Origin of the sequence: Streptomyces sp. BF23-19, assembly GCF_041106355.1 — a bacterium.
GTDB lineage: Bacteria > Actinomycetota > Actinomycetes > Streptomycetales > Streptomycetaceae > Streptomyces > Streptomyces virginiae_A.
This window is the reverse complement of the sequence record NZ_JBGBPT010000061.1, coordinates 1-55,710: the sequence shown is the minus strand read 5'-3', so window position 1 is coordinate 55,710 and position 55,710 is coordinate 1. Positions and strand designations below refer to the sequence as shown.

General features: G+C 71.8%; 48 protein-coding genes. 25 read left to right on the top strand and 23 right to left on the bottom strand.

The features are described 5' to 3' along the window. Positions 1-810 (bottom strand): nuclease-related domain-containing protein, encoded by an 810-nt coding sequence (locus AB8A24_RS29400; RefSeq protein WP_328961682.1) that lies wholly within the window; start codon positions 808-810, stop codon positions 1-3. A gap of 186 nt (positions 811-996) precedes the next feature. Between AB8A24_RS29400 and AB8A24_RS29395 the strand changes: the two genes are divergently transcribed. The 3 genes from AB8A24_RS29395 (at position 997) to AB8A24_RS29385 (ending at position 3,784) form a co-directional block, all read left to right on the top strand. Further along, on the top strand, positions 997-1,653 hold the full coding sequence (locus tag AB8A24_RS29395; RefSeq protein ID WP_328961683.1) for a hypothetical protein: 657 nt from the start codon (positions 997-999) through the stop codon (positions 1,651-1,653). 107 nt (positions 1,654-1,760) lie between these two features. Further along, positions 1,761-2,486, top strand: a complete 726-nt coding sequence (locus tag AB8A24_RS29390) for a hypothetical protein (protein WP_328961684.1) — start codon at positions 1,761-1,763, stop codon at positions 2,484-2,486. 59 nt (positions 2,487-2,545) lie between these two features. Further along, the gene (locus AB8A24_RS29385) at positions 2,546-3,784 is read left to right on the top strand and encodes a HAMP domain-containing sensor histidine kinase (protein WP_328961685.1); all 1,239 of its coding nucleotides are present in this window, start codon (positions 2,546-2,548) and stop codon (positions 3,782-3,784) included. A gap of 255 nt (positions 3,785-4,039) precedes the next feature. Here the strand turns inward: AB8A24_RS29385 and AB8A24_RS29380 are convergent, their stop codons facing one another. The 3 genes from AB8A24_RS29380 to AB8A24_RS29370 all read right to left on the bottom strand — a co-directional run bounded on the left by AB8A24_RS29380 (position 4,040) and on the right by AB8A24_RS29370 (position 6,063). Next, positions 4,040-4,312 carry a hypothetical protein gene (locus AB8A24_RS29380; protein WP_328961686.1) on the bottom strand — a complete coding sequence of 91 codons (273 nt, stop codon included), beginning with the start codon at positions 4,310-4,312 and terminating at the stop codon, positions 4,040-4,042. Positions 4,313-4,322: 10 nt separating this feature from the next. Next, entirely contained in the window at positions 4,323-5,036 is a 714-nt protein-coding gene (locus AB8A24_RS29375) for a helix-turn-helix domain-containing protein (RefSeq protein ID WP_328961687.1), read from the bottom strand. A gap of 97 nt (positions 5,037-5,133) precedes the next feature. Then, positions 5,134-6,063 (bottom strand): diiron oxygenase, encoded by a 930-nt coding sequence (locus AB8A24_RS29370; RefSeq protein WP_328961688.1) that lies wholly within the window; start codon positions 6,061-6,063, stop codon positions 5,134-5,136. A gap of 168 nt (positions 6,064-6,231) precedes the next feature. On the opposite strand from AB8A24_RS29370, the gene AB8A24_RS29365 reads away from it, so the two are divergent. Further along, positions 6,232-7,344, top strand: a complete 1,113-nt coding sequence (locus tag AB8A24_RS29365) for a ferritin-like domain-containing protein (RefSeq protein WP_328961689.1) — start codon at positions 6,232-6,234, stop codon at positions 7,342-7,344. Positions 7,345-7,541: 197 nt separating this feature from the next. Here the strand turns inward: AB8A24_RS29365 and AB8A24_RS29360 are convergent, their stop codons facing one another. Next, positions 7,542-9,002, bottom strand: a complete 1,461-nt coding sequence (locus AB8A24_RS29360; protein ID WP_328961690.1) for a penicillin-binding transpeptidase domain-containing protein — start codon at positions 9,000-9,002, stop codon at positions 7,542-7,544. Then, the gene (locus tag AB8A24_RS29355) at positions 8,999-10,369 is read right to left on the bottom strand and encodes an FtsW/RodA/SpoVE family cell cycle protein (RefSeq protein WP_328961691.1); all 1,371 of its coding nucleotides are present in this window, start codon (positions 10,367-10,369) and stop codon (positions 8,999-9,001) included. Before AB8A24_RS29355 ends, AB8A24_RS29360 begins: the two co-directional genes overlap by 4 nt. Before the next feature lie 106 nt (positions 10,370-10,475). Here AB8A24_RS29355 and AB8A24_RS29350 point away from each other — a divergent pair, with 106 nt between their 5' ends. The 6 genes from AB8A24_RS29350 (at position 10,476) to AB8A24_RS29325 (ending at position 15,500) form a co-directional block, all read left to right on the top strand. Further along, positions 10,476-10,883: a DUF6325 family protein gene (locus tag AB8A24_RS29350; protein ID WP_033218774.1), complete on the top strand. Its 408-nt coding sequence runs from the start codon at positions 10,476-10,478 to the stop codon at positions 10,881-10,883. Next, positions 10,883-11,284: an SHOCT domain-containing protein gene (locus AB8A24_RS29345; protein WP_328961692.1), complete on the top strand. Its 402-nt coding sequence runs from the start codon at positions 10,883-10,885 to the stop codon at positions 11,282-11,284. Before AB8A24_RS29350 ends, AB8A24_RS29345 begins: the two co-directional genes overlap by 1 nt. Before the next feature lie 247 nt (positions 11,285-11,531). Then, a complete protein-coding gene (locus AB8A24_RS29340) occupies positions 11,532-12,530 on the top strand; it encodes an alpha/beta hydrolase (protein WP_369478039.1) in 999 nt (332 codons plus the stop codon). An 80-nt stretch (positions 12,531-12,610) separates the two neighbouring features. Beyond that, entirely contained in the window at positions 12,611-13,084 is a 474-nt protein-coding gene (locus AB8A24_RS29335) for a carboxymuconolactone decarboxylase family protein (protein ID WP_328961694.1), read from the top strand. 78 nt (positions 13,085-13,162) lie between these two features. After that, entirely contained in the window at positions 13,163-14,086 is a 924-nt protein-coding gene (locus AB8A24_RS29330; protein ID WP_369478038.1) for an RNA polymerase sigma-70 factor, read from the top strand. 244 nt (positions 14,087-14,330) lie between these two features. Continuing rightward, positions 14,331-15,500, top strand: coding sequence for a C40 family peptidase (locus tag AB8A24_RS29325; protein ID WP_328961696.1), 1,170 nt, complete (start codon positions 14,331-14,333; stop codon positions 15,498-15,500). On the opposite strand, the gene AB8A24_RS29320 is transcribed toward AB8A24_RS29325, so the two are convergent. Genes AB8A24_RS29320 through AB8A24_RS29300 form a run of 5 tightly spaced genes read right to left on the bottom strand, consistent with a single transcriptional unit; the run spans position 15,452 to position 21,228 of the window. Then, positions 15,452-16,711 carry a styrene monooxygenase/indole monooxygenase family protein gene (locus AB8A24_RS29320; protein WP_328961697.1) on the bottom strand — a complete coding sequence of 420 codons (1,260 nt, stop codon included), beginning with the start codon at positions 16,709-16,711 and terminating at the stop codon, positions 15,452-15,454. The genes AB8A24_RS29325 and AB8A24_RS29320 overlap by 49 nt on opposite strands. 12 nt (positions 16,712-16,723) lie before the next feature. Beyond that, positions 16,724-17,356, bottom strand: coding sequence for an ATP/GTP-binding protein (locus AB8A24_RS29315; protein WP_328961698.1), 633 nt, complete (start codon positions 17,354-17,356; stop codon positions 16,724-16,726). After that, entirely contained in the window at positions 17,337-17,726 is a 390-nt protein-coding gene (locus tag AB8A24_RS29310; protein WP_266379991.1) for a DUF742 domain-containing protein, read from the bottom strand. Before AB8A24_RS29310 ends, AB8A24_RS29315 begins: the two co-directional genes overlap by 20 nt. Continuing rightward, entirely contained in the window at positions 17,723-18,208 is a 486-nt protein-coding gene (locus AB8A24_RS29305) for a roadblock/LC7 domain-containing protein (RefSeq protein ID WP_328961699.1), read from the bottom strand. Before AB8A24_RS29305 ends, AB8A24_RS29310 begins: the two co-directional genes overlap by 4 nt. Continuing rightward, positions 18,205-21,228 carry a nitrate- and nitrite sensing domain-containing protein gene (locus AB8A24_RS29300; RefSeq protein WP_369478037.1) on the bottom strand — a complete coding sequence of 1,008 codons (3,024 nt, stop codon included), beginning with the start codon at positions 21,226-21,228 and terminating at the stop codon, positions 18,205-18,207. The genes AB8A24_RS29305 and AB8A24_RS29300 overlap by 4 nt, the downstream gene beginning before the upstream one ends. Before the next feature lie 397 nt (positions 21,229-21,625). Between AB8A24_RS29300 and AB8A24_RS29295 the strand changes: the two genes are divergently transcribed. Next, positions 21,626-22,399 (top strand): protein phosphatase 2C domain-containing protein, encoded by a 774-nt coding sequence (locus AB8A24_RS29295; protein ID WP_369478036.1) that lies wholly within the window; start codon positions 21,626-21,628, stop codon positions 22,397-22,399. A 52-nt stretch (positions 22,400-22,451) separates the two neighbouring features. Here AB8A24_RS29295 and AB8A24_RS29290 read toward each other — a convergent pair whose 3' ends face one another. The 5 genes from AB8A24_RS29290 to AB8A24_RS29270 form a co-directional block, all read right to left on the bottom strand. After that, complete coding sequence (locus AB8A24_RS29290) at positions 22,452-22,892, bottom strand: MarR family winged helix-turn-helix transcriptional regulator (RefSeq protein ID WP_033218751.1); 441 nt, start codon at positions 22,890-22,892, stop codon at positions 22,452-22,454. A gap of 116 nt (positions 22,893-23,008) precedes the next feature. Further along, positions 23,009-25,414: an endopeptidase La gene (gene lon, locus AB8A24_RS29285; RefSeq protein ID WP_328961702.1), complete on the bottom strand. Its 2,406-nt coding sequence runs from the start codon at positions 25,412-25,414 to the stop codon at positions 23,009-23,011. A 94-nt stretch (positions 25,415-25,508) separates the two neighbouring features. Beyond that, the gene (locus AB8A24_RS29280) at positions 25,509-26,273 is read right to left on the bottom strand and encodes a DUF4097 family beta strand repeat-containing protein (protein ID WP_328961703.1); all 765 of its coding nucleotides are present in this window, start codon (positions 26,271-26,273) and stop codon (positions 25,509-25,511) included. 92 nt (positions 26,274-26,365) lie between these two features. Continuing rightward, positions 26,366-27,295, bottom strand: a complete 930-nt coding sequence (locus AB8A24_RS29275; RefSeq protein ID WP_328961704.1) for a sulfurtransferase — start codon at positions 27,293-27,295, stop codon at positions 26,366-26,368. 86 nt (positions 27,296-27,381) lie between these two features. Next, positions 27,382-28,776, bottom strand: coding sequence for a glycosyltransferase family 39 protein (locus AB8A24_RS29270; protein ID WP_328961705.1), 1,395 nt, complete (start codon positions 28,774-28,776; stop codon positions 27,382-27,384). An 8-nt stretch (positions 28,777-28,784) separates the two neighbouring features. Here AB8A24_RS29270 and AB8A24_RS29265 point away from each other — a divergent pair, with 8 nt between their 5' ends. Next, positions 28,785-29,408 (top strand): hypothetical protein, encoded by a 624-nt coding sequence (locus tag AB8A24_RS29265; protein ID WP_369478035.1) that lies wholly within the window; start codon positions 28,785-28,787, stop codon positions 29,406-29,408. Positions 29,409-29,567: 159 nt separating this feature from the next. Here AB8A24_RS29265 and AB8A24_RS29260 read toward each other — a convergent pair whose 3' ends face one another. Then, on the bottom strand, positions 29,568-30,212 hold the full coding sequence (locus tag AB8A24_RS29260; RefSeq protein WP_328961707.1) for a TetR/AcrR family transcriptional regulator: 645 nt from the start codon (positions 30,210-30,212) through the stop codon (positions 29,568-29,570). A gap of 247 nt (positions 30,213-30,459) precedes the next feature. Here AB8A24_RS29260 and AB8A24_RS29255 point away from each other — a divergent pair, with 247 nt between their 5' ends. The 8 genes from AB8A24_RS29255 to AB8A24_RS29220 all read left to right on the top strand — a co-directional run bounded on the left by AB8A24_RS29255 (position 30,460) and on the right by AB8A24_RS29220 (position 41,019). After that, positions 30,460-32,217 carry a glycoside hydrolase family 3 protein gene (locus AB8A24_RS29255; RefSeq protein WP_369478034.1) on the top strand — a complete coding sequence of 586 codons (1,758 nt, stop codon included), beginning with the start codon at positions 30,460-30,462 and terminating at the stop codon, positions 32,215-32,217. A 223-nt stretch (positions 32,218-32,440) separates the two neighbouring features. Further along, entirely contained in the window at positions 32,441-33,181 is a 741-nt protein-coding gene (locus AB8A24_RS29250; protein WP_030772571.1) for a response regulator transcription factor, read from the top strand. A 17-nt stretch (positions 33,182-33,198) separates the two neighbouring features. Next, on the top strand, positions 33,199-34,269 hold the full coding sequence (locus AB8A24_RS29245) for a HAMP domain-containing sensor histidine kinase (protein WP_033219085.1): 1,071 nt from the start codon (positions 33,199-33,201) through the stop codon (positions 34,267-34,269). 271 nt (positions 34,270-34,540) lie between these two features. Continuing rightward, on the top strand, positions 34,541-38,449 hold the full coding sequence (locus tag AB8A24_RS29240) for a multifunctional oxoglutarate decarboxylase/oxoglutarate dehydrogenase thiamine pyrophosphate-binding subunit/dihydrolipoyllysine-residue succinyltransferase subunit (RefSeq protein WP_369478033.1): 3,909 nt from the start codon (positions 34,541-34,543) through the stop codon (positions 38,447-38,449). 243 nt (positions 38,450-38,692) lie between these two features. Further along, positions 38,693-39,409, top strand: a complete 717-nt coding sequence (locus AB8A24_RS29235; protein ID WP_328961711.1) for a hypothetical protein — start codon at positions 38,693-38,695, stop codon at positions 39,407-39,409. Positions 39,410-39,754: 345 nt separating this feature from the next. Then, entirely contained in the window at positions 39,755-40,129 is a 375-nt protein-coding gene (locus tag AB8A24_RS29230; protein WP_328961712.1) for a hypothetical protein, read from the top strand. Between the two features lie 230 nt (positions 40,130-40,359). After that, on the top strand, positions 40,360-40,551 hold the full coding sequence (locus AB8A24_RS29225; RefSeq protein ID WP_328961713.1) for a hypothetical protein: 192 nt from the start codon (positions 40,360-40,362) through the stop codon (positions 40,549-40,551). Positions 40,552-40,809: 258 nt separating this feature from the next. Beyond that, entirely contained in the window at positions 40,810-41,019 is a 210-nt protein-coding gene (locus tag AB8A24_RS29220; protein ID WP_328961714.1) for a hypothetical protein, read from the top strand. 214 nt (positions 41,020-41,233) lie between these two features. On the opposite strand, the gene AB8A24_RS29215 is transcribed toward AB8A24_RS29220, so the two are convergent. Both AB8A24_RS29215 and AB8A24_RS29210 read right to left on the bottom strand, forming a co-directional pair. Next, positions 41,234-41,788, bottom strand: a complete 555-nt coding sequence (locus AB8A24_RS29215; protein WP_328961715.1) for a GNAT family N-acetyltransferase — start codon at positions 41,786-41,788, stop codon at positions 41,234-41,236. An 11-nt stretch (positions 41,789-41,799) separates the two neighbouring features. Beyond that, the gene (locus AB8A24_RS29210; protein ID WP_369478032.1) at positions 41,800-42,873 is read right to left on the bottom strand and encodes a hypothetical protein; all 1,074 of its coding nucleotides are present in this window, start codon (positions 42,871-42,873) and stop codon (positions 41,800-41,802) included. Positions 42,874-43,140: 267 nt separating this feature from the next. On the opposite strand from AB8A24_RS29210, the gene AB8A24_RS29205 reads away from it, so the two are divergent. The 3 genes from AB8A24_RS29205 to AB8A24_RS29195 all read left to right on the top strand — a co-directional run bounded on the left by AB8A24_RS29205 (position 43,141) and on the right by AB8A24_RS29195 (position 47,332). Beyond that, positions 43,141-44,310, top strand: a complete 1,170-nt coding sequence (locus tag AB8A24_RS29205; RefSeq protein WP_369478031.1) for a tyrosine-type recombinase/integrase — start codon at positions 43,141-43,143, stop codon at positions 44,308-44,310. A gap of 380 nt (positions 44,311-44,690) precedes the next feature. Next, positions 44,691-46,790 carry a tyrosine-type recombinase/integrase gene (locus AB8A24_RS29200; RefSeq protein WP_369478030.1) on the top strand — a complete coding sequence of 700 codons (2,100 nt, stop codon included), beginning with the start codon at positions 44,691-44,693 and terminating at the stop codon, positions 46,788-46,790. Beyond that, entirely contained in the window at positions 46,787-47,332 is a 546-nt protein-coding gene (locus tag AB8A24_RS29195) for a hypothetical protein (RefSeq protein WP_369478029.1), read from the top strand. The genes AB8A24_RS29200 and AB8A24_RS29195 overlap by 4 nt, the downstream gene beginning before the upstream one ends. 22 nt (positions 47,333-47,354) lie before the next feature. Here the strand turns inward: AB8A24_RS29195 and AB8A24_RS29190 are convergent, their stop codons facing one another. Continuing rightward, complete coding sequence (locus AB8A24_RS29190) at positions 47,355-47,795, bottom strand: hypothetical protein (RefSeq protein WP_369478028.1); 441 nt, start codon at positions 47,793-47,795, stop codon at positions 47,355-47,357. 1,227 nt (positions 47,796-49,022) lie between these two features. Between AB8A24_RS29190 and AB8A24_RS29185 the strand changes: the two genes are divergently transcribed. Together AB8A24_RS29185 and AB8A24_RS29180 are read left to right on the top strand one after the other, a co-directional pair. Beyond that, complete coding sequence (locus AB8A24_RS29185) at positions 49,023-49,259, top strand: hypothetical protein (RefSeq protein WP_328961717.1); 237 nt, start codon at positions 49,023-49,025, stop codon at positions 49,257-49,259. After that, on the top strand, positions 49,252-49,458 hold the full coding sequence (locus AB8A24_RS29180; RefSeq protein ID WP_328961718.1) for a hypothetical protein: 207 nt from the start codon (positions 49,252-49,254) through the stop codon (positions 49,456-49,458). Before AB8A24_RS29185 ends, AB8A24_RS29180 begins: the two co-directional genes overlap by 8 nt. 510 nt (positions 49,459-49,968) lie before the next feature. Here the strand turns inward: AB8A24_RS29180 and fxsT are convergent. The 3 genes from fxsT to AB8A24_RS29165 all read right to left on the bottom strand — a co-directional run bounded on the left by fxsT (position 49,969) and on the right by AB8A24_RS29165 (position 55,577). Continuing rightward, entirely contained in the window at positions 49,969-52,992 is a 3,024-nt protein-coding gene (gene fxsT, locus AB8A24_RS29175; RefSeq protein WP_328961719.1) for an FxSxx-COOH system tetratricopeptide repeat protein, read from the bottom strand. Between the two features lie 63 nt (positions 52,993-53,055). After that, positions 53,056-54,312, bottom strand: a complete 1,257-nt coding sequence (locus AB8A24_RS29170; RefSeq protein ID WP_328961720.1) for an HEXXH motif domain-containing protein — start codon at positions 54,310-54,312, stop codon at positions 53,056-53,058. Then, positions 54,309-55,577 (bottom strand): FxsB family cyclophane-forming radical SAM/SPASM peptide maturase, encoded by a 1,269-nt coding sequence (locus tag AB8A24_RS29165; protein ID WP_369478040.1) that lies wholly within the window; start codon positions 55,575-55,577, stop codon positions 54,309-54,311. Before AB8A24_RS29165 ends, AB8A24_RS29170 begins: the two co-directional genes overlap by 4 nt. Between the last annotated feature and the right edge of the window lie 133 nt (positions 55,578-55,710).

Here is a 55,710-nt window from a genome sequence, read left to right as displayed (position 1 = left end):
TCAGGTGGGGGTGGGGCCCAGCCAGGTGGTGGTGTCTCGGGCCTGGGCGAAGAGGGCTTCGATCTCCGGGGGTTTCAGGGTCGTGGGGGATGCCGTGAGGGTCGGGGTCGCCGTCGGGGGTTGGAGGATGCGGATGTCGCGGACCGTGGGGGCCGTCTCGACCCGCGAGGCGTCGACCACCGCCAGCGCCGGGGTGACCTTGGCGGCCAGGGCCGCCGTGGCGAAGGCCGCCGCGCGGCGGATCCAGCGGGGGTCCGGGCGGGGTTCCGTGCGGCCCACCGTGAGCAGGAGGTCGCCGACCACCGCGCGCTGACGGCGGCCCGGGATCGTACGCACGCAGAAGACCCCCGCCGGGCCGATGAGCAGGTGGTCGATGCGGCCCAGGCCCGGTAGCGGGACGCAGTGCAAGGCCCGCCAGCCTTCCGCTTCCAGGGCGTCCAAGGAGTCGCCCATCCGCTGCTGCGCGGTCAGGTCCTGGCGCAGCCGGTGCCGGGCCCTGGTGCCTGCCGGGCCGTGTTCCAGTTCGCCCAGTAAGGTCTCGCCGGGGCGGTTGGGGGCCAGGTCCGCGTCCGGCGGCAGTGCGAGACGGCGCAGGTCGGAGGCCGTGGGGACCGGGGGCGGGCCGATCGCGACCGTCCCGCTCAGGTAGGGGCGGAGCACCGCCAGGATCGCCTCACGGTGGTCGTCCGCCAGGACGCTGATCCGGTTGGCCTGTCGGTCGTACCAGCCCACCGCCTGCCCGTCGGGCAGGTTGACGTACAGCCGGCCGCGGCCGGGCCGGCCGCTCGGCAGTACCTTGAGTCCGCGCATCGCCCTCACCCCCGCCGTCCATGGGAGCAGCCGGGGCGCCGCAGGGCAATCCCTCGGATGTGTAACGACTCCGACGGAACGTTGCGACTCCGCTGTTACACGAACGGGGCGCCGCCGCAACGGCCGAGCCCTAGGTTTGACCCACCTGGATGGCCCAGACCCTGACCGGCACCGAAGGATTTCCCCGTGAGCACCGTCAGCCGCCGCACTCTCGTTCGCGCCGCCGCCGTGACCGCATGCGCCGGAAGTCTGCTGGCGCTGCCCACCGCCGCCGCCCTGGCCGACGGGGTGCCCGCCGCCTCGTCCGCGCACTCGGCGGCCCCGCAGTCGATCCTCGTCAAGAGCCTCGCGCTCGCGGACGGGGTCTCCACGGCGAAGGTGTACCGCACGGCGAACGGGGCTTACCAGGCAGAGATCCTGGCGGCCGACGGCTCCAAGGCGGCCACGCTGACGAGCCGTGACGGGGTCACCGCCTTCGGCGGCTCCGGGGACCTGCACGCCGCGCTGGACTCCTCCGGCCGGCTGAGCTCCTGGATGGGGGACGTCCCGGCCCAGGGTGCCGACCACACCCTCGCGGGCGACGGGCACAAGACCGGGACCCGCGACGAAGCCCGTGGTGACGCGCGCGGCGGGCAGGTCGTCCCGGCCTCCGGTCCGCGCAAGGCGACCACCGGGGACACCCCCGTCGCCGCCGAGGGCTCCGGCGGTGGGCGGCGGCTGAGTACGCTTGCGGACGGTCCGGGTGACGGCGTGCTGCTGCTCGCCGCCGCGGGCGGTATCGCGGCGGTCGGTGCGGCCGGGCTGGGATTCGCGATGCTGCGCCGAGGACGCACGGACAGCTGAGACCTCAGGGTAAAAACGGATGTTCCACCGCATATGGTTGACGTGATCGACCGTCGGCGTATCGCGGGCAGAAGGGCACGGGGACTGTGAACAGGTTGCGCTTGCGTGTGCCCGCGCGCACGCTGCTCCCCCTCCTCGCACTGGTTCCGCTGCTGGCGGGCTGCGGGGACACCGGCGGGTTGGTGAGCGCCGGCTCCACGCCCACCGCGAGCGGGCCCGTACATCTGTGGCCCGACCGCCGTGGCGCGTCCGTACCGCCCGCCGATCCGGGTGGTGCCCCGCCCGAGTACGTCAAGGGGATCCCGCCGGTCCGTGACCAGGACGTGCACGCCGTCGACCCGGTGGCCCTCGTCCAGGCCGAGCTGAGTGCCCATCCGAACACCGAGGTCGGCGCGGACGGCATGCCGCCCCGGACGGCGGCCGCGATCCGGGAGTGCGCGAAGGGCACGGACAAGGACGAGGAGGAGCCGGAGGCGTGCCCGGTGCTCAAGCCGTACTACCGGGACCTCACGGGCAACGGGAAGGACGAGCTGATCGTCGGCATCGAGTTCCCGGACAAGATGATGTCCGTGCGGGTCTACACGGCCGACGCGGACGGACGGCTCAACCGGATCATGGCGACCACCGAGACCGTCATCTCGGTGGAACTGGCCGGGGGTGACGTGATCCTGCGGGTGCCCAGCGGCAACCACGGATACGAGCTGATCACCGCGTGGTCCTGGGACGAGAAGCAGCTGACCATGCTGCCCACGCGCGAGCAGATCGTACGGGTGCCGGGCAATCCGCAGGCCCCGGGCAGCCGGGAGCCCGCGCCCGTACCGGGCCGGCCGTGACGCCCGTGAGACCTGCGCGACCCTTGGGGTCCCTGCGGTCCCTGCGATCCTTGCGGTCCTTGCGACCCCTGCGGCTGCCTTCCTGGACGGCGACGCTGACCTGGAAGTCGGCGTGCTTCATCGTGGTGATGTGCTGCTCGTTGGCGGCCGTGCTGGGCGCCCTCGTGCACGTGGAGGTGACCCGGCAGACGGTGGCCACGGCGCGGGAGAAGGCCCTCGGCAAACTGCTGGAGGTCTCGCGCGCGTACGAGGCGGGCGAGCCCCTTCCGCGCGGTTCCTGGCTGGACCCCGTCGGGCTGCCGCCGGAGCTGCGGGCGCTCGCCGTCAGCGGGCGCCGGGGCACGCTGGTGGCGGACCACCGAGGCCGGCCGACCATGTGGGCGGCGGGCCCGGCGGACGGCCGGGCGCTCGCGACAGCCGTCGACTACGGGCAGAGCGCCCAGACCATCAGCGGGCTGGACAACGCGATCATCGGGTCGTCGCTGCTGGCGATCGGCGGGACGCTGCTGATGGGCGCGTTCGCGGTGACCCGGGTGACCCGGCGGCTGCACCTGACGGCGGCGGTGGCCCGGCGGATCACCCAGGGCGACCTCGACGCGCGGGTGAACGACCCGCGTACCAGGACCCCGGCGCAGCACCAGGACGAGGTGGCGACGGTGGCGGCGGCGCTGGACACCATGGCCGGGAGCCTGCAGTCGAAGCTGGAGAGCGAGCGGCGGTTCACGGCGGACGTGGCGCACGAACTGCGCACTCCGCTGACGGGTCTGCAGGCGGCGTCGGAGCTGCTGCCCGAGAGCCGGCCGACGGAGCTGGTGCGCGAGCGGGTCCGGACGATGCGGCAGCTGACCGAGGACCTGCTGGAGATCTCCCGGCTGGACTCGGGCAGCGAGGTGGTGGAGAGCGATCTGCACCAGCTGGGGCGGCTGGTACGCCGGGTGGTGCGGGCGTCCGGGACGGACACGGAGGTGGTGGTCGTCCGGGACGCGCACGTGGAGACGGACCGGCGGAGGCTGGAACGGGTGCTCGGGAACCTGGTGACCAACGCCCACAAGCACGGGCGGGCGCCGGTGGTGCTGACGGTGGACGGGCCGGTGGTGACCGTACGGGACCACGGGGACGGGTTCCCGGCGTACCTGGTGGCGCACGGCCCGCAGCGTTTCCGCAGCGGGGGCGGCAAGGGCCACGGGTTGGGGCTGACGATCGCCGTGGGGCAGGCCGGGGTGATCGGGGCGCGGCTGGAGTTCCTGGAGGCGGAGGGGGGCGGGGGCTTGGCGGTCCTCACCCTGCCGGGTTCCTAGCCGGAGGCTGTGCAGGGGTTCCGGGGGCTTGGTTTGGTCGGAGGCTCGGCCGGTTCCTGGCCGGAGGCTCGGCCGGGGTGCGGGCCGGCGCCCGAGGCAGCCGGAGCGGGCTTCGGTCGGGGCCGGGCGCGCGCCGGGGCGTCTCCTCGGGCGCCGAACGTGACGAGGGGTCGGAACGTCGGGCGGCACTGCGTTCGGCGCCCTGCGGGGAGCGCCCCGACACACACCCGGCCCCGACCTCCGCACCCGGGCCGCTCAGGGTTGCCGTGGGGGCTTCGTCCAGGGCCAGCGGGGTTTCGGCTTGGTGCCCGAGGGGCGGAAGTCGTACTTCCATCCCTTCTGCAGGCCGAGCCGCTTGGAGTAGCCCGCCGGGACGCGTTCGTACAGCAGGACCGTGGGCGGGCCGCCGTCCGGTGCCGGGACGGGGATCTCGTACCACTTCGGGGGGTGTCCGGTCGGGCCGAGGAGGACGGGGAGGACCCGGCCGTCCATCGGGCCGCCCTCGAACGGGGTCGGTTGGCTTCTCACCCCACCAGTGTCACAGCAGGTGGGCGGCTTCGGACACCACCGGGACGACGCGGCGGGCCAGGACCCCGACCGGGCCGTCCGGCGATTCCAGGGCGAGGGCGGCCCGGGCGGCCGCGGCCGTTTCCGGGTCGGTGGCGGCGGTGGCCGTCAGCAGAGCGATGAACTGGTCCAGCAGCCAGTCCCGCAGGTGCTCGACCTCGGGCTGTTTGCCCTCGTCGATCCAGATGAGGGAGGCGGCCTCGACGGCCGTGATCCACGTACGGACCATCATGCGCAGCCGGGGGCCGGGGGTCGGGACGCCCAGGTGGAAGAGGATCTGCTCGGCGGCGGCCCGCCGGATGCCGTCGACCGTCGCCGTCGTGCGGGAGGTCTCGACGACGCTGCCGCCCTGGAGGAGGGCCGCGAAACCGGCGTCGTGTTCGTCGACGAAGGCGAGGTAGCGGTCCAGGGCCCGGGACAGCCGCCGGGTCAGGGGTCCCTGCTGGGGTTCGGCGAAGCACAGTTCGAGGACGTCGGCGGCCGAGCGGAGGGCGACCTCGTAGAGCTGCTGCTTGCCGCCCGGGAAGTAGCGGTAGACGAGCGGGCGGGACACTCCGGCGGCCTCGGCGACGTCGTCGAGCGAGACCTCTTCCGGTGCCCGGTGCGCGAACAGCGAGAGGGCGGCGTCGAGGAGTTGGGCTCGCCGCTCCTCGACGCTCAGCCTGCGGTACGCGCGTACGGTCATGACCGCAGGGTAGCCCCGCGCACGTCGGACGGGTGGGTGTCCCGGCGATCGGGCAGGATCCCGCCGGTCGGCCCCCCTTCCGGGCCGGGCCGTCCGCCTACGCCAGCAGCCCCGAGCTCTGCCAGAGCCTGCGGCCGACGCCGCGCAGGACGCCGATGTCGTCGAGGAAGTCGGTGAGCCGCTTCGCGCCGCTCTGCATGACCTCGCGGCGGTGGCCGCTCGCCTTCACCTGGGCGACGGCCTCGCGGCGGTCCAGGCCGACGTTGTCGTAGACGGCCGGGTTGACGAAGGCCAGCGAGAAGACGCGGGCGGCCTCGCCGCAGCTGATCCGGGTGAGTTCCTGCTCCCAGCGCGGGGCCGTCAGCATCTGGCGGCGCAGTTCCTCGCGGGCGTACCGGACGTGCCGGGCCTCCTCGATGACGTGGATCCGGGTGACGCCGCGGACCAGCGGCTGGACGCGCTCGTCCGGGAAGGTCAGGCGCTGCATCCAGTCGAGGATCTCCTCGCCGAGGAGGGTGCAGGCGAAGGAGCCGGGGGTGGTGGAGACGGTCTTCAGGATCCTCGCGAGGTTGTGGTTGAGGCGGGAGACGGGGTACTCGGGGGCGCCGGCCTTCTGGATCATGCGGGCGAACATCATCGAGTGGCGGCACTCGTCGGCGATCTCGGTGAGTGCGTAACGGACGTGATTGCTGGTCAGGGACTTGTCGTAGATGTGCCGGACCATGAGCTGCATGAGGATGATCTCGAACCAGATGCCGAGCGAGCCGAGCGCGGCCGCCTCGTGGCGGGAGAGGTCGATGCGCTGCTCCTCCCCCATCTTCTTCCACAGCGGGGTGCCGTAGAGGGAGAGCAGTTCCGGCGGCCAGTAGTACTTGCCCTCGATCGCCGGGGAGTCCCAGTCGAGTTCCTTGTCGGGGTCGAAGGAGTGCTTGGCCGAGGATTCGAGCAGGCGCTCGGCTATCTGCTCGCGGTCCTTGAGTAGGCCGAGGGCGTCCTGGAGCGCGGCTCGTTCGGTCACGGTGGTCATGGGTTCGGACACCTCGTCGTCGAGTTACCGGCTGTCAGTTCTTATGAGACTGCCTGTCAGCAAGGTCGTCAATCCCTCGCGCACGACTTGTTGACCCCGTGTCTACCAACGTGTGACGCTGCCAACTGTCCGGTCCCACACGGCAGTACGTGAGACGAGGGGGCGTCAGTGTCGACGCATGAGCTCTACACCGAGAACCCGGGCGAGTCGGTCTGGCAGGTCCCCGCCGCCGGCTCCGCCCGCTTCAGCTGGGAGTACGCCGACGGCCGCGAGCGGCTGCTGGCGCTCTACCAGAAGGGCAAGGACAAGCAGTGGGACGGCGGCAAGCGCATCGACTGGGACATCGAGGTGGACCCGTACGATCCGCTGGGCACTCCCGAGGAGGCCCTGCCGCTGTACGGGACGCGGCACTGGGTCAAGCTCACCGCCAAGGACAAGGGCGAGCTGCGCCGGCACTACGCCGCCTGGAACTTCAGCCAGTTCCTGCACGGCGAGCAGGGCGCGATGGTGTGCGCGGCGCGCATCGTGGAGTCGGTGCCGGACCTGGACGCGAAGTTCTACTCCGCCACGCAGACCATGGACGAGGCCCGGCACGCCGAGATCTTCGGGCGCTTCCTGCACGAGAAGGTCGGGATGCTGTACCCGATCAACGACAGCCTCCAGGGGCTGCTGGGCGACACCCTGCGCGACTCCCGCTGGGACATGCCGTACCTGGGCATGCAGGTGCTCATCGAGGGGCTGGCCCTGGCCGCCTTCGGCATGATCCGCGACACGACCACCAAGCCGCTGCCGAAGCAGCTCCTGGCGTACGTGATGCAGGACGAGGCCCGGCACGTGGCCTTCGGGCGGATGGCGCTGCGCGACTACTACAAGCAGCTCACCGACGCCGAGCTGCGCGAGCGCGAGGAGTTCGTGATCGAGGGCTGCTACCTGATGCGGAATCGGCTGCTCGGGGTGGAGGTGCTGGAGAACTTCGGCATCGGGGCCAAGGAGGCGACGCTGCTCAGTGAGCAGTCGGAGTTCCTGCACCTGTTCCGCAAGCTGCTGTTCAGCAGGATCGTGCCGTGCGTGAAGGACATCGGACTGTGGGGCGAACGGCTGCAGCGCGCCTACCTGGACCTCGGCGTCTTCGACCTGGGCGACTCGAACCTGGACCTGCTGATGAGCCAGGACGAGGAGATCGCCGAGGCCCTCGACCGCGAGCGGTTCGCGGCCGAGGAGTCGGCGCGGGTGGCGGAGGTCGTGTCCGCCATCGCCGACGGGGCGGCGGACATGTTCTAGGGGGTGTCTTGTCGATCAGGGCGGATCAGGGAGCGGTGGTCGGTGCCGTGCATCGCAAGGCGGACGAGGGAGGCGACGCGGAGCGTCGTCGACCGAGGACAACGCGGCGAGGCGCGGTGCCGGCCGCCGCGAGCCCGCCCTGATCGGCAAGACACCCCCCTAGGGGCGTCCGCCCCGTACGGGGTCGGGGCCGGGTGTCAGCCGGTGGCCAGGGCCGCTTCCATCACCGCCCGCGCGATCGGGGCAGCCGCGCCGTTGCCGCTGATGTCACCCCGGTCGGCCGACGCGTCCTCGACCACCACCGCTACCGCCACCTGTGGCAGGGCGGCGCCCTCGGCCTTGGCCCAGGAGATGAACCAGGCGTACGGCGTGCCCGCGTTGCCGACCCCGTGCTGCGCGGTGCCCGTCTTGCCGCCGACCACCGCGCCCGGGATCGCGGCGTTGCGGCCGGTCCCGTTCTCCACGACCTTGACCATCAGGTCCTGCAGCCGGACGGCGGTGGCCGGGGCCATCGCCCGGCCCAGGCTGCGCCGGCTCCCGCGCCGGACCTGGGAGCCGTCGTCCTGGGTGGTCCGGTCCACCAGGTAGGGGTACGTGAGCTCGCCGCCGTTCGCCACGGCCGCCGCCACCATCGCCATCTGCAGCGGGGTGGCCTTCGTGTTGAACTGCCCGATCGAGGAAAGGGCCAGCTGGTCCTGGCTCATGTCGGTGTCGAAGTTCGACCGGGACACCCACGAGGGAACCCGCAGCCCCTCGCTGTTGAATCCGAAGCGGCGCGCCGCCTCCACCATGCCGCGCAGCCCGACCTGCACGCCGATCTTCGCCATCACCGTGTTGCAGGACCACTGCACCGCGTCCGCCATCGAGGCGTCCTCGCAGCCGGTGCCCGCGTTCGGCAGCAGGGTGCTGGTCCCGGGCAGCGGATAGGGGTCGGGGGTCCGGGTCGGCGCGTCCACGTCGGTGACCACGCCCGCGTCGAGGGCGGCCGCCGCCGTCACGATCTTGAAGGTGGAGCCGGGCGGGTAGGTCTCGCGCAGCGCCCGGTTGAGCATCGGCCGGGCGGGATCCGCGTTCAGGGCGGTCCAGGCCTCCTTGACCTTCGTACCCGTACCGGAGAGCACGGAGGGGTCGTACGAGGGGCTGCTGACCAGCGCGAGGATCTTCCCGGTGGCCGGCTCGACGGCGGCCACCGCGCCGCGCTTGCCCGCGAGCCCGGCGTACGCGGCCCGCTGCATGCCGGCGCGGACGGTGGTGGCGGCGTTCCCGCCGGCCGGTCGCCCGCGGGCCAGTTCGTACCAGAGCGGGAAGGCCGAGAGCCCCGGGTCGGTGCCCGAGAGGATCGCGTCCTCGGCGCGCTCGACGAAGCTGGTCCCGTAGGTCTGGGAGGCGAAGCCGGTGACGGGCGCGTAGAGCGGGCCGTTCGCGTACGTGCGCTCGTAGCGCAGCAGTTGGCCGCTGTCGCGGGAGCCGGTGACGGGGCGCCCGTCGACCAGGATGTCCCCTCGGGGTTCGGCGTAGCGCTCGATGGCGGGGCGCTTGTTGGCCGGGTTCGCGCCGTAGGCGGCGGACTCCCAGACCTGCACGCGGGCGATGTTGACCAGCAGGGCGACCAGCAGGAGGGCGCAGAAGTACGCGCACCAGCGGATGTAGCGGATCACTCGGCCGGCTCCTTCGCGGGGCGGGGTCTGCGGGCGCTGTCGCTGAGCCGGACCAGCAGCGCGACGATGATCCAGTTGGTGACGACGGAGGAGCCGCCCTGGGCGAGGAAGGGCATGGCCATGCCGGTGAGTGGGATCAGGCCGGTGACGCCGCCCGCGATGACGAACACCTGGAGCGCGACGATCGAGGCGAGCCCGGTGGCGAGCAACCGCCCGAAGGGGTCGCGCAGGGCGAGCCCGGCGCGGAAGCCACGGGCGACAAGGAGCCCGTAGAGGAGCAGGATCGCGGCGAGGCCGACGAGGCCGAGCTCCTCGCCGGCGGTGGCGAGGACGAAGTCCGACTTGGCGGCGAAGCCGATGAGGAAGGACTGGCCGTGGCCGAGCCCGGCACCGAGGAGGCCGCCGGCGCCGAAGGCGAAGAGGGACTGGGCGAGCTGGCCGGGACCCTCGCCGCGCTCGATGGATGCGAAAGGGTTCAGCCAGTCGTCCACCCGGCTGTGCACGTGCGGTTCGAAGGTCCCGACGGCGTACGCGCCGAGGGCGGCGAGCAGCAGCCCGATCGCGATCCAGCCGATCCGTCCGGTGGCCGTGAACAGCATGATCACGAAGAGTCCGAAGAACAGCAGCGAGGTGCCCAGGTCCCGCTCCAGGACCAGTACGCCGACGCTGAGCAGCCAGATCGCGAGGATCGGGCCGAGGACACGGCCGGGGAGGAGCCGGAGCTTCCAGAACAGCCGGCGGCCGGTGAGGGCGAGCGCGGTGCGGTTCGCGGCGAGGTAGGCGGCGAAGAAGACCGCGAGCAGGATCTTGGCGAACTCCCCCGGCTGGAAGGAGAGCCCGGCGAACCGGATCCAGATGTGCGCGCCGTTGACCGCCGGGAAGAAGACGGGGATCAGCATCAGGACGAGGGCCACGGCGACGGAGAGGTAGGCGTAGCGCTGGAGCACGCGGTGGTCGCGGAGCAGTGCGACGACCAGCACGAAGAGCGCCACGCCCAGGGCGGACCAGAGGAGTTGGTCCCCGGCGGTGAGATGGCCGGGGGTGGTCACGTCCAGGCGCTGGATGAGGACGAGGCCGAGGCCGTTGAGGAGGACGGCGATGGGGAGCAGGAGGGGGTCGGCGTACGGGGCCCGCAGGCGGACGGCGAGGTGCGCGAGCAGGGCGGCGACGGACAGGCCGGTGGCGTAGTGGGCGGCGGGGCCGGGGAGGTGGCCGGTGGTCGCGAGGCCGACGTAGAGGTGACCGAGGACGGAGATCAGGACGGCTCCGACGAGGAGCGTCAGCTCGACGCCGCGCCGCTTGGGGGCGTCGGCGCCGGGGGGCGGGGGCGGGGAGGGCTCCGTCACCTTCGCCGTCAGAGCGGTCATGGACCGAAACGTAGCAAGCAGACGGATGATATGTCCGCTTATGCCATAGTGTGCCGAAGAGTCGTCACAAACGGTCGGAAGTATCGAAAGAGAGGAGCCGAGGCGCATGGGACCTGTGGAATTCATCGTCCTCGCCTTCCCGGAGGAGCAGCTGCGGGCCCCGGCGGTCGAGGCCGTGATGGGGCTGCGCAAGACCGGGGTGGTCCGGCTGATCGACGGGATCGTGGCGACGAGGACGGCGTCGGGAGATGTCCTGGCGGCCGAGTTCGACGAGTTCGTGGAGCTGAACGGCCTGCTGACGGGCCGGGACGTGGCGCGGCTGATCGGGCCGGAGGACATCCAGGAGGCGGCGGGGCTGCTGGAACGCGGGAGCTGCGCGCTGCTGCTCGTCGTCGAACACCTGTGGGCCGAGGACGCGGCCATCGCCGTACGGGCGGCGGGCGGCCGGATCGTCGGCTCGGTCCGCATCCCGCCGGACCGGGTACCGGCGGATCCACGGGCGGGGGTGGCCTGATGTTCATCCGCCCGATGGGAGTAACGGTCCGCGCGGCGAATCGCCCGCCGGGGCACCCGCTGCTGCGGGGCCTGCTGGCGCGGGCCTCGGGAGCGGCGGAGGCGACGGCGGGCTCGGTGGGAACGGCGGGTCCGGTGGCGGCCGCGGGTCCGGCGGGCGCGACGGGCTGGACCGAACCGCCGGCCCGGGCGCAGGCCGAGCCCCCGACCGGGGCGCCGATCGAAGCTCCGCCCGAGCCCCCGCAGCCGGCCGAACCGGAGCCGGAGGCGGCGATCACGCCCGACCATCCGGCCGCGGCCGGCCTGGTGGCGGAGCTCACCCAACTGGCCGACCTCGCCCGCGAGGGCCTGCTGACCCCCCAGGAGTTCACGACGGCCAAGGCCCGCCTGCTGCGGGACTGACCCTCGCCGGCCGGTCGTGGCCCGCCCCCGCCCGCCGAGGGTGGCGATACCCGGGCCGAGCGGGCCGAGCGGGCCGAGCGGGCCGAGCGTCTGCAGGGGCAGGGCCGGGACGAGCAGGAGCGACAGGAGCGCCAACCGCGCAGCCCCACAGCGCGAAGCCACAACTGGCGTGTCCTGTGCCACGGTTGACGCAACAGGAGAGCCTCGGTGCGCCTCCCGCCTCGCGGCGGCTGCTTGACTACGGCGCATGGAAATCCCCCGTACGGACGGCGCGGCGCCCGCCCTCGACCCCGAACTGGGCCGCGCACTGGCCGCTCTGGGCGACGCGGTACGCGAGCCGCTCACCCCCGAGAACCTCGCGGCCCAGCAGGAACAGGACATCGCGACCCGGGCCCGGCCGACGGTCCAGGAGCTCCGGGCCGACGGCCTCTTCGAGGTGGACGAGCTACGCGTACCAGGACGCGGCGTCACGCTCGTGAGCGCCCGACCCGCCGGGGCCGCCGGCCCGCTCCCCCTGCTGTACTACATGCACGGCGGCGGCATGGTCGTGGGCAACGCCCCGTCCGTGGTCCCGCAGCTGCTGCGCGAATGGGCCCTCCCCCTCGGCCTGGCCGTCATCTCCGTCGAGTACGGCCTGGCGCCCCAGGTCCGGTACCCCGAACCGGTGGAGGACTGCTACGCCGGCCTCGTCTGGGCGGCCGAGCACGCCCACGAGCTCGGCATCGACGCGGACCACATCATCATCGGCGGCAAGAGCGCGGGCGGCGGCCTCGCCGCGGCGCTCGCCCTGCTCACCCGCGACCGGGGCGGTCCCGCGCCGATCGGCCAGCTGCTCATGTGCCCGATGCTCGACGACCGCAACACCACCTTCTCCAGCCACCAGATGGCCGGCGTCGACATCTGGGACCGCACCTCCAACGCCACCGGGTGGCAGGCACTCCTCGGCGACCGGTTCGGCGCCCCGGACCTCTCGCCCTACGCCGCCCCCGCGCGCGCCACGGACCTGTCCGGGCTCCCCCCGGCCTACATCGACGTCGGGTCGGTCGAGACATTCCGGGACGAGGACGTGGCCTACGCCGACGCGCTCTGGCGGGCGGGCGGCCAGGCCGAACTGCACGTATGGCCCGGCGCCTTCCACGGCTTCGACAGCCTCGCCCCCGAGGCGGCCCTCAGCCAGGACGCCCGCGACGCCCGTACGCGCTGGCTCCGACGCGTCCTCACACAGTCCGCGAACCGGGAGACGTAGGTCACACGCGCCCATGTCACAGGAGGTCGGGCCACCTCGTCTCAGGGATGTAGCCGACGACGACCACCGAGGAGCACACCATGGACGCGCGACTGAACCCCTTCACCAGCCCGACCGCCGGCAAGGCCTTCAAGCACCTCATGTCGGTCGGGAAGGTCATCAAGGACTCGGCGCTGTCGGCCACCACGCAGGAACTGGTGTCCCTGCGCGTGAGCCAGATCAACGGCTGCGCCGTCTGCATCGACATGCACACCAAGGAGGCCACCGCCGCCGGTGAGACCCCGGTACGGCTGCACCTGGTGGCGGCGTGGCGCGAGGCCACGGTCTTCACCGAGGCCGAACGTGCCGCGCTGGAACTGGCGGAGGAGGGCACCCGCACGGCGGACGGGGCCGGCGGAGTGACCGACGAGGTGTGGGCACGCGCCGCCAAGTACTACGACGAGGAGGCGCTCAACGTCCTGGTACTGCTGATCGCGGTCATGAACATGGCGAACCGGATCAACGTCATCACCCAGCAGCCGGGCGGCACGTACGTGGCCGGACAGTTCCACTGAGGGGGACCGGCGGGGGCTTGTGCTCCCCCGCCGTCACCCTGACGATCACCTAGGGCCACTCGGGGGAGGAAAGCCGGTATGAGCAAGGTCGAGGAATTCGAGGATCTGCGGTCACTGCTGTTCTCGATCGCCTACCGGATCCTGGGCAGCGTGAGCGAGGCCGAGGACGCGGTGCAGGAGACGTGGCTGCGCTTCGACGCCTCGGCGACCATCCCCACGTCCACCAAGGCCTTCCTCTCGACGACGGTCACCCGACTCTCGATCGACGTCCTGCGTTCCGCCCGGGTGCGGCGCGAGGAGTACGTCGGACCGTGGTTCCCCGAGCCCCTGCTGAACGATCCCTACCAGGACCCGGCGCGGTCGGTGGAGTTGGCGGACTCGGTGTCGATGGCCGCGCTGCTGCTCCTTGAGCGGCTCAGCCCGCTGGAACGCTCGGTGTTCGTCCTGCGGGAGGTCTTCGCCTTCGGTTTCGACGAGGTCGCCACGGCGGTGGGCCGGTCGGAGGCCGCCTGCCGGCAGCTGCTGGTCCGGGCGCGGCGGCACATGGAGGCCGGCCGGCCGAGGTTCCGGGCGGACCGTCAGGAGCGGCAGGAACTGGCGACCCGGTTCCTGGACGCGATGAAGGACGGCGACATCACCGGGCTGCAGCGGCTGCTGGCGACCGACGCCCAACTGGTCGGGGACAGCGGCGGCAAGGCTCCGCAGCTGGCGAAGACCATCACCGGCGCCGAGAACGTGGCCCGCCTGCTCGCCGCGTTCTTCCCCTGGCTGTCCCGCGTCGGCGTGACCGCCGAGCCCCACGACGTGAACGGCGAGCCGGGCGCGATCGTCCGCGACCCGGACGGCCAGGTGCTCCACATCCTGGCCTTCGAGATCCTCGACGGCCGGATCGGCACCATCCGCTCGGTGGTCAACCCCGACAAGCTCGCCCACCTGGGCCCGGTCGCGGACGCCTGGGCGATCACCCGCGAAATCCGCGAGGCCCGCCGCGCGTCGAGGTGACGGAGGCCGATCGACCGGGGTCGGGCGGTGGCTCCGGGGGCGGGAGCCACTCGATCCGAATCAGAGTGGGGTATGGGGGTTTCCCGTCAGTCCCATCGTCCCTCCGGGTCGGGCCGGTCCCGCTCCCCGAAGCCCCCGCCCCGCCCCACCGCCCCCAACCGGGTGAGGCGTCGCGACCGGCCGACTCCGTTGGGGCATTTGTCATACCGGGCGTGGCAGCATCGGCCGCCTCGGAGGTGATCCCATGTCACATCGACTGTCACGGCGGCCGCTTCGCGCCGTCTGCATCGCCGCAGTGCTCGTCGTCGCCGGGCCGGTCCCTGGGGCCGGGGCCGAGCCGGGGCTGCCCGAAGGGGAGTCCGTCGGGGTGCTGCTCACCCGCCTGCAGGGCCTGTACCAGAAGGCCGAGGAGGCCACCGAGGCCTACAACGCCACCGACGAGGCCCTGCGGGCCGGCCAGGCCGAGGAGCGGCTGCGCGCCGCCGAGCTCGGCAAGGCCCGTACGGAGTTCGACTCCGAGCGGGCCATCGCCGGGCGGCTCGCCCGGGAGCAGTACCAGGGCGCCCAGGGGCTGTCCCCGTACGCCCGGATGCTGCTCGCCGGGAATCCGCAGGCCGCCCTGGACCAGCGTCGGCTCGCCGCCCGCGAGGGCGCCCGGCGGGCGGGGGTACTGGCCCGGCTCGCGCGGGGCGAGAAGAAGGCCGACGCGCTCGCCGTACGGGCCCGCGAGGCCCTGGACGCCCGGCAGACCCTGGCCGCGCAGCAGAAGCTCCACAAGGACGAGGTCGCGGCGCAGCTCAAGGAGGTCGAGCGGGTGCTCGCCGCCCTGACCCCGGACCAGCTCACCCGGCTCGGCGCGCGGGAGGCCGAGAACACCGCCGTCGCGCAGCGGAGCCTGGTCGATTCGGGCCGTCTCCCGACCCGTACGGGCACCCCCACGGCGGCCGGTGGAGCCGCCCTCACCTATGCGGCGGCTCAGATCGGCAAGCCGTACGTCTGGGGTGCCGAGGGGCCGGGGTCCTTCGACTGCTCCGGGCTGACCTCGCAGGCCTGGGCGCACGCCGGGCGCGCCATTCCGCGGACCAGCCAGGAGCAGTGGTCCCAGCTGCCGAAGGTGCCGCTGGATCAGCTGCGGCCCGGGGACCTGGTGGTCTATTTCCCGAAGGCCACCCACGTGGGCCTGTACGTCGGCGACGGCAAGGTGATCCAGGCGCCGCGGCCGGGGGCCGTGGTGAAGGTCTCGCCGATCGCCGCGAACCCGCTGTTGGGGGCGGTCCGGCCGGACCCGGACGGTGCCCCGCTCGCGGAGTTCACCCCGCCCGCGCTGCCGGAGGCACCGGCGGCGGAGGCGGGGGACGATACGGGCTACTCCGCCGAGGAGGCTCCGACGGACGAGGCGACCTCCGCCAGGTAGTCGGCGGTGTCCTCGGGGTCGTAGAAGTACGCGTCGAAGTCGGCCGGGTTGTCGAAGCCGTTGGCGAATCGATTCGCCACCGGCTGGAGCTGCCCGGCCGCGCCGATCAGGTTCAGTACGTGCTCCGGCGGGACGCCCAGCATCGCGTTCGTCCACTGGGTCACCGGCTTGCCCGTGGTGAACCAGTACTTGTCGAAGGTCGCCTTCATCCACGACTCGTCGAACGGCTTGTCCCCGTGCATGAGGATCGAGGAGAGGTACGAGGCCGCGCACTTGGACGCGGAGTTCGATCCCTGTCCGGTGATCGGGTCGTTGGCGACGACCACGTCCGCGACGCCCAGCACCAGTCCGCCGCCCGGGAGGCGTCCGATCGGGTTGCGGACGATCGGCGCGTAGCGCCCGGCGAGCGTGGCGCCCGCGTCCGTCAGCTCCACCTTCGTCGCGCGGGAGTACTCCCACGGCACGAACTTCTCCATCAGCTCCAGCGTGAGCGCGAGGTGCTCCGCCGGGTCCTTGACCCCGTTGAAGACGTCCAGCGGACCACCCGGGACGCCCTCCCAGAACAGGATGTCGGCCCGGCCCGAGGTGGTCAGGGTGGGCATGACGAACAGCTCGCCGACGCCCGGGACCAGGTTGCAGCGGACCGCTTCGGTCTCCGGGTGCTCCGGGCGCGGGCCGAGGCCGTGCACGTAGGCGACGGCGAGCGCGCGCTGCGGGGCGTCGTACGGGGAACGCGCCGCGTCCCGCCCGAACATCGAGACCAGCTCGCCCTTGCCGGCGGCGACCAGCACCAGGTCGTACGTACGGGAGAAGAAGTCGAGGTCGGCGACCGAGGCGCCGTGGATGACCAGTTGGCCGCCCCGCTGTACGAAGGTGTCGAGCCAGCCGGCCATCTTCACGCGCTGGTCGACGGACTGCGCGTACCCCTTGAGCCTGCCGAGCCAGTCGATGGCGCGGCCGGCGTCGGGGGTGGCGACGGAGACGCCGAGGCCCTCGATCTTCGGGGCCTGCTGCTCCCAGAAGTTGATCTGGAGATCACGCTCGTGCTGCAGTGCCGTGTCGAACATGCACTGCGTGGACATCACCCGCCCGGTGCGGATCTCGTCCGCCGTCCGGTTGGACATGAGGGTGACCTCGTACCCCTTCGACTGGAGTCCGAGGGCGAGCTGGAGACCGGACTGGCCGGCTCCTACGACAAGTATCTTGCGCATCTCTCACGTTCTCTATTCGGGAGTGGTGTCGAGGGCGTGGCCCACCAGGGCGAGCAGTGATTCGATCACCGTGTCGCGGCGCCTCGCGTCCATGATCACGACGGGTACGTGGGGCGGGACGCTGAGCGCCTCGCGGACGTCGTCGGGTTCGTACGACTGCGAGCCGTCGAAGTGGTTGACGGCGACGGCGTACGGGAGTCCGCAGGTCTCGAAGTAGTCGAGGGCCGGGAAGCAGTCGCGCAGTCGGCGGGTGTCGGCCAGGACCAGACCGCCGATGGCGCCGCGCACCAGGTCGTCCCACATGAACCAGAACCGCTCCTGGCCGGGGGTCCCGTACACGTAGAGGACGAGGTCGTCGGCGAGGGTGACGCGCCCGAAGTCCATGGCGACGGTGGTGGTGCTCTTGTCGGGGGTGCCGGACAGGTCGTCGGTCGGGGCGCTCGCCTGGGTCATCACCGCTTCGGTACGCAGCGGGGTGATCTCGGAGACGGAGGAGACGAAGGTCGTCTTGCCGACGCCGAAGCCGCCCGCGACCAGCACCTTGACGGCGACGGGTGCGCGGGAGCGGTCGTACTGCCAGGGCTGGGCCGGCTCGTCGTCCGACTGCGGCAGGGACACCGGGTTGTCAGAGACGGCGAAGACCACTGAGCACCCTTTCCAGCAGCGCGCGTTCGGGACGGCCGCTGCCGTGGCCCGTTCCGTAGACGCGGATCCGGCCCTGGTCGGCGAGGTCGCTGACCAGGACGCGGACCACGCCGAGCGGGAGCTTCAGCAGGGCGGATATCTCGGCGATCGTCCGCATGCGGCGGCAGACCTCGACGATGGCGGGCATCTCGGGCATGCGGTCGGGCTTCTGCGGCTCCGAGACCTTGGTGTCCAGGGCGGCGACGAACGTCTCGACGTGCAGGACCTGCGTGAAGCGGGTGCGGCCGCCCGTGAGGGAGTACGGGCGGACGCGGGCGGGGCGGCGGTCGGCTCCGCGTATCGGCAGCCGGTCGGAGGCCGTACTCCTCACGGGGTGTTCTCCATCGACTGGCGCAGCTCACTGCGGACTTCGGGGGTCAGGACGTGGCCGGCGCGGCCGACGAACAGGGCCATGTGGTAGGCGACGACGCTCATGTCGCAGTCGGGGGTGGCGTGCACGCCCAGCAGGGAGCCGTCGCTGATGGCCATGACGAAGACGGAGCCGTGCTCCATCGCCACCATGGTCTGCTTGACCGAGCCGGTGTCCATGAGGGCGGCCGCGCCGGTGGTGAGGCTGCCGAGGCCGGAGACGATGGTGGCCAGGTCGGCGGACGCGCCGCGCGGGCCCCGGGGCCTCGGCCGGTCGGCCGGTTCGGCCGTGCCCGCTCCCGGGTCGGAGGACAGGAGCAGCAGCCCGTCCGAGGAGACGACGGCGACGGAGTTGACGCCGGGCACCTCCTCGACCAGGTCGGTCAGCAGCCACTGCAGGTTGCGGGCCTGGGTGCTCAGTCCGTACGTACTGGGCGCGGTCATGTGCGTGCCTCCTGTGCGGTGTCCCCCCGGTCGGTCTTGCTCTGGCCCGGCCGCTGCGTCCGCCCTTGGTCGAGGGCTTGGTCGAGCGCCTGGTCAGGGGCTTGGTCGGGCCCCTGCTCCTGGGCGAGTTCGGCGGCGACGACGCGCCTGCCGTCCTGGGCTCCCTGGTAGAAGCCTCCGAGCCGGCGCCGCAACTCCTCGGCGTCGACGCGGCGTGGCGGCTCGGGCGGTCCGTCGGCACGGGCCGCGCTCTTGGCGGGGACGGTGCGCGGGGTCCGCTTGGGCAGGCCCTTGTCGGTGACGGCGCCTTCGCCTTCGGCCTGGTCGGCCGGGTGGCTGCCCTGGCGGGGCAGCCAGTTGCTCTCGGCCGGGGCGTGGGTGTGCGGCTCCGCCTCCGGTTCGGCTTCCTGTACGTCGGCCACGGGTGCGGCGGTGTGCGCCGCGGTCGGGATCTCCTCGGTGGGGTCCGCCACGCCGGGGGCGGCCGGCTCCGCGTCGGGGACGACCCGCGCGAGCAGCTGTTCCTCGGGGGTGGGCCCGTCCCCTGCCGGGGGCGCGGCGACGAACACCTGGTCGGCGGGCACCGCCCCGGCGGTTGCGGGCGCGTCGGCGACCGGGTCCTGGTCCGGCTGTGCCGGGGTCTCGGCGACGACGGCGGGGCCGGCCAGCGCCTCGGCCAGGGTGATCGGGACCGCCGCGACGGCGGGCTCCGGCTCCGGCTCGACGACCGGCTCCGGCTCGACGGCGGGCTCCGGCTCGGAGTCGACGGCGGCCGGGACGACCGGCTCCTCGGCGAGGACCTCGGCAGCGGCCGCGACGTCGGCCTCGGCCTGGACTCCGGCCTCGGCCTCCACGGCCGCTTCCACGGCCGCGTCCTCGTCCGGGTCCGGAGCGGCATGCGTCCCGCGCCGCCGCTTCGGCAGCGTGTTCTCGTTCGCCTCCGCTATCACTCCCGGCAGCCGCAGCGCGGGTCCGCCCGGCATGGCCAGGGTGTGCACCGGGGAGACCACCGGGGTCGCGGGCAGCAGCGCCGCCGGGACGACCACCAGGGCCTCGGTCCCGCCGTGCTTCGGGGTGCGCAGCTCGGCGGTGACCCCGTGCCGGGCCGCGAGCCGCCCGGCCACGTACAGGCCGAGGCCGAGGCCGTGTTCCGCCTCGGTCTCCTCGTCGTAGGCGTCGGGCGTGGACAGTCGGGTGTTCAGTGCTTCGAGGCGGTCCTCGGTGACGCCGATGCCCTCGTCCACGACGGACAGCACCACGTCGCCGGAGCCCTGCAGCCAGCTGGACACCTTCACCTTGACGTCCGGCGGGGAGAACGTGGTCGCGTTCTCCAGCAGTTCGGCCAGCACGTGCGAGATGTCGTCGGCGGCGTGTCCCGCGATCTGGGTGTACGAGGGCAGCGCGGCGAGGTCGACGCGCTCGTAGCGCTCGATCTCGCTGACGGCGGCCCGCATCACGTCGACCAGCGGCACCGGCAGGCCCTGCCCGTGGCCGTGTTCCTGGCCGGCGAGGACCAGCAGGTTCTCGTTGTGGCGGCGCATCACGGTCGCCAGGTGGTCCAGCTTGAAGAGGGTCGCCAGCCGGTCGGGGTCCTGCTCCTTGGACTCCAGCTCCTCGATGACCGCGAGCTGGCGCTCCACCAGGCCCAGGGTCCGCAGCGACAGCGAGACGGAGGTCGTCGACATGATGCGTCGGTGCTCCTCCAGCCCCGCCCGCAGCGTCGTCAGTTCTTCTTCCAGCGCGTCCCTGCCGGCGGCGAGGGCCTCGCTGCGGCCGATGGTCCGGCGCCGGTCGGCGTCGAGCCCGGCGATCCGGGTGTGCAGGGAGACCGTCTGGTCGCGCACCGCGTTCAGGTGGCGCACGACCTCGGCGAACTCGTCGTTGCGGCCCGTGAACCGCACCGGTTCCACCGAGCCCTCCGGCGTGGCCAGCCGCTCCGCGCCGCGGCGCAGGACCGACAGCGGCCGGGTCAGCGACCGGGCCACGGCGGTGGAGACACCGACGGCGAGCAGGAACAGCACGCCGAGCAGCGCGATCGCGATTTCGAGCCGGGTCACGTCGTCGTCGCGCAGTGCGGCCAGGGCGGAGGCCCGTTCGCTCGCGAGGGTGGCTTCCACGGTGCGCATGCGGTCGATGCGGGCGGTGAGCGCGGTACCGACGGTGGCCCCGTCGGTCTTGCGGTCGGCGGGCGTCAGGGTGGGCCGGTCGGTGAGCCGCTTGAGGAAGTCGTCGGCCGTCTTGACCTCGGGGCCGGTGACGGTGGCGGCCAGGGTCTGGCGTACGTCGGGTCGCGCGGCCCGCGCGAAGTCGTCGAGGGCGGCCTGTTCCCGTACGCGCGTCCGCTGCGCGGCGGTGGTGAGTTCGTCGACCACGGCCGAGTTGGGGGACTGATCGCCGCGGGGGACGGCCAGCGCGGCGAGCAGCAGGCCGCGGGTGGCCGAGGCCTGTTCCACGGCCTGGCCCAGCGGGGCCAGCGGGCGGGTGGTGGCCAGGGCGGCCTCGGCGCGCGGCGGGGTCAGCTCGGCGAGTTGGTCGCCGGGGGCGAGGAGTTCCGCGATGACGCCGGCGTAGGCCTGGTGGGCGGCGAGGGCGCTGCCCTTGCCGTCGACGGCCTCGGCGCGGACGGTCCGTACGCGGGCGAGGGCCCGGGCGGTGGCCTCGTCGGCCTCGGCCTGGACCTCGGCGAGCTGCCGGTCGGTCCCGGCGATGCGCTCCTGGACGGGTCCCTTGGCCGCGCCGGGTCGGCCCTTGGCGGCGTACTCGACGACCGCGTCACGCTCGTCACCGAGGAGGTGCGTGAGGGTGAGGGTCTGCCGGGTCTGTTCCGCGAGGGTGACCAGGCGCTGGGAGTCGTTCAATTCCGTCGAGGCGGAGACGACGGCGGGCGCTCCCGCCGCGAGGACGGTGAGTCCGGCGACGGCTACGCCGACGACCAGCCTGCGGCGCACGCGGACGCGGCGTCCTGCGGGGGCCGGGCCGTCGGCGGCGGTGCCGTTCTTCCGAGACCGCTTCTTCTGCACCGGTGCTCGCAATCCTGTACGTGTGCTCTTGCTCGTCTACTCGTGTGGCCGAGGTAACGGCCGGTCAACAAGTAAACGCCCCCTGCTCCCTCGTACCGCCTCAGACCTTTGCAGCGTGCTGGGGAGAGAGCCGCACATCGCCCAACCGGCCACTCGAACGAGTGAACATCACGGATGAGTTGCCGACCAACTCGGGCACCCCGTGCCGGAGCGCCGCCTTGGACAGGTGGTTGAAAGATCGATACGGCCTTTGGCAGGATGCCCGCCCACACCACCGCCCCGTCGCCCCGGCGCTCGCCGACCGCCCCGGGCGGCCGGTGCGCGGGGCCACCGGCGCGCGCCCGATTTGGTACGGACCTCACCGCGCCCGCCGCCTCCCGCGCGGCAGAATGCGGGGATGCGCATCGACCTCGCCTCGGCCCCCGGCCACCAGGAACGCCCCAATGAGGACTGGGTGTCGGCCGCGATCCCCGCTTCGGGCGGCGGCGTCCTGGTGGTCCTGGACGGGGTCACCCCGCCGGGCGGCGACGACGGATGTGTGCACGGGGTGCCCTGGTTCGTGGCTCGCCTCGGCGGCCGATTGACCGAACTGTCCGGATCGCGGCGGGACATGCCGCTCGATCAGGTTCTGGCCGAGTCCGTCCGCGCCACGGCCGACGCCCACCGCGACACCTGTGACCTTTCTCACGTGCGGACGCCGCAGGCGACGGTCGTCGTGGTCCGCTGGGACGCGGCGTACGTGGAACACCTCGTCCTCTCGGACTCCGTACTGCTCCTGCAGGCGCCCGGCGGCGAGGTGACGGCCGTGCTCGACGACCGGCTGGACCGGATCCCGCGGGAGGTGTTGGGCTCGGTGGCAGCGACGGACGCCCTGCGCAACGCGGAGGGCGGCTTCTTCACGGCGGCCGCCGACCCGGCGGTGGCGGCCCGGGCGGTGACCGGGCGCACCCCGCGCGGGTGGGTGCGGGCGGTGGCAGCGCTCACGGACGGGGCGAGCCGGTGGACGGACACCTTCGGGGAGGGTGACTGGGCCGACTGCATGGCGGTGCTGCGGAAGGAGGGTGCGCAGGGCTTGATCGGCCGGGTGCGCGCCGTCGAGTCCGATCCGGCCCGCCCGTCGGCCCGGTACAAGCGGCACGACGACGCGTCGGCGGTCTACGCGGAGCTCTGAGCGGTCCGGCCGACCGCCCTGCGGCGCGGCGCGCGGCGCGGCGTGCGGCGCGCTACTCCCCGCCCGCGTTCAACTGGTTCAGCAGCCGGGCCAGTTCCGCGACCTCGCCGCGGTCCCAGTCGGCGAGCTTGCGCATGTACTGCTCGCGCCGCGCCCCCCGGACCCGCAGGAAGCGCTCCCGGCCCTCCTCCGTGAGGCCGACCAGGGAGGCCCGGCCGTCGGCGGGGTCCGGCTCGCGGGCCACCAGGCCGAGGACCTCCAGGGCCCGCAGCTGCCGGCTCATGGTGGCCTTGCCGACGCCGAAGTAGGCGGCGAGTTCGGTGGCCCGTTGCCGCCCGGCCGCTTCCAGGCGTACGAGGAGCCCGTACGCGGCCGGCTCCAGTTCGGGGTGGAGCTCGCGGGCCATCTCGCCCGAGGAGGCACGGGCCCGCCGGAGGAAGACGGACAGCTCCCGCTCCAGGGCAAGGAACTCCTGGTCTTCACTCCCGTGCACGTCCCGCTCCTTCGATGGTGTCCGGCACCCCGATGGGTGCGGGGCCAGTATTTCGCAGCGGGTGTGCGGACGGCCCGGTACCCCGCCGGAGCGGGACACCGGGCCGTGTGCGTTCGTCAGGCCGCGGCGACGGCCGGGGCCTGCGCCCGCGCCAGGGCGAGCTCCAGGACCTGGCGCACATCCGTCACCGGGTGCACCTCCAGCGTCTCCAGCACCTCCGCCGGGACGTCGTCCAGGTCGGCCTCGTTGCGCTTGGGGATGATGACGGTGGTCAGTCCGGCCCGGTGCGCGGCGAGCAGCTTCTGCTTCACCCCGCCGATGGGCAGGACGCGCCCGGTCAGCGAGACCTCGCCGGTCATCGCCACGTCCGTGCGCACCTGCCGGCCGGAGAGCAGCGAGGCGAGTGCGGTGGTCATGGTGATGCCCGCGCTCGGGCCGTCCTTGGGCACGGCGCCCGCCGGGAAGTGGATGTGCACGCCCCGGTCCTTCAGGTCGGCGACCGGGAGCTCCAGTTCCGCGCCGTGGGAGCGCAGGAAGCTCAGCGCGATCTGCGCCGACTCCTTCATGACGTCGCCGAGCTGACCGGTGAGGGTCAGGCCGGCCGCGCCCGTCTCCGGGTCGGCCAGCGAGGCCTCCACGAACAGCACGTCACCGCCCGCGCCGGTCACGGCGAGGCCGGTGGCGACGCCGGGGACGGCGGTGCGCCGCTCGGCCGGGTCCTGGGCGGACTCCGGTACGTGGTGCGGTCGTCCGATCAGGGCCCGCAGGTCGTCCGCGCCGATGCTGAAGGGCAGTTCCCGCTCCCCCAGCTCGTGCTGCGAGGCGACCTTGCGCAGCAGCCGGGCGAGGGAGCGCTCCAGGGTGCGGACGCCCGCCTCGCGGGTGTACTCCCCGGCCAGCTTGCGCAGGGCGTCCTCCTCCAGGACCACTTCGTCGGAGCCGAGCCCGGCGCGCTCCAGCTGGCGCGGGAGCAGGTGGTCGCGGGCGATGACGACCTTCTCGTCCTCGGTGTACCCGTCGAGCCGGACGAGCTCCATGCGGTCGGCCAGGGCCTCGGGGATGGCTTCCAGGACGTTGGCGGTGGCCAGGAAGACGACGTCGCTGAGGTCGAGTTCCACCTCCAGGTAGTGGTCGCGGAAGGTGTGGTTCTGCGCCGGGTCGAGGACCTCCAGAAGGGCGGCCGCCGGGTCGCCGCGGAAGTCGGAGCCCACCTTGTCGATCTCGTCGAGGAGGACCACCGGGTTCATCGACCCGGCCTCCTTGATCGCCCGGACGATCCGGCCGGGCAGGGCGCCGACGTAGGTCCGGCGGTGGCCGCGGATCTCGGCCTCGTCGCGGACGCCGCCGAGGGCGACCCGGACGAACTTGCGGCCCATGGCGTGCGCCACGCTCTCGCCGAGCGAGGTCTTTCCGACGCCAGGAGGCCCTACGAGGGCCAGCACGGCGCCGCCGCGACGGCCTCCGATGACGCCCATGCCGCGCTCGCCGCGCCGCTTGCGGACGGCGAGGTATTCGGTGATGCGGTCCTTCACGTCGCTGAGGCCCGCGTGCTCGGCGTCGAGGACGGCCCTGGCGCCCCGGATGTCGTACTCGTCCTCGGTGCGCTCGTTCCAGGGCAGTTCCAGCACGGTGTCCAGCCAGGTGCGGATCCAGGAGCCCTCGGGGCTCTGGTCGCTGGACCGCTCCAGCTTGTCGACCTCCTTGAGGGCGGCCTCCCGTACCTTCTCGGGGAGGTCGGCGGCCTCGACGCGGGCGCGGTAGTCGTCGGACTCCTCGCCGTCCTTCTCGCCGTTCAGCTCGCGCAGTTCCTTGCGTACGGCTTCCAGCTGCCGCCGGAGCAGGAACTCCCGCTGCTGCTTGTCGACGCCGTCCTGGACGTCCTTGGCGATGGACTCGGCTACGTCCTGCTCGGCGAGGTGGTCGCTGAGCGCCTTGACGGCGAGCTTGAGGCGGGCGACCGGGTCGGCGGTCTCCAGCAGTTCGACCTTCTGCTCGACCGTCAGGAACGGCGAGTACCCGGAGTTGTCGGCGAGCGCGGACACGCCTTCGATCTGCTGGACGCGGTCCACGACCTGCCAGGCGCCGCGCTTCTTGAGCCAGCTGGTGGCGAGTGCCTTGTACTCCTTGACCAGTTCGGTGACCGCCCCGGGCAGCGGATCGGGCACCGCCTCGTCGACGGTCTCGCCCTCGACCCAGAGGGCGGCCCCGGGGCCGGTGGTCCCGGCCCCGATGCGGACCCGGCCGAGGCCGCGGATGAGCGCTCCGGGGTCCCCTCCGGAGAGCCGGCCGACCTGCTCGACGGTGCCGAGCACACCGGTCCCGGCGTACGTGCCGTCGATGCGCGGCACGAGCAGGACCCGGGGCTTCCCGCTGCCGCTCTTGCCGGCGGCGGCCTGCGCGGCCTCCACGGCGGCGCGTACCTCGGCGTCGGACAGGTCGAGCGGTACGACCATTCCGGGCAGCACGACCTCGTCGTCGAGCGGCAGCACGGGCAGGGTGAGTGTGACGGACGTCGAAGCCATGATCTTCCCTCCGGCAGTGAAGTTGAGCTCTGCCGACTCAATGCATGTGCGCCTCCCGATGTTCCCCACCGCCCGTTCGCCCGGGGCGAACGCGTCAGACGGCGGAGAGGTGGATGTCGCCCGAGCTGGTCTTCACCGAGATGTGGGAGGGGGCGGAGGGGTCGTCGGGAAGGGTGATGTCGCGGTCGCCGGAGTCGGTGGAGGCCTTGATCGCGTACGGGGTGCGGGGGGCCTTCAGGGTGACGTCGCCCGAGGAGGTCTCGGCGAGCACCGAGGACGGGGTCTTCGTGAAGTCCACGTGCGCGTTGCCCGAGCTCGAACGGACCTCGGCACTCGGGCCGGACAGCCCGGTGGCGGTGATCTCGCCCGAGGAGGTACGGACCTTCAGCGGGCCGCCGATCCGGTCGGCCGTGACCCCGCCGGAGTCGGACTCCGCCTCGGCCCCCGCCACACCCGTCACCGTGATGTCCCCGCTGGAGCTCTCCAGGTCGACCGTGGCGGTGGCCGGGACCTCCAGTCGGTAGTCGACGTAGCAGTTCCCGGAGCAGTCCTTGCTGAAGGTCAGTACGCCGCCGGTGACCTTCTGGCCGGTCTCCGGGACGGTGTCCCCGCGGTAGTGGACCGTGCGCTTGATCGTGACGCCGGGGCCGGTGCCGGGGGTGACGTCGATCGAACCGGACCGGACACCCGTCAGCTTCACCGCCGTGACCGCCTCCGAGACCGTGGCATCGGCGGTCGCCGTCTTGTAGGCGCCGTCCGCGAGGGAGCCCGAGAAGGAGCAGCCGGCCAGGAGGAGGCCGGCGCCGAGGGCGGTGATCGCGGTGCGGGCCGTGCGGGCGGAGGTGAGGTGAGTGGTCATGGCCCGAGTCTGGCCGGGGAGCGTGCCCCGGGCCGATGGTGCACGTACCCGGACCTTCGGTGGGGCTAACCCCCGCCCGCTCCTCCCCTCCGCTACAGGTCGGTGGTGACGGGGAGTTCGGAGGGCATGCCCCACTCGCTCCAGGAGCCGTCGTACACCGCGATCTCCTCGTACCCGGCGAGGTCGGCGCCGAGGGCCAGGACACAGGCGGTCACCCCGGAGCCGCAGCTGAGGTAGAGCCGTTCCCGTTCCCCCGTCAGCGTCCGGAAGGCCGCGCGCAGTTCCCCGGCGGACCGCATCCGCCCGTCCCGGTCCTGGAGTTCGCCGAACGGCAGGTTGACCGCGCCCGGCATGTGGCCGCCGCGCAGGCCCGGTCGGGGTTCGGGGGCGGTGCCGGTGAACCGTTCGCGGGTGCGGGCGTCGAGGACGGCCGCCGTCGGATCGGTCAGGGCCCGCGCGACGGTGGCACTGTCGACCAGCAGCCCGGCCCGGGGGCGGGCGGTGAAGGAGCCCCGTTGGCCTTCGTACGCCGGGCCCGTGGGCGAGGTCGGCAGGCCCGCGGCGGTCCAGGCGGGCAGTCCCCCGTCGAGGACGGCGGCCCGGTCGAAGCCCATGGCGCGCAGCATCCACCAGGCGCGGGCGCTGGAGTAGACGCCGGCGCCGTCGTAGACGACGACGGTGTCCGAGTCCGCGACGCCGAGGGCGCGCATCGCCTCGGTGAACTCCGGGGCTCCGGGCATGGTGTGCGGGGCGGGCGCGGTGTGGTCGGACAGGGCCCCGTCGAGGTCGAAGGGGCGGGCGCCCGGGATCCGGTGGGCCGCGCCGCGGTGGGCGCCGACGGAGGCGTCGAAGAGGACCAGGCCGGGCGCGCCCAGCCGGCGGGCGAGCCAGTCGACCCCGACGAGCGGTCCCGGCAGGGCTTCGGGCAGGGCCTCGGACCCGACGTCGGGCAGGGCCTCGGACCCGACCTCGGGCAGGGCTTCGGGCAGGGCTTCGGACGCGGCGTCCTGGGGCGGGGTCATGCGGCTCCTCCGGCTGTACGACACGGGTCGCCCCATCCTCCGACGCGGCCCGGACCGGCTCCTCCCGGGGGGGCGGCCCCGCCGGGTCAGCCGCAGCCGCCCGGCCGGGCGTAGACCGCCACCCGGGCCCCGCGCACCGCGGTCACCGAGCACAGGTCGAAACCGGCGGCCAGCTCCGCCCGCTTGACCGCCTCCCGCGGGTACGGGTCCAGCGGCTGGCCTTCCGGGTCCAGCAGGGCGATCACCCGGGGCGAGGCGAGCAGCGCCGCGCGGATCCGGTCCGGGGGCAGTTCGGTGCCCTGGAGGCTGTGCGAGGCCGCCGGGGTGCGGTCCAGGGCCACGTCGCGCAGCTCCCCGTACGGCTCGGGCGAGGACAGCAGCCACTCGCGCCTGCGCGAGGGCATGAACACCACCGCGTCCCCGGGCCGCGCCCGCTCCCGGACCGCGGCGGCCACCGCGAGCACGTCGTCCTTGCGGCTCTCCGGCGTGCGCAGCCACACCGACCAGATGCCGAACGGCACCAGGAGCGCGCCCGCCAGGAGCCACGGCCACCAGCCGCGGGCCCGCGCGAGCCGGACCCCGACCAGCAGGGCGAGCCCGGCCAGCGCGTAGATCACGTACCGGTCGACGTACCAGGGGTTGACCAGCGAGATCACCATCAGCACCCCGGGGGGCAGCAGGACGAGCGGGAGCGCCACCCGTACGAGGTCGCTCGGAGCCCCCCGCGCGAGCAGCAGGGCCGCGCCGCCCACCACCCCGTACGCCACCCAGTCCTGCCAGCTCGGCCGCCCGAGCCAGCCCAGCTGTTGCTCGGCCTGCCGGGCGCTCACCACGGCCAGCGGCAGCAGCAGGACCGCCACGGCCGCGGCGCCGCGCCGCCAGCCGGGCGAGCGCCACGCGGTGAAGGCGTGGGCGAGCAGGGCCAGCGCGGCGAACTCGTGCAGCCAGCAGCCGAGCAGCAGCACCACCGTGTAGGCCGGCCACCGCTCGCGCAGCATCAGGTACGTCGCCCAGACCACGACGGCGGCGACCAGGGCGTACGAGCGCCCCTCCTGGGCGTACATCTGCACGGGCGGCAGTACGGCGTACGCGCAGCCCGCGAGCAGTGCCTCCCGCTCCCCCGCGAGCCGGTGGGCGACGGCGGCCACCCCGGCGGCCGCGAGGGCGGTGGCGGCGACGGAGGGCAGGCGCAGGGCCCACAGTCCGCCCTCCCACACCTGGAACAGCCCGTGCATGAGCAGGTAGTGCAGGCCGTGGACGGCGTCGACCCGGCCCAGCAGCTCCACGATCTGGCCGAGCGGCCGGTGGGCCACCTGCCAGGTGACGGACTCGTCGCGCCACATGCTGCCGCCGCGCTCCAGGCCCCACAGGCCGAGGACCACGGCCAGCAGCGGCGGGATCAGGCGCCAGGGGGCGATCCGGCTGATGTCGGCCTCCGCGTGCGGTCGTGACGGGTGTCGGAACGGGGATGCGGACTCCATACTCGGGGTTGGACCCGAGTCCCGGCGGAGGTGGGTGTGCACGCGTTACGAGCGGCCGCGGTGGCGGTGCTGAGCACGGTGGTCCTGGCGGGCTGCGGGCCCTCGGACCCCGGAGGCGGCGACGACGCGCCCCCGAAGGCCTCCACGGAGCCGGGCGCGAGCGCGAGCGCGTCCGGGACCCGAGCTCGGGTCCGAGTACGAGCCCCGGCACGAGCCCCGGTACGGGTGCGGGGGCGACGGCCGACCCGAGCACGAGCCCCACGGCCGGTCGGGTCCCCGCCCCCGGCGAGACCCTGGTCCGGGTCACCCGAACCGGTGGCTTCGCCGGGCAGACCCACACGCTCGTCGTCAAGGGCGACGGCTCCTGGAGCCGGCTGGACGCGAAGGCACGGCCCACGGGCACCGGAAAGCTGTCCGCGGCGGAGCTCGCGGGCCTGCGCACCGCCCTGCGGGAGGCCGACTTCGCCCGGCTGCCCCGGATCGCGACGGGCGGGCCCACGATCTACGACGGGTTCTTCTACGCCTTCGTGCACGACGGCCACGAGGTGGCGGGTGACCAGGGGTCCCTGCCGGAGGCCTTGACGAAGGTGCTGGACGCGCTGCCCCCGTTCACCGGCGGTGGCACACCCTAGCTCTGTGGCCGGAAAGGTTTGCCGGGGCGCGGTGTCCGGTGCGGTGCATCGCAAGGCGGAGGGGGCCGCGGGCCGTACCGGACGTACTTCCGTGGTCCGACAACGCGGCGAGGTGCCGTACCGGGCGCCGTGACCCGGTGGACCTTTCCGGTCACAGCACTAGGGGGTGGCGATGTCCCGCAGCAGCCGGTCCAGGAATCCGCGCAGCCGGGCCGGCATGTCCACGCTGCCGGGGGTCAGCACCCACTGGATCTGCAGGCCGTCCATGACGGCGAGGATCTCCCGGCCGACGGCCTCGCAGTCGATGTCGGGGCGCAGTTCACCGCGTGCGACGCCCGCCTCCAGCAGGTCGACGGTGTAGCCGAGCACCCGGGCGTAGCGCCGGGTGAAGTAGGCGTGTGCCGGGTGCTCCGGGTTGCCGGACTCGCCGACCAGGGTGTTGAACATCCGGACGATGCCGGGCCGCCGTTCGTTGTCGGCGGCGAGGTCCACGACGGTGGCGAAGTGGGCGGCGACCGACTCGGCGGGCTCGCTGAAGAGCCGCTCCACGTCGTGCCGTTCGCTCTGGGCGAGGACCGACAGCAGCAGGTCCTCCTTGCCGCGGAAGTGGTGCAGCAGTCCGCCCTGGGTGATCCCGCAGTCGGCGGCGATGCGGGCGAGCGAGGACGCGTTGAAGCCCCACTGCGCGAAGTGCTCGACGGCGGTGTCGAGGATCTTCTGCCGCCGGGCGTCGCCGACCGCGTAGGTCCCGCGGGCCGCGCCCTTCGAGGCCTTGCGCTCCGTCCGCCCCGTGTCCTGTGCCATGCCGACACCCTAGGCCGTCTCCTTCGGATCTTGCCGGGCCTTGCCGGTCGGGCCGGGCTCGCGGTGTCCGGCCCGACAGGACGCCCCCTCGGCCGCGGCCCTTTCGAGCCGCTCGACCCGCTCGACCCGCTCGACCCGTGCGACCCGTGTGACCCGGCTCACTTTTCAAAAACCTAGCAGGTGCATGGTTTTCAGTTCTACCGTGGCCGTGCCGATCCGCCCGGTCACGTGCACCAGGAGCCCCGCCATGAACGCGACGCCCGCATACGAAGACGCTGCGCTGCCCGTCGGGCGCCGCGTGGAGGACCTGCTCTCCCGGATGACGCTGGAGGAGAAGGCCGGTCAGCTCTTCCACTCGATGCTGATGATGAACGCGGACGGCACCCCGGTCACCGAGACCGACGGCTCGATGCTCCCCTTCACCACGCCCGAGCTGATCGAGGACCGCTTCCTCACCCACTTCAACCTGCTCGGCACCTACGGGCCCCGCGAGATGGCCCGGTGGCAGAACGCCGTCCAGGAGATGGCCGCGGCCACCCGGCTCGGCATCCCGGTCACCCTCTCCACCGACCCGCGCCACACCTTCACCGACAACGTCGGCGCCTCCTTCAACGCCGGCGCCTTCTCCGCCTGGCCGGAGGCCCTGGGCCTGGCCGCCATCGGCGATGCCGAGCTCGTCCACCGGTTCGCCGACACCGTCCGCCGCGAGTACCTCGCCGTCGGCTTCCGCGTCGCCCTGCACCCGCAGATCGACCTGGCCAGCGAGCCCCGCTGGGCCCGCCAGTCCGGCACCTTCGGCTCCGACGCGCGGCTGACCGGCGAGCTCGTGGCGGCGTACGTACGCGGCCTGCAGGGCGCGACCCTCGGGCCCGGGTCGGTGTCCGCGATGGTCAAGCACTTCCCCGGCGGCGGCCCGCAGAAGGACGGCGAGGACCCGCACTTCGCGCACGGCAAGGAGCAGGTCTATCCGGGCGGCATGCGCGAGCACCACCTGGAGCCGTTCAAGGCGGCCGTCGCCGCCGGGTGCGCGCAGATGATGCCGTACTACGGGCAGCCGATGGGCACGGACTGGGAGGAGGTCGGCTTCGGCTTCAACAAGGGCGTGGTCACCGGCCAGCTCCGGGAGGAGCTCGGCTTCGAGGGCATCGTCTGCAGCGACTGGGGGCTGCTGAACGACGCGACGATCTTCGGGCAGGTGCACCCGGCGCGCGCCTGGGGCCTGGAGCACCTGAGCGTGGCCGAGCGGGCGGCCCGCGCCCTGGAGGCCGGGTGCGACCAGTTCGGCGGCGAGCAGTGCCCCGAGGTCGTGGTGGAGCTGGTCCGCTCGGGCCGCGTCGCCGAGTCCCGGATCGACGACTCGGTACGCCGCCTGCTGCGGGAGAAGTTCACGCTCGGCCTGTTCGAGGACCCGTACGTGGACCCGGACGCGGCGGCCGAGATCGTCGGCCGGGCCGATTTCACGGCTCTGGGGGCGGCGGCCCAGCGCCGCTCCCTCACCGTCCTGACCAACCGGGACGGCCTGCTCCCGCTCGCCACGGGGCCGAAGCTGTACGTGCGGAACGTGGACGCGGCCGTGGCCGCCGGGTACGGCGAGGTCGTCGCCGACCCGGCCGACGCGGACCTGGCCGTTCTGCGGCTGCGGACCCCGTACGAGCCGCGCGAGAACACTTTCGAGTCGTACTTCCACTCGGGTTCGCTGGCCTTCCCCGAGCCCGAGCTGGCGGAGGTCCTGGCCCTCCTGGACCGGGTCCCGACCCTGGTCTGCATCAATCTGGAGCGGGCCGCCGTCATCCCGGAGATCGCCGAGCGCGCGGCGGCGCTGATCGCCGACTACGGCGCCGGTGACGCCGCCCTGCTGGACGTGGCCTTCGGCCGCGCCACCCCCGAGGGCCGGCTCCCCTTCGAGCTCCCGCGCTCGATGAAGGCCGTCGAGGCCTCCCGTCCGGATGTGCCGAACGACACGCTCGACCCGGTCTTCCCGCACGGTCACGGACTGACCCTGTAGGTGCCTGTGGGCACCCCCCGGACGCCCCTCGGAGGGCAGCAACGGCGAGGCACCTGACCGGTCTCGCCCGCCGGGTGTCGGTCCCGTGGGGGGACCGACACCCGGTACATCACATTCCGTTTACTGTGGTCAAGCACATATGCCATGTCCGAACCCCACGTAGCCGCAGGCCGACGCCTCCTCTACGCTGCACCCCATTCACGCGGGATCTTCAGGGGCGGACATGGAACAGACACACACCACCCATCAGGGCGCCGCGGCGACACCCGGCGCCCAGCGGCGTGTGCTGGTCGTCGAGGACGACCACACCATCGCCGAGGCCATCGCGGCCCGCCTGCGCGCGGAGGGCTTCCAGGTGCAGACCGCCGGCGACGGCCCCTCGGCCGTCACGGCGGCGGAGAGCTGGCTGCCCGAGCTGCTGGTCCTCGACATCATGCTGCCCGGCTTCGACGGCCTGGAGGTCTGCCGCCGGGTCCAGGCCCAGCGGCCCGTGCCGGTCCTCATGCTCACCGCGCGCGACGACGAGACCGACCTGCTGGTCGGGCTCGGGGTCGGCGCGGACGACTACATGACCAAGCCGTTCTCGATGCGCGAGCTGGCCGCCCGGGTCCACGTACTGCTGCGGCGCGTGGAGCGGGCCACCATGGCCGCGCACACCCCGCGCGGGGCCACCTTGCGCCTGGGCGATCTGGAGATCGACCACGCGCAGCGCCGGGTCCGGGTGCACACCGAGGACGTGCACCTGACCCCGACCGAGTTCGACCTGCTGGTGTGCCTGGCCGGCACCCCGCGGGCGGTGCTCTCCCGCGAGCAGCTGCTGGCCGAGGTGTGGGACTGGGCCGACGCGTCCGGGACCCGTACCGTCGACAGCCACATCAAGGCCCTGCGGCGCAAGATCGGCGCGGAGCGGATCCGTACGGTCCACGGCGTCGGGTACGCCCTGGAGACCCCGGCCCAGCCGTGAGCGGGCCGCCGAACCGGCTGCGGCCACGGCAACGGCCTCCGGCGGGGCTGCGGCCCTTCTCGCCCTTCTCGATCAAGACCAAGCTGGGCACGCTCGTGGTGGTCTCGGTCTTCATCACGACGGGCCTGCTGCTGGTGGCCCTGCGCACCGACACCGAGCTGCGCTTCATCACCGTCTTCTCGGTGATCGCCTCGATGCTGATCACCCAGTTCGTGGCGCACAGCCTGACGGCGCCGCTGGACGACATGACGCGGGTGGCCCGGGCGATATCCCACGGCGACTTCACCCGGCGGGTACGCGGGGCGGGTCGCCGCGACGAGCTCGGCGACCTGGCCTCCACCATCAACCTGATGGCGGACGACCTGGAGGCCGTGGACCGGCACCGCAAGGAGCTCGTCGCCAATGTCTCGCACGAGCTGCGCACGCCGATCGCGGCGCTGCGGGCGGTGCTGGAGAACGTGGTGGACGGGGTCTCGGCCGCCGATCCGGAGACCATGCGCACGATGCTGAAGCAGACCGAGCGGCTCGGCGGGCTCGTGGAGACCCTGCTGGACCTGTCCCGGGTGGACAACGGCGTGGTCCCCCTGCGCGCCCGCCGCTTCGAGGTGTGGCCGTACCTGTCGGGCGTGCTGAAGGAATCGCGGTTGGCGGCCGCCGGCCGGCCGGGGCTGCTCTCCGGTTCGGGCGGGCACACGCGCAACGACGTGCACCTGCACCTGGACGTCTTCCCGCCCGAGCTGTGGGCGCACGCGGACGCCGAGCGGCTGCACCAGGTGGTCGCAAATCTGATCGACAACGCGGTCAAGCACAGCCCTCCGCACGGCCGGGTCACGGTCCGCGCCCGGACCGGCGACGCGCCCGGAAGTCTTGTGCTGGAGGTACGGGACGAGGGTCCCGGCATCCCCGAGGCGGAGCGCCACCGCGTCTTCGAGCGGTTCAACCGGGGCAGCGCGCGGGGCGGCGACGGAGGGACCGGATTGGGCCTGGCGATCGCCCGCTGGGCCGTGGAGCTGCACGGGGGCCGGATCGGAGTGGCCGAATCGTCACGCGGCTGCCGCATCCTCGTCACGCTTCCGGGCAGCTCGTAGGCGTCGTGTTGACGTAGGGTTCGAGTGGGAAGGACATGATCTCGGCCACACGTAGCCGGGGTCCGTCAGGGGTGCGAAGCCAAGGGGGCCGCAACCTCGGTGCCGCCTACCCGAACCAGGTTCGTTTCCCGCCATTCCACGTGCCGAAACCCGCCGTTCGATGTGACCTGCGCGACGTAAGTCCCGCCCGGCCTGCATGCAGCGCCCGAGGAGGCGTAGCCTTTATTCCCGCTGTCCATACCTTGTGAAGCGGAAGAGGGCGGTTGCCGCCGTGTCGCCACAGTCCCCCAGTAACTCGAGCACCACGACCGAAGCAGCAGAGGGCGGGAAGAACCCTGCCTCAGGCTTCGGCGCCAATGAGTGGCTCGTCGACGAGATCTATCAGCAGTACCTCCAGGACCCGAACTCGGTCGACCGGGCCTGGTGGGACTTCTTCGCCGACTACAAGCCGGGTGGCGCTGTCGCTCCGGTGAAGTCGGACGGTCCCCAGAAGCCCGCGACGACGGACGGCGCCTCCGCACAGGCCGCCACCACCGTCTCCGCGGCGCCGCAGGTCACCGACGCCGCCGCCACGGGGGCGGCGCGCGCCGCAGCCCCTGCTCCGACTCCCGCTGCGAGCACCGGCTCCACTGGAGCGGCTGCCGCCGCGCCAGCTGCCGCGCCCGTGTCCGCGCCTGCCCCTGCTCCTGCCACCCCCTCTGGTGCCCCTGCTGTGACTGTCACCTCCCAGGCCCCGGCCGCCGCACCGGCCGCGCCCGCCCCCTCCTCCGTAGCCCCCCAGAAGGCCGCGCCCACCACCGAGGCCCCCGCGGGCCCCGAGCTGGTGACGCTCCGCGGCCCGGCGGCGGCTGTCGCCAAGAACATGAACGCCTCCCTCGACGTGCCGACGGCCACCTCCGTCCGCGCCGTCCCGGTGAAGCTGCTGTTCGACAACCGCATCGTCATCAACAACCACCTCAAGCGCGCCCGGGGCGGGAAGATCTCCTTCACGCACCTGATCGGCTACGCGATGGTGCAGGCGATCAAGGCCATGCCGGCCATGAACTACTCCTTCGCGGAGAAGGACGGCAAGCCGACCCTGGTCAAGCCGGAGCACATCAACTTCGGTCTCGCGATCGACCTGGTGAAGCCCAACGGTGACCGCCAGCTCGTCGTCGCCGGCATCAAGAAGGCCGAGACCCTCAACTTCTTCGAGTTCTGGCAGGCCTACGAGGACATCGTCCGCCGCGCCCGTGTCGGCAAGCTGACGATGGACGACTTCACCGGCGTCACCGTCTCGCTGACCAACCCCGGCGGCCTGGGCACCGTGCACTCCGTGCCCCGCCTGATGCCCGGACAGTCGGTCATCATGGGCGTCGGCTCCATGGACTACCCCGCCGAGTTCCAGGGCACCTCGCAGGACACCCTGAACAAGCTGGGCATCTCCAAGGTCATGACCCTGACCTCGACCTACGACCACCGGGTCATCCAGGGCGCCGCCTCCGGCGAGTTCCTGCGCATCGTGGCGAACCTGCTGCTCGGCGAGGACGGCTTCTACGACGCCGTCTTCGAGTCGCTGCGCATCCCGTACGAGCCCGTCCGCTGGAACCGGGACATCGACGCCTCGCACGACGACGACGTCACGAAGGCCGCCCGCGTCTTCGAGCTGATCCACTCCTACCGGGTCCGCGGCCACGTCATGGCCGACACCGACCCGCTGGAGTACAAGCAGCGCAAGCACCCCGACCTCGACATCACCGAGCACGGCCTCACCCTGTGGGACCTGGAGCGCGAGTTCGCGGTCGGCGGCTTCTCCGGCAAGTCGATGATGAAGCTCCGCGACATCCTCGGCGTGCTGCGCGACTCGTACTGCCGCACCACCGGCGTCGAGTTCATGCACATCCAGGACCCGAAGCAGCGCCGCTGGATCCAGGACCGCATCGAGCGCCCGCACTCCAAGCCGGAGCGCGAGGAGCAGCTGCGCATCCTGCGCCGGCTGAACGCGGCGGAGGCCTTCGAGACCTTCCTGCAGACGAAGTACGTCGGCCAGAAGCGGTTCTCCCTGGAGGGCGGCGAGTCCGTCATCCCGCTGCTCGACGCCGTCATCGACTCGGCCGCCGAGGCCCGCCTCGAAGAGGTCGTCATCGGCATGGCCCACCGTGGCCGCCTGAACGTCCTGGCGAACATCGTCGGCAAGTCGTACGCGCAGATCTTCCGCGAGTTCGAGGGCAACCTCGACCCGAAGTCCATGCACGGCTCCGGCGACGTCAAGTACCACCTGGGCGCCGAGGGCACCTTCACGGGCCTGGACGGGGAGCAGATCAAGGTCTCGCTCGTCGCGAACCCCTCGCACCTGGAGGCCGTCGACCCGGTCCTGGAGGGTGTCGCCCGCGCCAAGCAGGACGTCATCAACAAGGGCGGCACGGACTTCACGGTCCTCCCGCTCGCGCTCCACGGCGACGCGGCCTTCGCGGGCCAGGGCGTCGTCGCCGAGACGCTGAACATGTCGCAGCTGCGCGGCTACCGCACCGGCGGCACCGTGCACGTGGTCATCAACAACCAGGTCGGCTTCACCGCCGCCCCGGAGTCCTCGCGTTCCTCGATGTACGCGACCGACGTGGCCCGCATGATCGAGGCGCCGATCTTCCACGTGAACGGCGACGACCCGGAGGCCGTCGTCCGTGTCGCGCGCCTCGCCTTCGAGTTCCGCCAGGCGTTCAACAAGGACGTGGTCATCGACCTCATCTGCTACCGCCGCCGCGGCCACAACGAGTCCGACAACCCGGCCTTCACGCAGCCGCTGATGTACGACCTGATCGACAAGAAGCGCTCGGTGCGCAAGCTCTACACCGAGTCCCTCATCGGTCGCGGCGACATCACGCTGGAAGAGGCCGAGCAGGCGCTCCAGGACTTCCAGGGCCAGCTGGAGAAGGTCTTCGCGGAGGTCCGCGAGGCCGCCACGCAGCCCGCCGCCGCGGCGCCCTCCCCGACCCCGCAGCCCGACTTCCCGGTCGCCGTCAACACGGCGATCTCGCAGGACGTCGTCAAGCGGATCGCCGAGTCCCAGGTCACCATCCCCGAGGGCGTCACCGTCCACCCGCGTCTGCTGCCGCAGCTGCAGCGTCGTGCGGCGATGATCGACGAGGGCACCATCGACTGGGGCATGGGCGAGACCCTCGCCTTCGGCTCGCTGCTGATGGAGGGCACCCCGGTCCGGCTGTCCGGCCAGGACTCCCGCCGCGGCACCTTCGGCCAGCGCCACGCGGTCCTCATCGACCGGGAGACGGGCGAGGACTACACCCCGCTGCTCTACCTGTCGGACGACCAGGCCCGCTACAACGTCTACGACTCGCTGCTCTCCGAGTACGCGGCCATGGGCTTCGAGTACGGCTACTCGCTGGCCCGTCCGGACGCGCTGGTCCTCTGGGAGGCCCAGTTCGGTGACTTCGTCAACGGCGCGCAGACCGTCGTCGACGAGTTCATCTCCTCGGCCGAGCAGAAGTGGGGCCAGACCTCCGGCGTCACGCTGCTCCTCCCGCACGGCTACGAGGGCCAGGGCCCGGACCACTCGTCCGCGCGTCCCGAGCGCTTCCTCCAGATGTGCGCGCAGGACAACATGACGGTGGCCATGCCCACCCTGCCGTCGAACTACTTCCACCTGCTGCGCTGGCAGGTCCACAACCCGCACCACAAGCCGCTCATCGTCTTCACCCCGAAGTCGATGCTGCGTCTGAAGGCGGCGGCGTCGAAGGCGGAGGAGTTCACGACCGGTTCGTTCCGTCCGGTCATCGGCGACAGCACGGTGGACGCGAACGCGGTCCGCAAGGTCGTCTTCTGCGCCGGCAAGGTCTACTACGACCTGGAGGCCGAGCGCGAGAAGCGCGGCATCACGGACACCGCGATCATCCGCATCGAGCGGCTGTACCCGCTGGCGGGTGCGGAGCTCCAGGCGGAGATCGCGAAGTTCCCGAACGCGGCCAAGTACATCTGGGCGCAGGAGGAGCCGGCGAACCAGGGTGCGTGGCCGTTCATCGCGCTGAACCTGATCGACCACCTCGACCTGGCGGTCGGCGCGGACGTCCCGGCGGGCGAGCGCCTGCGGCGCATCTCGCGCCCGCACGGCTCGTCGCCGGCGGTGGGCTCCGCGAAGCGCCACCAGGCGGAGCAGCAGCTCCTGCTGAACGAGGTCTTCGAGGCGTAACCCCGCCCCGATCCCAGCGGTACGGAAGGCCCGGCCCCCCCACGGGGGCCGGGCCTTCCGGCTGTCGTGGCCCCGGGACGACCGATGATCTTACCAAAATCTGACGCTCCCTCCGGAAACGCCCACAACTCCCCTTCTGCCTCTAGCGTGTTCGTACCTCCCCGAGTGCGACCGGCCGGCGCGATCCGCGCCCGCTGCCGGTTCGACCCCGACGAACCCGAAATATCACGAGAAGGCGGAACAATGACGGTCGAGACGCTTCCCCTCTGCGCCTACCCCGAGTGCGCCAACCACCCCGAGGCGCCGACGCCCGGCAACCCCGAGCCCCGGTACTGCGCCCACCCGGACCACAACGCGCTGTCGGCGTTCCGCACGTTCCGGGCGAAGCGGCAGCAGCGCAAGGACGAGAAGCGCCAGGCGGCCGAAGCCAAAAAGGCCGCGAAGGCGGCCGAAGCCCCCGTGGACCGAACGCCGGAAGCCGCCATGTGGACCGCCATGGAAGCCGCGCCAGAGGGCAAGGACGCATCAGGCGCTCGCGACGACCTTGTGGCGCTCATCTCCCAGCTGTCCACGGACCTGCCGGGCTACATCGAGGAGCTGGCCATCATCACGGACTCGGCCGCCGCCGAGGAGCGCATCCGCACCGTGACCAAGGCCGCAGGCCGGCGGACCCTGGACGCCGAACGGCGCACCGCGCTGGCGGAGGAGGCCGCGGACCTGGCCATCGCCCAACTGGACGTGGGCAAGCACCGGTTCGCGGAGGAGACGGAGAAGATCCGCCAGGAGACCGCGCAGCAGGTGGCCGATGTGGAGTTCGTACGGGCGGAGCTGGAGCGCTACCGCGAGCGGGTCGCCCAGCTGGAGGAGCGTCTCGACAAGGTGCGCGAGGAGGCGGACGCGGCCCGCCGGGAGCGCGGCGAGCTCGCCCGACAGGCCGAACAGCACCGGTGCGAGGTCTGACGACCGACCACGAACCACCAAGATCAAGGCAACGGCCGCGGCGAGTCAGGGTCTGACTCCGCGTAGCGCCCCGAATGCCGACCCCGTTTCCACGTCCGAAAACTCCGGCCGGGACGAGCCGAGCGCCAGAAGATTGAATGCTTTGCCGCCGCCATTACAACGGGCATATCGGAGCGATCGCGGAATGCGAATCGCATGAGGCGGTGTCCGAAATCGAGCGCGGCCATCCGGGGCATTGACGCATCGATGCGACGATTCGCCAGAGCTCCACCGATTCACCTGTCACCACGCACGGGCCGATCAATTCCTATATTGCAGCACAGAATTACTACAACTGGAGGCACCATGTCCCGAACCGTCAAGAGGAGCACCCGGCTGGCTACGGTCGCCGGACTGGTGGCAGCCGTCGGAGCTGGGATGATCGTGACCGCACCGGCGAGCCAGGCGGCACCGGTCGCGGCCTTCCGCCTCAGCAATTTCTCGGCGACCATCGCGAACATCTGCGTCCACACGGACATCGCAACGCAATGCTCCGGAAACATGGCGGCAGGAAAGAGCGAGGTTTGGAAGGTGGCGTACAAGGGCCCGCGCAAGTGGTACTGCACTGCGACCGCAAAGGGACTGACCGGCACCGCCAGCACCCCTTACTTCAGCCGTGACGACGTCAAGGAATGCGCGGAGGTCGGCAACATATTCGGAGCCAGCATCCAGCTCAAGTAAACAAGAGCCGGGGGCTCCGGCCCCGCCCAGGTGAGTCCCTCATCGGGATCCCGGGCCTGTAACCCCTGAGGGTTGTTCCCGTCCACCCGACGGGAACAACCCCTCCACCCGTACGCTGGCCCGAACACATCGGGCAGCGCATCGCCGCTCGGCGGCGAGCCCGACGCTCGCGGGCATGGAGCCCGGGCCAGGAGATCCCGGCAGAGCGCCGATCCGGATTCTGGATCGAGGTGGCACGTGCACAGCTGTGGTCCGGCAACCCCGACAGAGCCTTCGGCTGCCTCAAGGAAGCCCGCATGCACGCGTCGCAACATGTGCGCGAGCACCCGTGGGTCCGAGAGGACATCGGGAAGATCCGCCGCCTCAAGCGGGCTGACGCCAACTCACTGACGTCCTACGCCGAGTGGATCGGAGCGATCTGAGCAACCCCTGGCAGGGGTACGGACTGCATCCCTTGCGGCACTCGTAGCGGAACACCATCTGTCTGCCCGCACACCGACAGATGGGAGGGCTCGTGACTCAGCATGTCGAACGCCCCGAGCTGGACCACCCTCAGCAGATCACGCACCCCCCTCGCCGGCTCGGCGGACAGGAGCATTCGCCCGGGCCCAGCCAGGAGCTCCTCGATCGCGCTCGTGTCGGCTGGGAGCGTTTCGTCTCCTCCATTCAGGAGCCGTCCGATGACTGAACGGTACGAATACGTCCCTCATCGCCTGCTGCGCCGCCGTGTGCGAGATGTCGCGTCCGGCTCCGAAGGAATGCTGATGGCCGTGATCAACGAGAACGTGTCGGACTCCGACCACCCGCACTGGATGGAGCTGGCCTACATCCGCGCCGCGTCCGGCCGCGAGTTCACCACCGCGGTCAGCAACGTCGAACCGGCCGAATGACCCGCCGCGTCCAGCCCCGCCGGGCGCCGTCGACGAGAAGCGCTCACGGGTCATGGGCGGCCTGTGTCCGGCCCAAGACGGGCTGCAAACGCTGACGGACGAGGTCCGCGTAGCGCCGCCGCAGACCCGGGATCCGATGCAGTTGGGCCCCGCCTCTCGGTCGTGCCTTTACGCCCGCGAGGGTCGGGCTTCCTCGAACACCCGGCACGTTCCTTCAGCGAAGGTCCAGCAACATCACGTCGTGCAGGTCCGCGCCGCTCCATGGACGCGCTTCACCGACCTTCCGGTACCCCCATGCCCGATAGGCAGCGACGGCCGCCGTGCTCTCCGGGTGAACGTTGAGCAGGACCCGCTCGGCCTCGACTCCGTCGAGCAGGATGCCGTGCAGGCGTCCTGCGATGCCTTGCCTGCGCCACGCCACACGCACGGCGAGTTCCATCAGGCCGAAGGTCCGCTGACCGTCCTCTCTCCGCATCTCCTCGGGCACAGGCTCGGTCAACTGATCCCACCAGCCCGTCTGCGGCCCGAGCGGGTAGCCGTATGCGATACCTGTGGGCTGACCGTCCGAGCTGCGTGCCAAGGCGCTCCGAAAGTCGGGCTTACGAGTCTGCGACCGAAACCGGCGGAACGCGGCCGCAACGTCGCTCTCTTTCTCGTTGTACGGCGGCTCGGCGAACGCCTCGGCGTAGACGAGCCGGAAGGCACTCTCAACCTCCGCGGCAGCCGACCCACCGAGTTGCTCGACCGACGCTCCCCCAGCCTGAGTCATGGGACGCCCTCTCATACAGTCTCGTGAATCCGCGCCACGCACGCGCGTGCAGTTGGACTGTCGACTACCCCGGCCGCCCGCTTGAAGTCACGCACCTTGCCCGTCAGACGGGGTGAAGCGATGCCACCCAAGGTATCGAGCACGCCGTTCACTTCGGCGCATGCCTCGTCGACCTCCCCGGCGGCCAGAAGCACATCAGCGAGCCTGACGCGGTACGAGGCACTGTTCCTGGCCAATCCACCACCCATGCTGCCCAGGGCCGCGCGCAGGAACGGAACTGCGCGCTTGGGTTGCGCAGCACGCACGTACATATCCGCCGTCGCGTAGTCGACCTCGAAGGGCCCCACGAACCGGGCCCAGTTCGGTACTTCCGGATCGGAGGCCGCGCGCCCCTGGTAGGTGACCGCCCGGGTCAGGGCACGCCGCGCGCCCGACAGGTCCCCGGCATGCGTGGCGACGTTGGCATCTCGCAGCGCAATCACAAGATGAACCGTCGGGCCCGCACCCGCTCGGCTCGCGAGACGGTAGGCGTGCTCGACTGCGCTCGCCGCTTCCCACGACCGGTCCGCCTTGACCGCGAGGAGTACCAGAGTCTCCAGCACCGATACCTGTAGCAATGGGTTGTCGACGAACTGCGCCGCGGCAAGGGCTTCCATGCAGGCGGAACGGCCCTCAGTGAAACGTCCTCCGTCGTAGCCGTACCAGGCACGATGCCCGTACAGCTCGGCAAGCATCGTCTGCAGCTCCCGACCGACACGCGACGTGTACGAGGCGCTCCCCAGGGCGCGTGTGATCTCTTGCTCGATGCGTCCGGCCTCAGCCCCCGCAGGAACGCTTCCCGCGGTGTGGTCCGTCTGATAGAGCCCGTCCAGCAGTTCTCTCAGCCGTCCGAGATCGGCCGTACCGATGCGGGGCCCTGCTGCGGCCGGGAGCAGGGCCGCCGCGGCGAGGGCGCCCGCGTCTGCGACGAAGGTTCTCCTCTTCACCCCTTCAGCGTCGCTGATCGGCACGGCGACCGTCACTCGATGTGCAGGGGTGTCGAACCCCATCTCGGGGAGCGGCACGCCGAAGAGCGCTTCGAGCACGGCCTGCTGCCCTGGATGAGGGAGCGGCGGGGGTGTCTCGCGCTCCCATCGCCGCAGTTGCCGGACGCTCACCGCCGCGGCAACGCCGAGGCGGACGGCTTCCTGCCGGAACGCCTCGACGAATGACTCCTGTGTGTAGCCGGCGGCGTTCCCTTGGGTTTCAGGAGGTGTCGTGCACTGTCGCGTCACCCTGGGCGGTGAACCTGTGGCCGACAGTTCCTGAACCGGTGTCGCGGACGTCGCAGGTGTTGCTGAGATGCGCCCGTGATGGAGAACAGGAAAGTGCGGTTGCGGCCGTTCGTGGTGCGGATGCCGTCGGGTGACCGGTACTGGACGGTGCTGGATGAAGACGGGCTCGCGCCGATTGCCGAGGTGGATGAGTTCCTGCGGCATGTGCGGTTCGGCCGGGACCAGGCCGAGTCGACGACCGCGACGTACGCGGGCGCGATGAAGCTGTTCCTGACCTGGTGTGCCCGGTCGGGTCTCGACTGGCGGGAGTGCGCGGGTCGTCTCGGGTCGTTCATGTTCTGGCTGCGGCACGTCCGACTGGATGGAGATCCGGTGGTCCCCGGCCCGGGGCAACAGCCGGTTCGAGGCCCCCGCCGGGTGAATACGATCCTGGCCGGGGTGCGGGAGTTCTTGAAGCACCAGGTCGCCGTGGGCAACGCTCCGGTGGCGGTGCTGGGCATGCTCTACGAAGTCGCTGATGATCGTGACCTTCCTGTCGAGGTTCGTGGTGAGGCGAGTGGGCCCCGCTACTACGCCCGGGCCCGGCATCGGGCCGCAGTCCCGGACGTACCGGTCGACCGGGCCAGTGACGACGAGGTCGTGGCCCTGCTGCGGGCCTGCCGGATGGCACGGGATCGGCTGATCGTGCTGCTGATGGCGCGTGCGGGTCTGCGCCGCGGGGAAGTGGTGGGGCTGCGCCGGGAGGACATCCACTTCGTCGTGGATGCCCGACACCTGGGTTGTTCGGTGCCGGGCTCGCACCTTCATGTCGTGCGTCGGGACAACGGTTCGGGTGCGTGGGCGAAGTCGCGTCGGTCGCGGGCGGTGCCGGTGGACTTCCTGGTGGTCCAGGCGTTCGACCAGTACGCGGTGGAGCGTGCGAGGTGTGCTGAGGCGGCGCTCAGCGACATGGTGCTGGTGAACCTGGCCCGGCCGCCGGCCGGGACACCGGTGAAGCCCGGGGCGGTCAACGAGTTGCTCGTACGGCTCTCCCGGCGGGCGGAGCTGGAGCGGGTGGTTCATCCACACTCTCTGCGGCACGCCTTCGCGACCAACGTGGTTGAGGCCGGGGCCGCCATCGACGAGGTCCAGCAGCTGCTGGGCCATCGCTCGGTGACCAGCACCCAGGTCTACCTTCATCCGTCGCCGCAGCGCCTGCGGGCCGCAGTTGACCGCGTGGGATCGCTCGTCGAGGGGGTCCGCTCATGAACGGTGAGGCCGCGCTGGCACCACCGCTGGACAGCGGGCGGGAGGACGCCCAGGCCGAGCGGCTGTTCTCGCGGGTGCGGCAGGACTTCTTGGTCGGGCTGGGGTGGGACGAGCGGCTGCGGATTGCACGGCCGTCGCCGGATCATCCCCTGATCGGGTACCGGTCCTGTGCCGTGCGGAACTGCATCGCGCCTGCCCGTCTGGGCGGTGGCGCTCCGCTGTGTGCCACCTGCCGAGGACGGTGGCGGGCCGGCGAGCAGGACTTGGAGGACTTCCTGACGACAGCGGTTCGGATCTTCACGGGAACCGATGGCCCGTGCCGGGTGCCGGGGTGCGAGCGGGTCTGGAGGTCGTTCGACAACCCGGTCTGCCTCAGCCACATGGATCAGAAGTACCGCCTCGGGATCGAGGCGATCGAGGACTTCGTCCTCGATCCGCGGGTGGGGCCGAAGCCGGCGTTGGAGCCGTGCTCGGTGGCAGCGTGTCACCGGCAGAGTAAGGACCGCGGCGGGTTCTGCGCGGGGCACCGCTGGAGCTGGAACGAAGCGAGGAGGAAGAATCCGGACGTCGATCCCGGGCTGTGGTCCCGGACCGCGCCGGCGGTCCACGACGGCACCTTGATCAGCTTTCGCGGGTTGCCGGATCTCGTCGTCGCCGAGTTGCTGTTCGGGACTCAGCAGCGACTGGACCGTCACGTCCGGCTGCCCCACACGGCCTTTAAGGCCCTGTGCGACACGGCTCGCGCCCAGCAGATCACCAGCCTGAGCCAGCTGACGGTCGAGGCGAACACGCGGATGGCGGGGGTGTGGAAGTCGATGACGGCCGACATCCGCGTCGGTCTGGCCACGCCGGAACTGGAGCAGCTCAAGGATGTGTGGGACGCGGAGGTCTTCGGGCTGGGCAAGGGCCGCACCATGAACTTCACCGGCCTTAGCCAGGAGTGGCTGCGGCGAGCGGCCAAGGCGTGGGTGCTGGACGCCATTCCCCGCCGCTACGGCCGGAACATCCCCAACTCCCTCATGTCCATGGTCGTCTGCTTGGAGCGGCTCTCCGACAGCCTGCGCATCAACCGAGAGGATCACGGGGATGCCCCGGAGCGGCTGCGCCGCACCGACGTCGAGGTCTTCCAGCAGCGCCTGGCCTACCTGGAGCACACCGGGCAGATCAGCCCGAACCTGCGGGTGACGATCTGCCGGTGGTGCGCCCGGTTCCTGCGCGAGATCCGCGAGATGGGCCTGACCCGGCCCCGCCAAGTGCTGGCCGGGCTGCCCGACGACTTCTCGTTCCGCAAGGGCGACATTCCTCGGCCACCAGAGGACGAAGGCCGCGGGCGGGCTCTGCCTGGTGAGATCCTGGCCCAGTTGTGCTCACGGCTCGACTCCCTGGAGACCAGCCGGCGCAACGGCCGGTCGGGATCCCCGGCCGGAGGGCGGCACGCCCGGATCGCGGTAGAGATCCTCATCGACACCGGCCGCCGCCCCGACGAGGTGCAGAAACTCCCCTGGGACTGTCTGGAGACCGACGCGGACGGCAAGCACGTCCTGGTCTACACCGACTTCAAGAACAACCGGCTGCGGTGCCACCTGCCGATCCCGGACACCACCGCCGCGATGATCCGCGAGCAGCGCGACCGGGTCCGCGACCGCTTCCCGGACACCTCCACGAGCCAGCTCGCGCTGTTCCCGAACCCGCATTTCAACCCGGACGGCACCAAGCCATACCGGTCGATGTTCCTCTGCCAGCTCCACCGCGAGTGGCTGAACACCATGCCACCCCTACTCACCGCCGCGGGGGAGGAGTTCGACAAGGCACGGATCACGCTCTACGCCTACCGGCACAGCTACGCCCAGCGGCATGCCGATGCCGGGACGCCGGTGGACGTGCTGCGGGAGCTGATGGGACACAAGACCCTCGGAACCACGCAGGCCTACTACCGGGTATCCGAGAAGCGCACGCGTCAGGCCGTCGACCGGCTGGTCACCCTGCAGTTCGACCGACACGGCGGCCGACTGTGGGACGAGGCCAAAGCACTGCTGGACCACGAGCACGCCCGGATGCGTATCGGGCAGGTCGCCGTCCCCTTCGGGATCTGCGCCGAGCCCAGCAACGTCAAAGCAGGCGGACACGCCTGCCCGTTCCGGTTCCGGTGCCTGGGCTGTGATCACTTCCGCACCGACCCCTCCTACCTTCCGGACCTGCGGGCCTACCTGGACACCCTGCTGCGGGACCGGGAACGGCTGGCCGCGGCCGACGAGCTCGACGCCTGGGCCCGGGCGGAAGCAACACCATCCGAGGAGGAGATCAGCCGCCTGCGGCGCCTGATCCGCAGGGTCGAGAGCGACCTCGACACCCTCGCCGACGACGAACGGGAGGGGATCCGCCAGGCCACCTCGGTCCTGCGCCGGTCCCGCACCGTACAGCTCGGCATGCCCACGCTCCGGACGTCAGCCAATGGCCACCGACTCGAACGGGAAGCATGAACCCGACCACACCGGCCGACCGGCTCGCCCGTGCCCGCGCCGACGACTCCGCCCGGCGCCGCAGGCGCGTCCTGGCTGCGCTCGACGACCTGACCCGTGATGGGCAGCCGATCAGCGTCTCTTCCGTTGCTCGCCTGGCCGGCGTCCACCGCAGCCTCATCTACCGGCACGCAGATCTCCACGCCGCCGTGCTGACCAGAGCCGCACAGCTGCCGGACGGCCCCACCGGACCGCTGGTCAGCCGGCAGTCCCTGCTGGCCGACCTGGCCAACCTCACCGACCGCAACACCCGTCTGACCGCACACGTGGCCCGCCTCGAACAGCGCCTGTCCGAAGCCCTCGGCCGCGAAGCATGGCGGGCAACCGGTCTCGGCACTCCGGGCGACACCAGCGCCCTGGAACAGCAGATCACGCTCTTCGAGCAACAGATCGCCCACCTCCGGGACCTGCTCGCCGAACGTGACGAGGACCTACAAGCCGCCCGGACCACCAACCGCGAGTTGATGAACCAGCTCAACAGCCGCCCTCACCGACCGCGCTGACCTGCGAAGCCTAAAGGGTCGGCTAACCTTCGTCCAATACTTTCATCGTAATCTTCACATTGACCCGCTGATTACTCTCATTGAATTGCGGGACTGGCACCGGCTGGTCCTTAAGATCGGGGACCCCGAACCGCCCTTCGTAGTCGCCGAGTCTATCGTTTCCACCTATGTCATCTTGCTCACTGACAAACCCGATGATCTGCAAAAACTCGCCGCTCTTGATCCTATATTGCACCGTGGAGTCGATTATGAAGGCGGTTCCCTCTACGACGCTCGCAGGGTCATTTGCCGTCCTATTCCACAAGTTCTTGTCTTCCAGGAGGTATTCCACACCTTCGTCAGCGTCGTACTTAAACCGCTTGGCATCCCAACGTCCGTAGAGTTCCAGTGCGTTTCCTGGATCGTCTCCCGTGTTGTCGTTGAAAATGTGGTGCAGCTTCACTACCACGTCCTTGTAAGCCATTTCGCACCCTCCAACCCGAATCGTAACGGCTCATGACTTCTCGTACGATGCCTGTCCTGTGCAGATCGCGCCGACGCGCTTTCCTAGAGGGGTTTAACAGGTCTAGCCCCAAGTGGAAGAACACGATGGCCGCTCGCAGGGCCGCCCGCTCTAGGCCCCGCGTCGACAGGCCTCAGCCCTAATCATGTCGGGCATTTGTGCGTGGCTGCTGTGTAGCAGGGAGCCCGTCCATGTGAACGTTCTACAACCCTCTCGACTAGCACCAACACATCTAGGGAAACTCAGAACGTTCGAGTTCGCAACCCCATCTCTCAGCGGAAGTTGAACTCCTGACAGTAGATAAATCCACTGTTGAATCGTCACGTTTCATGGCCCATTGCGTGCCCTGCAGGACGAGCCACGGAAGCGCTCATAGAGGAGTCCTACACCACGTCGAACTCCACGCACAGCTATGTGTCGTGGCTCGCCATCCAAATGAGCGGGCGCTTGTATGGCGCAGCGTAGAGGGGATCGGGTGGCGTGCTTCGAGGCAGGTGTGCACTCGGCCGAGCGCGTGGCCGGAGCGTCTTTCCGATGGTTTGGCGCGGTGGGTGGGCATTCTGTGGGATGTAGCCCGTGTGCAGAGTCGATTCCAGAGAGGAACGCCCCTGCCCACCGCAGGCGGAAGGCTCCCGCTGTGCTGCCGTGATGGCAGCAGTGCACGGGTACGCCGTCAGGCCGATCCGGGTAGAGGTGTCAAAGCCCTGTGGGGTGTTCGGGAAGGGCTGGTACAAGCGGGTGTTGATCGACCAGCGGTCCACCGCCCGGTAGAGCCTCGTCCTTCAAAGGCCGGCATCGAATACCCGGTCGTCTTCGTGGAAGACCAGGCACCTCCAGCCGCCTCCACCTGTCACCGGCCCTACACGACATCTGTCGCACACCGATCCATCCGTTCGAGGGGGCCGCTGGCCAGTACAGACACCGATCTGCCGACAGACGCTTATGCCGCCAACCCAACAGAAGCTACGTGCCGTAACCGTGCCAGTCCGCCCGTCACCTGCCCAGCCATGCGCTTCGCCCTCTCGGCCCGGGACTCATGTCTTCACCGTAGTGATCTGGCTCCAGATACGGGCCGGAAAACGTCCGCCGAAACGTCCGGTGCCCGGCAGCCCGTGGCGCCCCCTCAGACGGTGCACTAGTGACACGCCGAATTCGCAACGCCCTTGAGCTGCGGGAGTACGTATGTCCATGACCATTCGCGTGTATGACGTCAACACCCAAACGGGACGGATCGTCCGCGAACGCTCCCATGTGGTCGTAGCCCCCACCGTGCGCGACAGCCCGCCCATGCACCCCCTCGCATTCCCGAGTTGCGAGTGCGCCCTGTGCCCTGCCGGACCACGGCTGAGCCAGGAGCTCCTCGACCGCGCTCGCGTCGGCTGGGCGCGTTTCGCCTCCTCCGTCCAGGAGCCGTCCGATGCCTGAACGGTACGAATACGTCCCTCATCGCCTGCTGCGCCGCCGTGTACGCGATGTCGCGTCCGGCACCGAAGGAGTGCTGATGGCCGTGATCAACGAGGACGTGTCGAACTCCGTCCACCCGCACTGGATGGAATTGGCCTACATCCGAGCCGCGTCCGGCCGCGAGTTCACCACCGCGGTCGGCAACGTCGAGCAGGCCTGACCAACCCCATCCGACAGCCCCGGGCGGCCGTTCGCCGCCGTCATCGAGGGGCGCGTAGCGATCTGGCGCGTCCAGGCCGTCTGACAGGCCGCCAGGTCCATCTGGCCGCCGCAGGACGGAGCTTCGGCCGCCCCGGACCCGGGATCGGATGCGGATGGGCCCCGCCTCGGGATCCGCCCCCTCGGGCGCCCGCCCGGGCATTGCCGACGTCCCCGGTGGTCTCTTGTCCCCCGGCCCGTTCCTTCGGGGGCTTCCCTGATGCCGCCTGCTCAGCTCCTGCCCACCGAAGCCCCGACCTCGCAGGACGGTCCGGCCGGGCCGGAACTCACCACCGCCCGACCCCGCCCGGCAGGCCATCGGCCCCGCCCCGCCGCCGAGGGGGAGGCGGGTGGGCAGCCACCGACCCGGAGCGGTGGGGCCGAGGGGGTGAAGGCCCCGCACGCGTGGGTTCCGTACCGTGCCCGGCTCACAACGACACCCGCGCACGTGGCTCCGTACCGCCCCCGCCCCCTACGGCTGGGGTTCGAAGTCCCAGTACGGCCTCGTCTGTTGCTTCGCCGAGATCGTGTGGACGTGCTGCGCGCCCAGGGTGCGGGTGAGGCCCTTGATCCCCGCGTCCTCGTGTTTCGCCGCCTCCTCGTGTTCCCGTACCGACCGGAGGTCCGCCGCCAGGGCGATCTGGGCGCTCAGGGACATCGGGTGGTCCGGGCCCAGGACCCGTTCGGCGGTGCGCAGGGTCTCCCGGCTCAGGTCCAGGGCGTCCTCCAGCCGGCCGGTGATGTTCCGGTGCCCGGTGGCGTTCAGGGCGCAGCCGAGGGTCCAGGGGTGCCGGTCGCCGAGGGCGCCGCGCATGCCCACCAGTGCCTGCTCGGCGAGGGAGAGGGCCGCCGTGCGTTCGCCCTGGGCCCGCAGGACGAGGCCGAGGTTGCCGACCGTGCCGATGCTGTACGGGTGGGCGAGGCCGAGCTGGGACTGGTAGCCGCGGACCACGTCCTCGGAGATCCGGCGGGCCTCGCCGACGTCTCCGTACTCCCTGAGGTAGGTGGCGTAGTCGGAGGCGACCATCAGGGTCCACGGGTAGTCCGCCCCGAACACCCTGGTGGCCCGCTCCCAGACGGTACGCAGCCGCAGGCCCGCGCCGGGGATGTCGCCGGAGCGGCGCAGGCACATCCCGAGGTTGTGCTCGGCGCGCAGGGTCTGGGGGTGTTCGAGGCCCAGCACCTGGGTGTTGATCTTCACGCCTTGTTCCTGCCGGGTCTGGGCCTCGTGGTAGCGGCCCATCAGTCGCAGGCCCATGGCGCAGGCGATCCCGGAGGAGAGGGTGGAGATGTGGTGGGTCCTGAGGACCCGTTCGCGGCGGCGCAGGGTGTCCAGGTCGAGGTCGTAGGCGTCCTGGTAGCGGCCGAGCAGGCGGTAGGTGGCGGCCAGGTTGTTCTGGGCGGCGAGGGTGGTGGAGTCGTCCTCGCCGAGGAGTTCGCGGTAGGTGGCCAGGCAGTGTTCGAAGATCTCGCGGGCCGGTTCGAAGTGGGCGATGCACAGCAGGACCCCGCCGTACGAGCTGGTGGCGCGCAGGGTTTCCAGGTCGCGGTCGCCGCGTTCCCCGGCGAGCCGGTCGGCGCGGGCGCGGGTGAGGGTCTCGGCGCGCCGGAACAGGCCGAGGTTACGCAGGGCTTCGCCGTACTGGTAGCTCAGTTCGCGGACCTTGGGATGGTCCTCGCCGAGCAGGGCCCGCCAGATCAGGTCGGTCTCCTCGGAGAGCCGCAGGCAGGTGCGGTACTCGCCGGCGAGGATCAGGTAGCGCAGGCAGTGCAGCAGGAAGTTCTGGATGCGTGGGTTGCTGCTGGTGAGCACCCCGGAGGTGGCCAGGTGCGGGATGAGTTCGGCGTACCGGGGCCACAGGCGGGAGTCGGAGGGCCGGCCGGGGTCGGCGGCGGCGAGGACCTGGCGTACGGCGCGTGCCAGCGGTTCGGCCTCGCCCTCGGAGAGGTCTTCGCGGACGATGCCGTGGACCATGCGGTGCAGTTGTACGGTCTCCAGTCCGCCGCCGCCGTCCTCCACGGCCAGGTCGGAGTACTCCAGTCGGACGACGGAGAACTGGACGAGCTTGTTGAGGGCGGCGTTCCACCGGATCTGGTCGTTGATCAGTCCGGCGAGCTGTTCGGGTACGTCGTCGGCGGGGAATTCGCGCAGCAGGCGCAGCGGCACCGGGCCGGGGGCGAAGAAGACGAACAGTCGGAGCAGGGCGAGGGCGTCGGGGAAGTTCTCCCGGACGTTGTTGAGCAGTATGGCGAGGGCGGTGGGGAAGGGCAGGGGGTAGTCCTCGGAGACCGTGACGGCCTCGCGGGAGTCCATCCGGTGCTGGAGCAGGACGAGGTAGTCGCCGACCGGCAGCGGGGAGTCGGCGAGCCAGCCCGCCGTCTGGTCGAGGGCGAGCGGGTAGTCCTCCAGGGCCTCGGCGAGCTGGTCGGCCTCGGCGGCGGTCAGGCGCAGGGCCCGGCGGCGGATGAAGGTGATCGATTCGGGGCGGGCGTAGAGCGGGACCTCGACCAGGCTGGTGTGCCGGGCGGCCCATTCGCGGTTGCGGGAGGTGATGATGACATCGCCGGCGCCGGAGGGCAGCAGGTCGATCAGGTCGTCCGGGTTGTCGCAGCCGTCGAAGACCATCAGCCAGCGGCCGTACGGGTTCCCGCGCCGCAGCGCTTCGAGGACGGCCCGGATCTGCTCTCCGTAGCTGCCCGCCCCGCGCGGCAGACCGAGCGCGGGGGCCAGGTCGGCGAGGCGTTCGCGCAGGGTGGGCCGGTCCTCGGCGGGGACCCACCACACCACGTCGTACTCGGAGGCGAAGCGGTAGGCGTACTCGGTGGCGACCTGGGTCTTGCCGACGCCGGAGAGCCCGAGGAGGGTGACGGTGGACGCGCCGGGCGGGGCTTCGACCAGCGCCTCGCGCAGGGTGCCGATGACGTCGTTGCGGCCGGTGAAGCGCGGGTTGCGGCGCGGGACGCGGCCCCAGATCTCGGGCGGGTCGTTGGGGAAGCGCGGGCCGCGGCGGCCGGTCTCGGTGCCGATCCGGTCGGTGGGCAGTTCCAGGCGGCGCAGCACGCGGTACTCGGCCTCGTACGCGTCCAGGCCCCACAGGTCGGTCTTCTCCAGTACGGCGACGGCGCTGGGCAGCGGGGCGTCGGTGAGGCAGACCGCCGCGAACCGGTCGGGGTGGCGGTCGGTGACGGCGCGCAGGGCGGTGTTCCACTGCTCGTCGGTGTGGGTGCCCGCGGAGAAGTAGCGCTCGCTGAGGACGAGGAGGACCCGGCTGCCGGAGCGGGCCAGGTCGTCGAGGGCCTGGTCGATGCCGGGGCTGTTCTGCGGGTCCCAGCGCTGGAGGGCGACGCGGTGGCCGTGCTCCTCCAGGCGGTGCGCGATCCACACCGCCCAGGGGCGGTTGAATCCCGCGAAGCTGATGACGAATCGCTGCGGCTGGGGCGGCTGGGGCGGCTGCTGCGCCGCCGGTTCACGGTCCTGGCGACTACCGGTGGTCATCGGGCCGTCTCCCTGGAATCCGGGCGGTGGACGGGCTTGAAAGGTACCGCAGCGGACGGTCCGTCAGCCTTGTGCGAACGCCGCGAGTTCGGGGTGTGCCTCGCACCAGGCGCGGCGTTCTCGGTCGACGGCCCGGCGGGCCGCGGTGTGCTGGTCGCCGGGCGGCGGCAGGTCGTCCATGGCGCGTTCGGCGGCCCCCATCGCGTCGGTGAACTCCCGTCCGGCGGTGGTCAGTAGCTCGTGCGCCCGCAGGGTGGGCAGGACGGCTGCCACCTGGGCGCGGATGCGGGCGTGCTGGGCCCAGGCCCCGCGGGCCCCGTAGAGGGCGGCGCGCTGCCAGTACCCGGCGAGGGCGAGGTGGGCGTAGGCGCCGTGCAGCAGGCCGTCCAGGGGGCGGGGGTCGCTGCGCCAGGGGGCCCAGTGGCGGGGCGTGTGGTCGGCCGTGTGCAGGGTCAGGACGTCGGTGAGGGCGGTCAGTTTGCCGTGCTGGACCTCGTGGACCAGGGTCGCGGCGAGGGCGGGCGGGGCCTGTGCGCGGGCGAGTACGGAGCCGGCCGCCGCGGGGAGGGTGGCGCCGCTGGAGCGGGAGCCGCCGGCCAGCGGTACGACGGAGCGCAGCAGTTGGACGGTCTCCTCCGCGCGGATGGTGTCGTAGCGCTGGAGCAGGGTGAGCGCGCCGGACCACTGGGTGTCCCACCGCTTGTGGCCCTTGGGGGTGAGCCGGCGGGCGGGGCGGATCGGGGCGGGCTGCGCGGGGCCGGGTGCCCGGTAGGGGTCGAGGTCGTCGAGGGCGGTCCGGCCGCCGGGCAGGGCGTGCAGGGGCACGGTGGCCGGGTCGTCGGGGTCCCAGGAACGTTCGCAGAGGGCGAGCGGGCCGGGGCGGTCCGGGCGCAGCAGGCCGAGGGTGGGCAGGACGAGCCGGCCGTGCAGGGGCCGCAGGGTGTGGCTGAAGGGGATCCCGGCGCGCAGGGCGGCGGCGACGGCGAGGGCCCCGAGGTGTCCCAGGTCGGGCGGGGGGCCGCAGGGGGCGTGCAGCCGGCGCAGGGTCTCCTCGGCCCACACCCCGGTGGCGGGGTAGTGCAGTACGTCGCGCACGGCGCCCGGGTCGCGGCGCTCGGCCTCCTCCAGCAGGGCCCAGTGGTCGGCGGTCTCCCCGGAGCTGCCGCCGGGGGCGGCGTCGAGGACCGCGCGCAGCAGGAGCAGGCGTTTGGAGCGGCGTACGTCGCGGACCAGGCGGGTGCCCTCCATGGACGGTTCGGTGGAGGCGAGGGCGCGCAGGGTGGGCGAGGAGACGGTGAAGGCGGTGAGGGCGTCGGTCATGAGGCGACCGCCGGAGGGTGGTCGGCGGGGGCTTCGGCGGCCGGGGGATCGGTGGCTTCGGCGACCGGGGCGCCGGCGGCTTCGGCGACCGGGGCGCCGGCGGCGGTCCGGGTGGTCTGCGCGGCCCGTTGGACGGCGGCGGCGATGTGCCGGATCAGTCGCTGCAGGTCGGCGCAGTACACGGAAGGCCTACGGAAGCCCTCACCGGCGCGGTAGCGGTGCGGGTAGTGCCCTCCGCCGCACACGTCGACCAGCTCGCAGGCACGGCACCAGCCGGCGAGCGCGTCCCGGCCGAGCTGGCGTGCGACGAGTCCGGGGTGGTCGAGGAGCTGGTCGAAGCTGTGGGTGTCGAGGGTCATCCCGGTCGCGGCGGCCCCCTCGTACGCGGATTTCAGTGAGTCGGCCTGTTCGATGGAGCCGTCGGTCTCGATCACGGCGGTGGCGGCGGGCGTGAGCCCGAGGGTCTCGGTGGTGGTGGGCAGGCCGAGCAACAGGGCGATGATCTCCTCGAAGAGCTGGATCCGGGTGCGCCGTACGCCGTCGTGCCACCAGCGCTCGAAGACGGCGAGCAGCCAGTCCGCGTACGGGGTCCGGCCGGTGCGGTGGCCGGGGGGCGGGGCGCTCCAGTTCGCGAGCGGCAGGAGCAGCCCGACGCTGGGCGGGTCGAAGGCGAGCAGGGACTCGTAGGTCTCGATCGGGTCCTGGTCGAGATCGACGACGCAGAGCACACCGGCGTAGCTCTGCGGGTGGCGGGCCAGCAGCCGTAGGCCGCGGGCGGCGGACGCGAAGCCGGGCCGTCCGGCGTGATCCACCCGGCGGGTGTTGTGTGCGGGCAGCCCGCCGTCGAGGCTGACGCCGACCCGGATCCCGGCGGCGGCCAGGGCGGTGAGGCGGCCGCGGGTGAGCAGGGTGCCGTTGGTCTGGACGGTGGCGGTGACCCGCGTGGACGGGGCTGCCCCGGCCACGGCGGTCCGTACGGCCTCGACGGGCGCGGCCAGTTGGGCGGGGGCGGAAAGCAGCGGCTCGCCGCCGTGCAGGACCAGGTCGATCCGGGGCAGGTCGTGGGCGGCGGCGTGCTCGGCGATCCGCTGCGCGGCGCGGGCGATGGTGGCGGGGGTCATCGCGGGCGGCTGGTCGCGCCAGCCCTGGTCGGCCATCTCGTAGACGTAGCAGTAGGTGCAGGCGAGGTTGCAGCGGCTGCGGGTCTTGAGGACGAACTGGCGGATCGGGTGGGGCCGGTGGCCGGCGGCCCGCGCGGCGGCCACGTCGAGCCGTGTGTAGGGCCAGGGCGCGTGCCGGGCGTGGCGCAACTGCTGGGCGACCGCCGCGTCGACGTGCGGGCCGGGGTGCGGATCCCGGTGCGCGTCGGCGGGCGGGTCGGGGTCGGGGTCCGCGGGC

Coding starts and splice junctions, on each gene's coding strand:
- AB8A24_RS29255 (WP_369478034.1), top strand. CDS start 30,460: ATGAACGCGACGCCCGCATACGAAGACGCTGCGCTGCCCGTCGGGCGC.
- AB8A24_RS29375 (WP_328961687.1), bottom strand. CDS start 5,036: ATGACCGTACGCGCGTACCGCAGGCTGAGCGTCGAGGAGCGGCGAGCC.
- AB8A24_RS29195 (WP_369478029.1), top strand. CDS start 46,787: ATGAACCCGACCACACCGGCCGACCGGCTCGCCCGTGCCCGCGCCGAC.
- fxsT (WP_328961719.1), bottom strand. CDS start 52,992: ATGACCACCGGTAGTCGCCAGGACCGTGAACCGGCGGCGCAGCAGCCG.
- AB8A24_RS29280 (WP_328961703.1), bottom strand. CDS start 26,273: ATGACCACTCACCTCACCTCCGCCCGCACGGCCCGCACCGCGATCACC.
- AB8A24_RS29345 (WP_328961692.1), top strand. CDS start 10,883: ATGTTCATCCGCCCGATGGGAGTAACGGTCCGCGCGGCGAATCGCCCG.
- AB8A24_RS29295 (WP_369478036.1), top strand. CDS start 21,626: ATGCGCATCGACCTCGCCTCGGCCCCCGGCCACCAGGAACGCCCCAAT.
- AB8A24_RS29230 (WP_328961712.1), top strand. CDS start 39,755: ATGTCCCGAACCGTCAAGAGGAGCACCCGGCTGGCTACGGTCGCCGGA.
- AB8A24_RS29340 (WP_369478039.1), top strand. CDS start 11,532: ATGGAAATCCCCCGTACGGACGGCGCGGCGCCCGCCCTCGACCCCGAA.
- lon (WP_328961702.1), bottom strand. CDS start 25,414: ATGGCTTCGACGTCCGTCACACTCACCCTGCCCGTGCTGCCGCTCGAC.
- AB8A24_RS29215 (WP_328961715.1), bottom strand. CDS start 41,788: ATGACTCAGGCTGGGGGAGCGTCGGTCGAGCAACTCGGTGGGTCGGCT.
- AB8A24_RS29400 (WP_328961682.1), bottom strand. CDS start 810: ATGCGCGGACTCAAGGTACTGCCGAGCGGCCGGCCCGGCCGCGGCCGG.
- AB8A24_RS29180 (WP_328961718.1), top strand. CDS start 49,252: ATGCCTGAACGGTACGAATACGTCCCTCATCGCCTGCTGCGCCGCCGT.
- AB8A24_RS29325 (WP_328961696.1), top strand. CDS start 14,331: ATGTCACATCGACTGTCACGGCGGCCGCTTCGCGCCGTCTGCATCGCC.
- AB8A24_RS29355 (WP_328961691.1), bottom strand. CDS start 10,369: ATGACCGCTCTGACGGCGAAGGTGACGGAGCCCTCCCCGCCCCCGCCC.
- AB8A24_RS29205 (WP_369478031.1), top strand. CDS start 43,141: ATGGAGAACAGGAAAGTGCGGTTGCGGCCGTTCGTGGTGCGGATGCCG.
- AB8A24_RS29235 (WP_328961711.1), top strand. CDS start 38,693: ATGACGGTCGAGACGCTTCCCCTCTGCGCCTACCCCGAGTGCGCCAAC.
- AB8A24_RS29330 (WP_369478038.1), top strand. CDS start 13,163: ATGAGCAAGGTCGAGGAATTCGAGGATCTGCGGTCACTGCTGTTCTCG.
- AB8A24_RS29170 (WP_328961720.1), bottom strand. CDS start 54,312: ATGACCGACGCCCTCACCGCCTTCACCGTCTCCTCGCCCACCCTGCGC.
- AB8A24_RS29220 (WP_328961714.1), top strand. CDS start 40,810: ATGACTGAACGGTACGAATACGTCCCTCATCGCCTGCTGCGCCGCCGT.
- AB8A24_RS29270 (WP_328961705.1), bottom strand. CDS start 28,776: ATGGAGTCCGCATCCCCGTTCCGACACCCGTCACGACCGCACGCGGAG.
- AB8A24_RS29250 (WP_030772571.1), top strand. CDS start 32,441: ATGGAACAGACACACACCACCCATCAGGGCGCCGCGGCGACACCCGGC.
- AB8A24_RS29370 (WP_328961688.1), bottom strand. CDS start 6,063: ATGACCACCGTGACCGAACGAGCCGCGCTCCAGGACGCCCTCGGCCTA.
- AB8A24_RS29350 (WP_033218774.1), top strand. CDS start 10,476: ATGGGACCTGTGGAATTCATCGTCCTCGCCTTCCCGGAGGAGCAGCTG.
- AB8A24_RS29275 (WP_328961704.1), bottom strand. CDS start 27,295: ATGACCCCGCCCCAGGACGCCGCGTCCGAAGCCCTGCCCGAAGCCCTG.
- AB8A24_RS29200 (WP_369478030.1), top strand. CDS start 44,691: ATGGATCAGAAGTACCGCCTCGGGATCGAGGCGATCGAGGACTTCGTC.
- AB8A24_RS29320 (WP_328961697.1), bottom strand. CDS start 16,711: ATGCGCAAGATACTTGTCGTAGGAGCCGGCCAGTCCGGTCTCCAGCTC.
- AB8A24_RS29185 (WP_328961717.1), top strand. CDS start 49,023: ATGACCATTCGCGTGTATGACGTCAACACCCAAACGGGACGGATCGTC.
- AB8A24_RS29335 (WP_328961694.1), top strand. CDS start 12,611: ATGGACGCGCGACTGAACCCCTTCACCAGCCCGACCGCCGGCAAGGCC.
- AB8A24_RS29260 (WP_328961707.1), bottom strand. CDS start 30,212: ATGGCACAGGACACGGGGCGGACGGAGCGCAAGGCCTCGAAGGGCGCG.
- AB8A24_RS29305 (WP_328961699.1), bottom strand. CDS start 18,208: ATGACCGCGCCCAGTACGTACGGACTGAGCACCCAGGCCCGCAACCTG.
- AB8A24_RS29190 (WP_369478028.1), bottom strand. CDS start 47,795: ATGGCTTACAAGGACGTGGTAGTGAAGCTGCACCACATTTTCAACGAC.